Source organism: Pseudomonas kielensis (assembly GCF_030505375.1).
Classification (GTDB): Bacteria; Pseudomonadota; Gammaproteobacteria; order Pseudomonadales; family Pseudomonadaceae; genus Aquipseudomonas; species Aquipseudomonas kielensis.
Genome location: NZ_CP130043.1, coordinates 5178108 through 5235778, shown reverse-complemented (window position 1 = coordinate 5235778; position 57671 = coordinate 5178108). Strand labels below are relative to the sequence as shown.

At 62.0% G+C, this 57671-nt stretch carries 41 protein-coding genes and 3 pseudogenes (2 of these 44 cut by a window edge); 22 read left to right on the top strand and 22 right to left on the bottom strand.

Features of this window, described 5'->3' with window-relative positions:
- The 9 genes from Q1W70_RS24285 to Q1W70_RS24245 form a co-directional block, all read right to left on the bottom strand.
- A protein-coding gene (locus Q1W70_RS24285; RefSeq protein ID WP_302098178.1) for a vWA domain-containing protein crosses the window boundary here: on the bottom strand, positions 1 to 855 show its 5' portion. It extends 222 nt beyond the left edge of the window; the window shows 855 of its 1077 coding nt (coding positions 1–855); its start codon is at positions 853 to 855; its stop codon lies off the left edge, out of view.
- A complete protein-coding gene (locus Q1W70_RS24280) occupies positions 848 to 1342 on the bottom strand; it encodes a DUF4381 domain-containing protein (RefSeq protein ID WP_166591164.1) in 495 nt (164 codons plus the stop codon). The genes Q1W70_RS24285 and Q1W70_RS24280 overlap by 8 nt, the downstream gene beginning before the upstream one ends.
- Positions 1339 to 2283, bottom strand: coding sequence for a DUF58 domain-containing protein (locus Q1W70_RS24275; RefSeq protein WP_166591165.1), 945 nt, complete (start codon positions 2281 to 2283; stop codon positions 1339 to 1341). The genes Q1W70_RS24280 and Q1W70_RS24275 overlap by 4 nt, the downstream gene beginning before the upstream one ends.
- Positions 2284 to 2288: 5 nt before the next feature.
- Complete coding sequence (locus tag Q1W70_RS24270; RefSeq protein WP_166591166.1) at positions 2289 to 3248, bottom strand: AAA family ATPase; 960 nt, start codon at positions 3246 to 3248, stop codon at positions 2289 to 2291.
- A gap of 198 nt (positions 3249 to 3446) precedes the next feature.
- Positions 3447 to 5528 (bottom strand): S8 family peptidase, encoded by a 2082-nt coding sequence (locus Q1W70_RS24265; RefSeq protein ID WP_302098176.1) that lies wholly within the window; start codon positions 5526 to 5528, stop codon positions 3447 to 3449.
- A gap of 450 nt (positions 5529 to 5978) precedes the next feature.
- Positions 5979 to 7307, bottom strand: a complete 1329-nt coding sequence (locus Q1W70_RS24260; RefSeq protein WP_166591168.1) for an MFS transporter — start codon at positions 7305 to 7307, stop codon at positions 5979 to 5981.
- A gap of 63 nt (positions 7308 to 7370) precedes the next feature.
- A complete protein-coding gene (gene lhgO, locus Q1W70_RS24255; RefSeq protein WP_185818066.1) occupies positions 7371 to 8564 on the bottom strand; it encodes an L-2-hydroxyglutarate oxidase in 1194 nt (397 codons plus the stop codon).
- Between the two features lie 107 nt (positions 8565 to 8671).
- A complete protein-coding gene (locus tag Q1W70_RS24250; protein WP_166591170.1) occupies positions 8672 to 9382 on the bottom strand; it encodes a FadR/GntR family transcriptional regulator in 711 nt (236 codons plus the stop codon).
- A 75-nt stretch (positions 9383 to 9457) separates the two neighbouring features.
- Positions 9458 to 9811, bottom strand: a complete 354-nt coding sequence (locus Q1W70_RS24245) for a hypothetical protein (protein ID WP_166591171.1) — start codon at positions 9809 to 9811, stop codon at positions 9458 to 9460.
- Between the two features lie 328 nt (positions 9812 to 10139).
- Between Q1W70_RS24245 and Q1W70_RS24240 the strand changes: the two genes are divergently transcribed.
- Both Q1W70_RS24240 and Q1W70_RS24235 read left to right on the top strand, forming a co-directional pair.
- Positions 10140 to 11531 carry a hypothetical protein gene (locus tag Q1W70_RS24240; RefSeq protein WP_166591172.1) on the top strand — a complete coding sequence of 464 codons (1392 nt, stop codon included), beginning with the start codon at positions 10140 to 10142 and terminating at the stop codon, positions 11529 to 11531.
- 439 nt (positions 11532 to 11970) lie between these two features.
- Positions 11971 to 16842: an NAD-glutamate dehydrogenase gene (locus Q1W70_RS24235; RefSeq protein ID WP_166591173.1), complete on the top strand. Its 4872-nt coding sequence runs from the start codon at positions 11971 to 11973 to the stop codon at positions 16840 to 16842.
- A 57-nt stretch (positions 16843 to 16899) separates the two neighbouring features.
- On the opposite strand, the gene Q1W70_RS24230 is transcribed toward Q1W70_RS24235, so the two are convergent.
- On the bottom strand, positions 16900 to 18051 hold the full coding sequence (locus tag Q1W70_RS24230) for an ISL3 family transposase (RefSeq protein ID WP_367186791.1): 1152 nt from the start codon (positions 18049 to 18051) through the stop codon (positions 16900 to 16902).
- Between Q1W70_RS24230 and Q1W70_RS24225 the strand changes: the two genes are divergently transcribed.
- Positions 17974 to 18195, top strand: a complete 222-nt coding sequence (locus Q1W70_RS24225) for a hypothetical protein (protein ID WP_256669976.1) — start codon at positions 17974 to 17976, stop codon at positions 18193 to 18195. The two genes, Q1W70_RS24230 and Q1W70_RS24225, sit on opposite strands and share 78 nt — an antisense overlap.
- 112 nt (positions 18196 to 18307) lie before the next feature.
- Here the strand turns inward: Q1W70_RS24225 and Q1W70_RS24220 are convergent, their stop codons facing one another.
- Both Q1W70_RS24220 and Q1W70_RS24215 read right to left on the bottom strand, forming a co-directional pair.
- Positions 18308 to 18865: a hypothetical protein gene (locus Q1W70_RS24220; protein ID WP_182340274.1), complete on the bottom strand. Its 558-nt coding sequence runs from the start codon at positions 18863 to 18865 to the stop codon at positions 18308 to 18310.
- 125 nt (positions 18866 to 18990) lie between these two features.
- A complete protein-coding gene (locus Q1W70_RS24215) occupies positions 18991 to 19287 on the bottom strand; it encodes an antibiotic biosynthesis monooxygenase family protein (protein WP_166592827.1) in 297 nt (98 codons plus the stop codon).
- Between the two features lie 237 nt (positions 19288 to 19524).
- On the opposite strand from Q1W70_RS24215, the gene Q1W70_RS24210 reads away from it, so the two are divergent.
- Positions 19525 to 20046 (top strand): GNAT family N-acetyltransferase, encoded by a 522-nt coding sequence (locus Q1W70_RS24210; protein WP_166592826.1) that lies wholly within the window; start codon positions 19525 to 19527, stop codon positions 20044 to 20046.
- 1 nt (position 20047) lies between these two features.
- On the opposite strand, the gene Q1W70_RS24205 is transcribed toward Q1W70_RS24210, so the two are convergent.
- Entirely contained in the window at positions 20048 to 20740 is a 693-nt protein-coding gene (locus tag Q1W70_RS24205; RefSeq protein WP_166592825.1) for an aspartate/glutamate racemase family protein, read from the bottom strand.
- Positions 20741 to 20891: 151 nt separating this feature from the next.
- Between Q1W70_RS24205 and Q1W70_RS24200 the strand changes: the two genes are divergently transcribed.
- Positions 20892 to 21386, top strand: coding sequence for a hypothetical protein (locus Q1W70_RS24200; protein ID WP_166592824.1), 495 nt, complete (start codon positions 20892 to 20894; stop codon positions 21384 to 21386).
- A gap of 12 nt (positions 21387 to 21398) precedes the next feature.
- Here the strand turns inward: Q1W70_RS24200 and Q1W70_RS24195 are convergent, their stop codons facing one another.
- The gene (locus Q1W70_RS24195; protein ID WP_166592823.1) at positions 21399 to 21620 is read right to left on the bottom strand and encodes a cbb3-type cytochrome c oxidase subunit 3; all 222 of its coding nucleotides are present in this window, start codon (positions 21618 to 21620) and stop codon (positions 21399 to 21401) included.
- A gap of 15 nt (positions 21621 to 21635) precedes the next feature.
- Complete coding sequence (gene ccoN / locus Q1W70_RS24190; protein WP_095168790.1) at positions 21636 to 23063, bottom strand: cytochrome-c oxidase, cbb3-type subunit I; 1428 nt, start codon at positions 23061 to 23063, stop codon at positions 21636 to 21638.
- Between the two features lie 332 nt (positions 23064 to 23395).
- On the opposite strand from ccoN, the pseudogene Q1W70_RS24185 reads away from it, so the two are divergent.
- Positions 23396 to 25067 (top strand): annotated as a pseudogene (locus Q1W70_RS24185) (nitrite/sulfite reductase).
- Complete coding sequence (locus Q1W70_RS24180) at positions 25064 to 25573, top strand: DUF934 domain-containing protein (RefSeq protein WP_166592821.1); 510 nt, start codon at positions 25064 to 25066, stop codon at positions 25571 to 25573. Before Q1W70_RS24185 ends, Q1W70_RS24180 begins: the two are co-directional and overlap by 4 nt.
- 114 nt (positions 25574 to 25687) lie before the next feature.
- On the opposite strand, the gene Q1W70_RS24175 is transcribed toward Q1W70_RS24180, so the two are convergent.
- Positions 25688 to 28042: a tetratricopeptide repeat protein gene (locus Q1W70_RS24175; RefSeq protein ID WP_185819210.1), complete on the bottom strand. Its 2355-nt coding sequence runs from the start codon at positions 28040 to 28042 to the stop codon at positions 25688 to 25690.
- A gap of 220 nt (positions 28043 to 28262) precedes the next feature.
- Between Q1W70_RS24175 and Q1W70_RS24170 the strand changes: the two genes are divergently transcribed.
- On the top strand, positions 28263 to 28934 hold the full coding sequence (locus Q1W70_RS24170; protein ID WP_166592819.1) for a DUF3313 domain-containing protein: 672 nt from the start codon (positions 28263 to 28265) through the stop codon (positions 28932 to 28934).
- A gap of 153 nt (positions 28935 to 29087) precedes the next feature.
- Here Q1W70_RS24170 and Q1W70_RS24165 read toward each other — a convergent pair.
- Both Q1W70_RS24165 and Q1W70_RS24160 read right to left on the bottom strand, forming a co-directional pair.
- Positions 29088 to 29291: pseudogene (locus tag Q1W70_RS24165) on the bottom strand (haloacid dehalogenase-like hydrolase); the annotation flags it as partial.
- 230 nt (positions 29292 to 29521) lie between these two features.
- Positions 29522 to 30679 carry an RHS repeat-associated core domain-containing protein gene (locus Q1W70_RS24160; protein WP_495675377.1) on the bottom strand — a complete coding sequence of 386 codons (1158 nt, stop codon included), beginning with the start codon at positions 30677 to 30679 and terminating at the stop codon, positions 29522 to 29524.
- Positions 30680 to 30926: 247 nt separating this feature from the next.
- Between Q1W70_RS24160 and tpx the strand changes: the two genes are divergently transcribed.
- The 6 genes from tpx (at position 30927) to Q1W70_RS24130 (ending at position 42853) form a co-directional block, all read left to right on the top strand.
- On the top strand, positions 30927 to 31427 hold the full coding sequence (gene tpx / locus Q1W70_RS24155; RefSeq protein ID WP_166592817.1) for a thiol peroxidase: 501 nt from the start codon (positions 30927 to 30929) through the stop codon (positions 31425 to 31427).
- A 176-nt stretch (positions 31428 to 31603) separates the two neighbouring features.
- Positions 31604 to 32920, top strand: a complete 1317-nt coding sequence (locus Q1W70_RS24150; RefSeq protein WP_182344708.1) for an MdtA/MuxA family multidrug efflux RND transporter periplasmic adaptor subunit — start codon at positions 31604 to 31606, stop codon at positions 32918 to 32920.
- On the top strand, positions 32917 to 36021 hold the full coding sequence (locus Q1W70_RS24145; RefSeq protein WP_166592815.1) for an MdtB/MuxB family multidrug efflux RND transporter permease subunit: 3105 nt from the start codon (positions 32917 to 32919) through the stop codon (positions 36019 to 36021). The genes Q1W70_RS24150 and Q1W70_RS24145 overlap by 4 nt, the downstream gene beginning before the upstream one ends.
- Entirely contained in the window at positions 36018 to 39125 is a 3108-nt protein-coding gene (locus tag Q1W70_RS24140) for an efflux RND transporter permease subunit (RefSeq protein WP_166592814.1), read from the top strand. The genes Q1W70_RS24145 and Q1W70_RS24140 overlap by 4 nt, the downstream gene beginning before the upstream one ends.
- Positions 39122 to 40615 carry an efflux transporter outer membrane subunit gene (locus tag Q1W70_RS24135; RefSeq protein WP_302098163.1) on the top strand — a complete coding sequence of 498 codons (1494 nt, stop codon included), beginning with the start codon at positions 39122 to 39124 and terminating at the stop codon, positions 40613 to 40615. Before Q1W70_RS24140 ends, Q1W70_RS24135 begins: the two co-directional genes overlap by 4 nt.
- A gap of 162 nt (positions 40616 to 40777) precedes the next feature.
- Entirely contained in the window at positions 40778 to 42853 is a 2076-nt protein-coding gene (locus Q1W70_RS24130) for a putative bifunctional diguanylate cyclase/phosphodiesterase (protein ID WP_302098161.1), read from the top strand.
- A gap of 815 nt (positions 42854 to 43668) precedes the next feature.
- On the opposite strand, the gene Q1W70_RS24125 is transcribed toward Q1W70_RS24130, so the two are convergent.
- Positions 43669 to 44364, bottom strand: coding sequence for a pirin family protein (locus tag Q1W70_RS24125; RefSeq protein ID WP_166592601.1), 696 nt, complete (start codon positions 44362 to 44364; stop codon positions 43669 to 43671).
- 253 nt (positions 44365 to 44617) lie between these two features.
- Here Q1W70_RS24125 and Q1W70_RS24120 point away from each other — a divergent pair.
- A pseudogene (locus Q1W70_RS24120) lies at positions 44618 to 47074 on the top strand (UvrD-helicase domain-containing protein); the annotation flags it as partial.
- A gap of 159 nt (positions 47075 to 47233) precedes the next feature.
- Here Q1W70_RS24120 and Q1W70_RS24115 read toward each other — a convergent pair.
- Complete coding sequence (locus Q1W70_RS24115; protein WP_166592603.1) at positions 47234 to 47509, bottom strand: DUF1652 domain-containing protein; 276 nt, start codon at positions 47507 to 47509, stop codon at positions 47234 to 47236.
- Positions 47510 to 47753: 244 nt separating this feature from the next.
- Between Q1W70_RS24115 and Q1W70_RS24110 the strand changes: the two genes are divergently transcribed.
- The 5 genes from Q1W70_RS24110 to Q1W70_RS24090 all read left to right on the top strand — a co-directional run bounded on the left by Q1W70_RS24110 (position 47754) and on the right by Q1W70_RS24090 (position 52795).
- Positions 47754 to 48569 (top strand): helix-turn-helix domain-containing protein, encoded by an 816-nt coding sequence (locus tag Q1W70_RS24110; RefSeq protein ID WP_166592604.1) that lies wholly within the window; start codon positions 47754 to 47756, stop codon positions 48567 to 48569.
- 49 nt (positions 48570 to 48618) lie between these two features.
- Entirely contained in the window at positions 48619 to 50025 is a 1407-nt protein-coding gene (locus tag Q1W70_RS24105) for an NAD(P)/FAD-dependent oxidoreductase (protein WP_302098159.1), read from the top strand.
- Between the two features lie 29 nt (positions 50026 to 50054).
- Complete coding sequence (locus tag Q1W70_RS24100; protein WP_182340297.1) at positions 50055 to 50396, top strand: cupin domain-containing protein; 342 nt, start codon at positions 50055 to 50057, stop codon at positions 50394 to 50396.
- A 53-nt stretch (positions 50397 to 50449) separates the two neighbouring features.
- Entirely contained in the window at positions 50450 to 51544 is a 1095-nt protein-coding gene (locus Q1W70_RS24095) for a polyamine ABC transporter substrate-binding protein (protein ID WP_166592607.1), read from the top strand.
- Between the two features lie 144 nt (positions 51545 to 51688).
- Positions 51689 to 52795, top strand: coding sequence for a DmpA family aminopeptidase (locus tag Q1W70_RS24090; protein ID WP_166592608.1), 1107 nt, complete (start codon positions 51689 to 51691; stop codon positions 52793 to 52795).
- A gap of 4 nt (positions 52796 to 52799) precedes the next feature.
- Here Q1W70_RS24090 and Q1W70_RS24085 read toward each other — a convergent pair whose 3' ends face one another.
- A complete protein-coding gene (locus Q1W70_RS24085; protein WP_166592609.1) occupies positions 52800 to 53024 on the bottom strand; it encodes a YgdI/YgdR family lipoprotein in 225 nt (74 codons plus the stop codon).
- Positions 53025 to 53276: 252 nt separating this feature from the next.
- Between Q1W70_RS24085 and Q1W70_RS24080 the strand changes: the two genes are divergently transcribed.
- Positions 53277 to 54923: a VRR-NUC domain-containing protein gene (locus Q1W70_RS24080; RefSeq protein ID WP_166592610.1), complete on the top strand. Its 1647-nt coding sequence runs from the start codon at positions 53277 to 53279 to the stop codon at positions 54921 to 54923.
- Between the two features lie 2 nt (positions 54924 to 54925).
- Positions 54926 to 57190: an ATP-dependent DNA helicase gene (locus Q1W70_RS24075; RefSeq protein WP_166592626.1), complete on the top strand. Its 2265-nt coding sequence runs from the start codon at positions 54926 to 54928 to the stop codon at positions 57188 to 57190.
- Positions 57191 to 57201: 11 nt separating this feature from the next.
- Here Q1W70_RS24075 and Q1W70_RS24070 read toward each other — a convergent pair whose 3' ends face one another.
- A protein-coding gene (locus Q1W70_RS24070) for a GNAT family N-acetyltransferase (RefSeq protein WP_166592611.1) crosses the window boundary here: on the bottom strand, positions 57202 to 57671 show its 3' portion. Its footprint extends 22 nt past the window's final position; the window shows 470 of its 492 coding nt (coding positions 23–492); the start codon falls outside the window, past its right edge — the gene reads right to left on this strand; it ends in the stop codon at positions 57202 to 57204.

The following is a 57671-nucleotide window of genomic DNA, read 5'->3' as shown; positions in this document are numbered from 1 at the left end:
ATCGAGGGTCTGCTTGATCGCTTCCAGCTCGGCACCGTCGCGGGCGCGGAAGTAGCGCCCACCGGTGGCCTGGGCAATCGCCTGGAGCGCCGGCTCGTCAAGGTCCAGGCTCGGGTTGAGGCCGAGCAGCCCCAGGGTCCCGGTTTGTTCCGGGTCGGCGCCGATACCAATAGGGTAGATTTTTACGCCTTCTTCGGCTGCCAGGCGGGCGGCCGTCAGGGGATTGATTTCCCCGCCATTGTTGGCGCCGTCGGTGACCAGGATCAGCACCCGGCTTTGCGCCGGACGCTGGCGCAGGCGCTTGAGAGCCAGGCCGATGGCGTCGCCAATGGCGGTGTTCTTGCCGGCGATGCCGATCCGCGCCTCGTCTAGCCAGACCCGCACGGTGCGCCGATCGAACGTCAGCGGGGCCTGCAGGTAGGCCTGGCTGCCGAACAGGATCAGGCCGACCCGGTCACCATCGCGCTGCTCGAGAAAGTCCCCCAGCAGGTGTTGGACCAATTCCAGGCGGCTGACGTCTTCGCCTTGCCACTGCATGTCGGGAAAGTCCATCGAGCCGGACACGTCGACGGCCACCAGCAAATCGCGGCCACTGGCGGCAATCGGCAACGGCTCCCCCAACCATTGCGGGCGGGCAGCGGCTACCAGCAGGAGCAACCACAGGAGTATGAACGGTGCCTGTTGGCGCCAGGCCGGCAGGTTGGCCCGGGCGCGGCGGCGCGCCAGGCCTTCGAGGTCGCTGAGGAAGCTGACCTTGAGCGCCGGCTCGCCACTGTCGGCCACCGGCAGCAGCACGCGCATCAGCCACGGCAGCGGCAGCAAGGCGAAAATCCACGGCCAGGCGAACTCAAACATGTTTGCGGATCCAGGTGTCGATGGCCTGGGTCAGGCCGGCGATGGCCTTGTCATCGAGTTTGCATTCGGGCTTGTAGGCGCCTTCGACCAGGATCATCCAGCGGGTGAGGCCGGCCGCCGGGCAACGGTTATCGAGGAACGCCAGCCATTTGCGACCGTTGAGGGTATGGCTCTGGCTATAGGGATAGTCGTTGCGGCACAGGCGCTTGAGCAAGCCGTTGAGTTGTTGCAGCCAGGCCCCGGCCGGTGCGCCGTCGTAGGGCTTGGGCATCTGTGCCAACTCGGCCAGCGCGGCGACCCGCAGGGGGTCCAGAGGTTGTTCGGCGCGCGCCAGGTTGCGCTTGGCCGGCAAAAACCGGCGCAACTGCCACAGGCCAAAGCCGAGCGCCGGCAACAGCAGGAGCAACAGCCACCAGCCCGGGGCCGGCGGCCAGAACGGGATCGGCGGCGGGGTCATCAGCGGTTGCAGTTGCTCGAGACTGCTCATTGGCTTTTTCCCGGGCGTTGCGGGTTCAAGTATTCGCGCAGTTGCTCGACCATTTCGCTCTGGGTGCTCAGGGGCATCAGCAGCACCCGCAGTTTTTGCGCCAGCAACTCCCAGCGGGCGATACGCGCTTCGGCCTGGGCGCGATAGCTCTGGCGCAGTTCGAAGTTCAGGGTATCGAGCTCCAGTTGCGCGCCGTGCTCGGCAAACCGCAACAGGCCGGCGGCGGGCAGGGCGTGGTCCAGGGGGTCGGACAGCGGCAGCAGCAACAGGTCACAGTGGCGTGACAGCAGGCTCAGCTGTTGCTCGGCGCCGTCGCTCAGGGCGCGCTCGTCACAGATCACGATCACCAGGCTGCCGGGGCGCAGGACTTCCCGGGCGCGGCGCAGGGCCATGCCGAGATCGTCGTTGGCCGGCTCGCCTTCGGTGCTCAGGCTCTGGTTGACCCGCACCAGGCGGTTGAGCAATTGCAGCAAGCTCTGTTTGCTGCGTCGTGGTTTGATCTCGTAGTGTTCGTTGTCGCCATACACCAGCCCGCCCACCCGGTCGTTGTGGCCGAGCGCCGCCCAGCCGATCAGGCTCGCGGCCTGGGCGGCGAGGACCGACTTGAACATCAGCCCGGAACCGAAAAACAACCGGCGGCTTTGCTCGACCATGATGAAGATCGGCCGTTCGCGTTCTTCGTGAAACAGCTTGGTGTGGGGTTCCTGGGTGCGTGCGGTGACGCGCCAGTCAATGGTGCGTACGTCGTCGCCGGCCTGGTAGACCCGCACCTGGTCGAAGTCCACGCCACGCCCGCGTAGTTTGGAGTGGTGCAGGCCGATCAGCGGGCTGCGCTGGCTCGGCGTGGAGAACAGCTGGACTTCACGCACGCGATGGCGCATCTCGATCAGCTCCGAGAGGCTGACACGGATGCCCGGCTCGGGCAATGCGGGGGTGTTCATCGGGGTCAAGCGACGGCTACGACGTCGAGAATACGCTGGACCACGCGGTCCTGGTCGATACCGGCGGCCTCAGCTTCGAAGGACAGAATGATGCGGTGGCGCAACACGTCGAACAGTACCGCCTGGATGTCCTCGGGGCTGACGAAGTCGCGACCGGCCAGCCAGGCGTGGGCCCGGGCGCAGCGGTCCAGGGCGATCGAGCCCCGGGGGCTGGCGCCGTAGGCGATCCATTCGGCCATTTCCGGGTCGAACTTGCCCGGTGTGCGGGTGGCCATCACCAGCTGCACCAGGTACTCCTCCACGGCGTCGGCCATGTACAAACCGAGGATTTCCTTGCGTGCAGCAAAAATCGCCTGCTGGCTGACCCGGCGTTCGGGTTTGGTTTCGCCATTGAGCGCCTCACCGCGCGCCTGCTGCAGGATCCGCCGCTCGACGCCAGCGTCCGGGAAGCCGATTTTCACGTGCATCAGGAAGCGGTCGAGCTGGGCTTCGGGTAGCGGGTAAGTGCCTTCCTGCTCGATTGGGTTTTGCGTGGCCATCACCAGGAACAGCGGTGACAGCTCGTAAGTGCTGCGTCCGACACTGACCTGGCGTTCGGCCATGGCCTCCAAGAGCGCCGACTGCACTTTGGCCGGAGCGCGGTTGATTTCGTCGGCCAGCACCAGGTTGTGGAAGATCGGCCCTTGCTGGAACACGAAGCTGCCGGTTTCCGGGCGATAGATCTCGGTGCCGGTGATGTCGGCGGGTAATAGGTCGGGGGTGAACTGGATACGATGGAACTGGGCTTCGATCCCTTCGGCAAGCTCTTTGATGGCCTTGGTCTTGGCCAGGCCCGGGGCGCCTTCGACCAGCATGTGGCCGTCGGCGAGCAAGGCGATGAGCAAGCGCTCGATGAGCTTTTCCTGGCCGAGAATCTGCGTTGAAAGAAAGGTTCGCAGCGCCAGCAGCGCTTCACGGTGTTCCATCGTCGAGTGTTCCTGGAAGAGGCCTGGGGTACACAGCATCAAGAGCGCCCGGGCAGGGGCTGCTACTTTAATCTATCCGGGCCCCTGGCGACTAACGGCACCGGGGAAAATCTGCAAATAAGTGGGTGGGTGTATCCATTTCGGTGCCTCGTGGGGGCTCATACCGAGCCCCCACGAGGATTCGCCGGCTGCGCTGACTTACGGGCAATCGACTCCGGTCAGCCATGGCTTGCCAAAGTCGGCGGAGTTGATGTCTGGCTGTTCATTGATGTTGTAGAAGTTCTGCTTGTAGAGCTTGCCGTTGTACGACACCGGCTCGCCATAAGTCTGATAGAGCCTGGTGGCGTCCCACGGCGCTGTGTCGGCGCATTGGCCTGGGGCCGGAGGCGCTGTCACCGTGACGGGATGATCGGCCACCTCGGCCTGGTTTGCGTCATCGACCGCCGTGACGCGGACGCTGTATTGGCCGGCAGTGTCTGGGGCGACAAAGGTTTGCGTCGGGCGGGTTGACGTCTCTGGGGTGAAGCCTTGCGCGAACCATGAAAAACGCAAATTGCTGCCGGTTGACGCCGTCGCCGACAGCAGCAGCGGCTTGCCCGCCTCAATGGTGCCTGGGCCGGTAATGACCGGGACCGGGCGTGTTCCATCCTGGCGTGGGCGGATCTTGATCACGTTGGTCGGCGTTCGCAGCGTATGGGTGCCGTCCTGGACTGTCACAAACACGGTGGCCAGGACCTCGCTCTGGACCGGCGCGGCGATGAAATGGCCGCTGGCGGCATTGCCTGGCGATCCTTGCAGCGAGGTCGAGGCCGACCATGCGTAGCTCAGCGGTTTGCCAGTGGCGCTGCGTGCCTCGACCCGTACCGGTACCAGATCGGCCGACACGGCGGTCGCGGGGGTGATCAGCGTTGCGCTGATCGGCGCTGCCTTGAGGGTGAGGCTGTCCGTCAGTGTGATGCTCTGGGTGCCGTCGGACACTTCGACGGAGATGGACATCCTGGTATCGGCGGCCACCGTTGGCGCCTGAAGTATCAAGGTGGCCTCATTGCCGGTGTCAGGCTTGAAACCTGCGGCATTCCAGCGATAGGTCAACGGTCTGTTGGAGGGCGATTCGGCATGGATATGGGCGGTGAACGTCTGTGCCGATTGCACTTCTTCTGGCAGGGCCAGGCGTCCGGTGGGCGGCAGATTGGCGTTGTCGGCGAGCATTTTCTGGATGGCAGCGTCGAGATCAGGCTGCACGCCGATTTCGGTTCGGTTGCCATTGGCTTGCGGGTAGCCGGTGGCGACAAGGTACGCACGTAGCTTTTTCGGTGGGAGGTTGCCCAGGCCCTTGGCGCGGGCAACACCTTGCAGCGCGGCGACGACGCCAGTAATGATCGGATTGGACGAGGAAGTGCCGCTGTACGTATGGGTGTAGCCCGTGGTCGGGTTGGTGGCGCTGTGGGTCGTGGTGGTGACCTTGGCGCCCCAACTGAACACGTCGACCCGCCGGCCGTACTGAGAAAAGTATGAGCGCAATCCGCTATCGGGATTGACCGCGCCGGCATAGATCGAGCCGGAGTCAAACTGGTCTGGATCAAAATACCCACTGAAGTAAGGATGATCCAGGTTGATGTTGCCGTTGGAGGCCGCCAGGACCACGTGGATCCCTTTTTCCTCGGTCAGATAAGTGATGGTGTCGCGCACCAATCGATTGTATTCAAGCGGCATCATGCAATTGGTTGTACAGCCGACGTCCGGAAATGGCGTGTAGTTGTACTGGACCCCCAACTGGATGACGTCGCCGGCTTCCAGGCGCTCAGCCATCTGCACCAATCGGGCGTCGCTCCATTGCAGATAACCGACTTGCGCGAGCGGCACGATGCCGGTGGTGCCGAAGCCATTCTCCCGGGACGCAATCACCCCGACGCTGGCGGTGGCATGATAGTCGGCCACTGCACCGGCCGTCAGTTCCGTATAGGGCGGTGGCAAGTCGATATGTTCGTACGACCAATGAGTGACCTCTGAGGAAATCACGCGAATGCCTTGGCCTTTGCCGCCAGGTACTTTCCAGGCCTCCACAGCGTTTACCCCGCCGATAGCGTAGGGCGAGGCGGCTTGCCGGCCTTGCAGGTAATGCTGCCTTGGCGTGTAGTCGGGGATTTGCGGGTTGATTCGCCTGATCGGCTCGGCGGTGTCGGCGCGCATGCCATCGACCCGTGGTCCAGGTTCAACTGATTCCACTGACGGCAGTTGCCGCAGTTGCAACGTCAGTTGTTTCACCTGCTGTTGGCTCATTGCGCCAACATCGATGACGAAGTAACGATCCAGCCTGTGCCGTTGCAAGGCCTGCAGACTCTCCACTGTGCGTGTTCTGGAAGGCGGCACGAGGGGTGTGAGGTTCGGGGCCAGGCGTTGGATTTCGGTCAAGGGGGCCAGGCTGTTGGAGGTGTTGTTTGCCGTGTGGGAAACGATCGCCTCAGGCCTGACGAGCAGGATCAGCTCCTTTGTCGGCAAGTTGGCCGCGCTCGTCAGTAACGGCAGGGTCAGCGTGAATAAAAATGCAATCGTCCATCCGTTGTTAATGGCTCTCATGGCATACCCGGGGCGTTGGCTTTGTTGTCACTCAGCAAATGCGCAACGCCCGGTATTGGCAACTGTCAGAATTACCAGTGCTGACGAGTGGCCTGGGTCTTCGTAGCGTTCATGTGTCCGGTCCGCAATCCCTGTCAGGCCTCACAGCAAACGCTAGTTCTTGAAGTTGGAATGCTTGCGCCCTTGGTCAAACAGCGCAAACACCACCACCAGCACCCCGGAAATCAGCAAAATCACCGCCACGCCATCGGTAGAGTGGGTCGCCGAGTTGGCCACCAACGCCAGCCCGCCCAAGGGCGCCAGACCGCCGGCGATCGCCGTACCGATTTCACGCCCGGTGCCAAACCCCGAAGAGCGGGTCTGAGTCGGGAACTGACGGCTGAGGAACGAGCCCTGGGGCGCGAACATCATGGGAGCGAGGATCCCGGTGCCGATGGCGATGGCCAGGTAAATCATCAACGGCTCGCCGGTGTTGAGCAGGGTCAGGAACGGATAGGCGAACAGCGCCGAGAGCAGACCGCCGAGCATCAGTACCTTTTTGCTGCTCCACTTATCGCAGAGCCAGCCGAAGCACGGCACGGCAACGATCGCCACCAGACTGGCAATGGTCACCGACAACGAAGTGACATGGGCTTCGACACCCTTGAACTGGGTCAGGTAGGCCAGGGAGAAGGTTTTGAAGATGTAGCTCAGGGCGTTGTAGCCAATCGCCACGAACAGCACCACCACCAGGCCCTTCAGGTCATTTTTGAACAGCAGCTTGAGCGGCGAAACCTGTTGCTTGGCAACGGTTGCGTCGAGTTCCTTGAACTGTGGGGTTTCCGGAATGCTGCGACGCACCCACAGGCCCACGCCCACCAGGACGATGCTGCAGATGAACGGAATGCGCCAGCCGCCGGACAACAGGAATTCATTGCCATTCATGGTCAGCACGTAGACGGTCAGCGACGACAGCAGCAAGCCCAGGTTCAGGCCCAGGGCCGGCCAGGCACCCTGGCTGCCGCGCTTGCCTTCGCTGGCGTGTTCGTAGGAAGTGACCGCTGCGCCAGACAGTTCGGCACCCGCGCCCAGGCCCTGGATGATCCGCACCAGCACCAGGATGATCGGTGCCCAGATGCCAATCGAGGCATAGCTGGGAATCAACCCGATCAGGGTGGTGCACACGCCCATCATGCAGAAGGTGATGACCAGCACTTGCTTGCGGCCGAAACGGTCGCCCAGGTAGCCGAACAGAATGCCGCCGAACGGGCGAGCGATGAACCCGATGGCAAAGGTCGAGAAGGCCAGCAGCGAGGCGACTGCGGGGTTGCTCGGGTCAAAGAAGATTTTCGAGAAGACGATCGCCGCCATGGTGGCGTACAGGTAGAAGTCGTACCACTCCAGCATTGAGCCGAAGATCGTCGCGGCAGCCACCTTGCGCAGGCGTTTTTGCTTCTGGAGTGGGGTTTCCGGGGCGGTCGGGGCCGCTTGATGTACCGACATCGGTGATTTCCTTTGGTCTTTGTAGTTATTTTTTAGTGGGTGAGGCCACCCGTGCAGCGGGGTTCAGCGATTCTTGAGAATTTTCTCGGCGATCATCTGGCCGATGGGAATGGCCGAGGTCGCGGCCGGCGAAGGGGCGTTGCACACGTGCACCATGCGTGGCGTCTCGGCGAACAGGAAGTCATGCACCAGGGTGCCGTCGCGCATGACTGCCTGGGCTCGGATCCCGGCTTCATAGGGCAGCAAATCGTCGACTTCCAGCGATGGGCAGTACTTGCGGCACTGTTCCAGGTAGCCGCGCTTGAACAGCGAATTCTTCATCTCCGTGGTGCCGGAGCCGAGGTTGTTCCAGATGGTTTTCCAGAAACCCGGAAAGCTCGCGTACTCGGCGACGTCGCGCCAGTTGATCGAGAACTTGCGATAGTTCTCCCGGCCCAGGCCCAGCACGGCGTTGGGGCCGACCGTGACGCTGCCATCGATCATCCGCGTCAGGTGAACCCCCAGGAACGGCAGCTCCGGGTCGGGAATCGGGTAGATCAGGTGGTTGACGATCTCATTCCTGGACGCTGGCAGGCGGTAGTACTCGCCACGGAACGGAATGATCTGATGGTCGATCTTGACCCCGGCCAGCTTCGCCAGGCGGTCGGACTGCAAGCCGGCGCACGCCACCAGTTGCCGGGCCTGCCAGACCTGGTCGAGGCTGCTGATGGTGACGCTGTCGGCGCTTTCGCTGATCGCGCTGACGCTGGTCTGCAGGCGGATTTCGCCCCCCGCGGCCTCGATCACCCGAGCCATGGCCTGGCACACCTGGCGGTAGTCGACAATCCCGGTGGCATCGAGAAACAGCCCGCCCAGGCCGACGATGTTCGGTTCGCGGCGGCGCAACTCGGCCGCATCCAGTTGCTCGACTTTCAGGCCGTTCTGTTTCGAGCGCTCGTACAGCGCGTGCATGCGGCTGACTTCCAACGGTGTCGAGGCCACCAGCAACTTGCCGCAGACGTCGAACTTGATCCGGTGCTCGGTGCAGAACGCCTTGGTCGCCTCGGCGCCACGCTTGCACAGGTCAGCCTTGAGGCTGCCGGGGGCGTAGTAGATGCCGGCGTGGATCACGCCACTGTTGTGCCCGGTCTGGTGTTGCGCCAGCACCGCTTCCTTTTCCAGGATCAGCAAGGAGGCGCCGGGCTGGCGTTCGAGCAGCGCCATGGCGGTGGCGAGGCCGACGATGCCGCCGCCGATGATGCAATAGTCATAAATCATGCAGGTGTCACCTTGGATTGCTGGCAGAGAGTCTGCTTATCAGGTTGTCAGACAAAGTGTTCGGTAAAAAAGACGCCGTGTCATGGCGTCCTCGATGTTGCCGGTAATCAGTCGATGCTGGGCAGGTCAATCTTCAGGCGTGTGGCCGCTGCGCGCAGGTGCGCTTCGGCACAGGCGGCCGCCTGGTAACGGTCGCCAGCGGCGATGGCTTCGTACAGGGCCTGGTGTTCGCGTCCGGCATCGGCCGAGCCGCCCACCGAGTGCGCTGCGGAGTTTTCCCACGCACGGCGCCGAGCTTCGGCCAGTTGGCCGCGCAGGAAATCGTGGAAGGCAACGAAGTAGTCATTCTTGCTGGCATCGGCGATTGCGCGGTGGAACTCGACGTCGGCCAGGGCGGCCGCAGCAAAGTCACTGCGCTTGTCGTGCATTTCCTGCAAGGCACTGCGCATGCGCAGCAGGTCGGCTTCGTCACGGCGCTGGGCGGCGATGGAGGCGGCCTGGGTTTCGGTCCATAGGCGCATTTCGAACAGTTGCACCAGGTCGGGCTTGCGACCTTTCTGGCTAGGAAAACGGAACACCGTGCCGTTGGGATTCTGGGAAATGTACGAGCCCAGACCCCGGCGGCTGATCAGGATGCCATCGGCCTTGAGCTGGGCCACGGCCTCACGCACCACCGAGCGGCTGACGTTCAACTGTTCGGTCAGTTGCTGTTCGGTGGGCAGGCGCGATTCTGCGGTCAGGCGGCCGGATTCGATTTCTTCGCGGATCGCGTTGACCACTCGTTCAACCAGAGAGTCGGGGCGCTGTAGCTGAAGCATGAGGAGTGTGGCTCGTAGGTCAGGTTGTCAGACAATGCCCGTGTGCTGATTTCTTGTCAAGAAATCAGCTGTCCGTTACAGCTCGCTCAGGTAGGTGCCGGTGCCCTTGAGGATGTTCTGCAAGGTTTCTTCAACCTCGGCCAGGTCAGCGGCGGCGGTGCTGTGGAAGATTTCCAGGTGATCGTCACCGTTCAGGGCGTCGGCGTCGGCCGCGGCGATCTCGATCAGCAGGCGGGTAGGGCTGAGGGTGACCTTGACGCCGTCAAGCGTGGAGGGTTCGCCGTCGAGGGTGATTTCCAGCTCGTCTTCGTCCGGGTAGCGGGTCATCAGGAACATGTCGCCCTGATTGCTGTGGCAGCACAGCATCGCCAGGTTGTCTTCTTCGTCATCGCACGGGTTGGCGATCAGGTGGGCGGTGGTCAGTTGCATGTGAGCAGTCCTGGCGCGGTGCGCGGTGTTGGCAGGCAAAGGGCGATTTTGCCAGCCCCGGGCATTTTTTGCTTCGCTAGTTTTGAGCGGGGAATGATTGAAGTCGAACGCTGGAGGGCGCGTTTCAGGAGATTTGTAGGTGTTTTCCTTAAGCCAAATACTTCGTGTGGCAATGAACGTTCCGCTGTTGTTGTAGGGATAGGAGAGGGCGTAGGAATAACAACGGCTTTGCCAGTTTTTGCTTGTTTGCAGCGCTCTTTGTCCCGTACGTTTGAACCCTCAGTGCAAGGGAGTGCAGGGCAAGTTGATAGATGAGGGAAGGCTTTGAATGAAACCGTATTTCGAGTTGCTGGGTGAAGTAAAGCATCTGTCCGAAGAGCAAATAGAGCAGCTTTACCAGCGTTATCTGGCCGGAGAAAAAACCAGCGACCTGATTGCCGAGTACAAGATCCCGGTGGCGGTCAGAAGTTTATTGACGGTATTGCCGCCGCTGCTCGATAAACAATTGAAGTGTCCCTACTGCAATCTGCCGATGTGGGCGAAACGCTACGCCAAGGGCACCCCGGCATCGCTCAGGCCCGCGTTCAAGTGTGTCAGGTGTGAACACCGCTCAGTGCCGGTCGGCCAGTACCGGCGCCATAGCCATTGCACCTGCACGGCTTGTTACCAAGTCCGGCAGCAGGAGGTCGCCGCCCAGGCCGAGCGCGACCGCGAGCAGCTGCTTAAGCGTTACTCGCCGGGCGGGCCGCCGGTGGCCTATGCCAGCCTGGGTTTCGTGCAGAAGTTGGCCCTGCTGGCGTTGCTCGAAGGATTCAAGCCGGGTAACGACAGCATCGCCCCGCTGGAGGGGGCGAACCGCAACGAAAGCCTGGCCCCCAGCGCAGCGACCGCCGAGGAGTTGTTGAAAAACCTCTATGAGGCTGGGGTACTGCGGGTGGACGCCGACTCGGATATCCAGGCGTTCGATCCAGGGGCCGATTACCGGATCCGGCGGTTCTGTGCCGTGCGCTGGTTACCCAATGTCGCCCTTGACGCTGGTATGCGTTGCCCTTGTGACGAACTGTATGGCGCGCTGTACCAGGAATTGTCCGGTGTTGTTCCAGCCAACTGGAAGAGCGAGTTGTATGCCTTGATGTTCAGTCTGGCCCGGGAAGAATCGCTAAGTTACATCCGGGTGTTGGCTGAGGAAGTTGATCTGGTGTTTTCCGCCGCCAGTCGCGGTGAAGCGGTAATAGCTCAACTCCTGCAGGACTTTGCCGTGAGCGAGATTTATTACTTCGCCAAACTGGCAGTCAAAAATGCCGCACACTTTTTTGCCACCGGCAACTCCAAAGGCCGCACCCACGCCTCCAATACCATTCCCGGTTACATACTGAGTACCGCTCAACACGCCCTGGCCGAAGGCTGGCGACGACCATCCTATCGTGACTCGCGCGTCACCAAATCCGCACTGCATCGTTTGCTGTACGACGTAGTCCTCAAGGACAGCAGCGCCGGTTTTGCCAAGTCCCCCGGGGTGTACTGGCGTGACGAACTACTCCCCAGGTTTTTTGCCACCTCAACCGGCTACGAAGCAGGGCAGCCATCCGCACACCTGTTCTGCCGCGAGTGCGACTCCTGCAACATCGATGTCTGGATGGACAAAGTGATGCTGCAAACGACTTGCTATGACTGCGCGACGGTCAGCCGGTTTCAGGCGGTTTATGAGGTGGAGGATTGATGCTTGTCCTGACTCAAATGTCAGGAAATATGTCGTGAACAAATCTCCTGATCCAGTCATTTCCAATACGCGAAGCCCGCAAATCCAGGGATAAAACCGCCATTTTTCCCCACGCCTGCTAGTGTTGTTCGAGGCCCCGCCGCGGGGCTGCGTACCGATGACCGAATATGTCGCAGCATCGCAAGCACGGGCCTTGCCGCACTCGTTAAGCTGCGCAACGGATGGACACCTGTAAAGACATTGCCGGGTTGCCCGGCAGTCGTTTTTGCAGATGCCCATCCTTGGAAGGTGAATGTGACCTGAGTGTCTCGTCCAGCTTCACCCACCTGTCGCCCTGTTTCCTCTGCCCGAGAATCAGGAGCCGGGTGACAGGTTGCCCCGAACAGGGGTTTTGCACGCGACGCTTCCATCAATAACAAGCCCAAGCGGAGTACCACAGATGGCGTTCTTCACCGCAGCCAGCAAAGCCGACTTCCAGCACCAACTGCAAGCGGCACTGGCGCAGCACATCAGTGAACAGGCACTGCCACAAGTGGCGCTGTTCGCTGAACAATTCTTCGGCATTATTTCTCTTGATGAACTGACCCAGCGCCGGTTGTCCGACCTCGCCGGCTGCACACTTTCCGCCTGGCGCCTGCTTGAGCGCTTTGACCACGCGCAGCCGCAAGTGCGCGTCTACAACCCTGACTACGAACGCCATGGCTGGCAGTCGACCCACACCGCGGTCGAAGTGCTGCACCACGACCTGCCGTTCCTGGTGGACTCGGTGCGTACCGAGCTGAACCGTCGTGGCTACAGCATCCATACCCTGCAGACCACCGTGCTGAGCGTGCGTCGCGGGGCCAAGGGCGAGTTGCTGGAAATCCTGCCAAAAGGCACCCAGGGCGAAGGCATCGAGCAAGAATCGCTGATGTACCTGGAAATCGACCGTTGCGCCAACGCCGCCGAGCTCAATGTCCTGAGCAAGGAACTGGAGCAGGTACTCGGTGAGGTCCGCGTGGCGGTCGCCGATTTCGAGCCGATGAAAGCCAAGGTCCAGGAGCTGATCGACGGCGTCGACACCAGCCAGTTCACCATCGCCGCTGACGAGAAGGGCGAGATCAAGAGCTTCCTCGAATGGCTGGTGGGCAACCACTTCACCTTCCTCGGCTACGAAGAGTTCGTGGTTCGCGAAGACCAGGAAGGTGGTCACATCGAATATGACCAGGACTCCTTCCTCGGCCTGACCAAGCTGCTGCGCGCCGGCCTCACCGCCGAAGACCTGCGCATCGAAGAATACGCCGTGAACTACCTGCGCGAAGCGACCCCGCTGTCGTTCGCCAAGGCGGCCCACCCAAGCCGGGTGCACCGTCCTGCGTACCCTGACTACGTGTCGATCCGCCAGATCGATGCCGATGGCAACGTCATCAAGGAATGCCGCTTCATGGGCCTGTACACCTCCTCGGTGTATGGCGAAAGCGTGCGGGTGATTCCTTACATCCGCCGCAAGGTCGAGATCATCGAGCAGCGCTCTGGCTTCCAGGCCAAGGCCCACCTGGGCAAGGAACTGGCCCAGGTGCTGGAAGTACTGCCCCGTGACGACCTGTTCCAGACCCCGGTGGACGAGCTGTTCAGCACCGTGATGTCGATCGTGCAGATCCAGGAACGCAACAAGATCCGCGTGTTCCTGCGCAAAGACCCTTACGGTCGTTTCTGCTACTGCCTGGCCTACGTGCCACGCGATATCTACTCCACCGAAGTGCGGCAGAAGATCCAGCAAGTGCTGATGGATCGCCTCAAAGCCACCGATTGCGAGTTCTGGACCTTCTTCTCCGAGTCCGTGCTGGCCCGTGTGCAACTGATTCTTCGGGTCGACCCGAAAAACCGCATCGACATCGATCCGCTGCTGCTGGAAAAAGAAGTGGTGCAGGCCTGCCGCAGCTGGCAGGACGACTACGCCAGCCTGGTGGTGGAAAGCTTCGGCGAAGCCCACGGCACCAACGTGCTGGCGGACTTCCCGAAAGGCTTCCCGGCCGGCTACCGCGAGCGTTTCGCCGCGCATTCGGCCGTGGTCGACATGCAGCACCTGCTGAGCCTGAACGAAAAAAATCCGCTGGTGATGAGCTTCTACCAGCCGCTGGGCCAGGTCTCGGGCCAGCGCGAGCTGCACTGCAAGCTGTATCACGCCGACACCCCGCTGGCCCTGTCCGACGTCCTGCCGATCCTGGAAAACCTCGGCCTGCGCGTGTTGGGTGAGTTCCCGTACCGCCTGCGCCACAACGGTGGCCGCGAGTTCTGGATCCACGACTTCGCCTTCACCGCTGCCGAAGGCCTGGAACTGGACATCCAGCAGCTCAACGACACATTGCAGGACGCGTTCGTGCACATCGTGCGTGGCGATGCCGAGAACGATGCGTTCAACCGCCTGGTGCTGACCGCCGGCCTGCCATGGCGCGACGTGGCGCTGCTGCGTGCGTATGCGCGTTACATGAAGCAGATCCGCCTGGGCTTCGACCTGGGTTACATCGCCAGCACCCTGAACAACCACACCGATATCGCTCGCGAGCTGACCCGGTTGTTCAAGACCCGTTTCTACCTGGCGCGCAAACTGTCGGGCGACGATCTGGAAGACAAGCAGCAACGCCTGGAACACGCGATCCTCAGCGCCCTGGACGACGTCCAGGTGCTCAACGAAGACCGCATCCTGCGTCGCTACCTGGACCTGATCAAGGCCACCCTGCGCACCAACTTCTACCAGACTGACGCCAACGGCCATAACAAGTCGTACTTCAGCTTCAAGTTCAACCCGCACCTGATTCCAGAACTGCCAAAGCCGGTACCGAAGTTCGAAATCTTCGTTTACTCGCCGCGCGTCGAAGGCGTGCACCTGCGCTTCGGTACTGTGGCGCGTGGCGGCCTGCGCTGGTCGGACCGTGAAGAAGACTTCCGCACCGAAGTCCTGGGCCTGGTAAAAGCCCAGCAAGTGAAGAACTCGGTCATCGTGCCGGTGGGCGCCAAGGGCGGCTTCCTGCCGCGTCGCCTGCCACTGGGCGGCAGCCGTGACGAGATCGCGGCCGAGGGCATCGCCTGCTACCGCATCTTCATTTCGGGCCTGTTGGACATCACCGACAACCTGAAGGATGGCGCCCTGGTGCCGCCGGCCAACGTCGTGCGCCATGACGACGATGACCCGTACCTGGTGGTGGCGGCAGACAAAGGCACTGCGACCTTCTCCGACATCGCCAACGGTATCGCCATCGACTACGGCTTCTGGCTGGGTGACGCGTTCGCTTCCGGTGGTTCCGCCGGTTACGACCACAAGAAAATGGGGATTACCGCCAAGGGCGCGTGGGTGGGCGTACAACGTCACTTCCGCGAACGCGGCATCAATGTGCAGAAAGACAGCATCACCGTGGTTGGTGTCGGCGACATGGCCGGCGACGTGTTCGGTAACGGCCTGTTGATGTCCGAGACCCTGCAACTGGTGGCGGCGTTCAACCACCTGCACATCTTCATCGACCCGAATCCTACGCCTGCCAACAGCTTCGCTGAACGTAAGCGCCTGTTCGATCTGCCACGTTCGGCCTGGTCGGACTACGACACCAGCATCATGTCCGAAGGCGGCGGGATCTTCTCCCGTAGCGCAAAAAGCATCGCGATTTCCCCGCAGATGAAAGAGCGCTTCGACATTCAAGCCGACAAGCTGACCCCGACCGAACTGCTCAATGCCTTGCTCAAGGCACCGGTGGACCTGTTGTGGAACGGCGGTATCGGGACGTACGTCAAGGCCAGCAGCGAAAGCCACGCCGATGTCGGCGACAAGGCCAACGATGCACTGCGGGTCAACGGCAACGAACTGCGCTGCAAGGTCGTGGGCGAGGGCGGTAACCTGGGCATGACCCAACTGGGTCGTGTCGAGTTCGGCCTCAATGGCGGCGGCTCCAACACCGACTTCATCGACAACGCCGGTGGCGTGGACTGCTCCGACCACGAAGTGAACATCAAGATCCTGCTCAACGAAGTGGTGCAGGCTGGCGACATGACCGACAAGCAACGCAACCAGTTGCTGGCGAGCATGACCGACGAAGTCGGTGGCCTGGTGTTGGGCAACAACTACAAGCAGACCCAGGCCCTGTCCTTGGCAGCCCGTCGCGCCTTGCCGCGGATTGCCGAATACAAGCGCCTGATGAACGATCTGGAAGGCCGTGGCAAGCTGGATCGCGCCATCGAATTCCTGCCGTCGGAAGAGGCCATCAACGAGCGCGTTGCGGCAGGCCATGGCCTGACCCGTGCCGAGCTGTCGGTGCTGATCTCCTACAGCAAGATCGACCTCAAGGAGCAGTTGCTGGGCTCCCTGGTGCCGGATGACGACTACCTGACCCGCGACATGGAAACCGCTTTCCCGCCGACCCTGGTGAGCAAGTTCTCCGAAGCCATGCGTCGTCACCGTCTGAAGCGCGAGATCGTCAGCACCCAGATCGCCAACGACCTGGTCAACCACATGGGCATCACCTTCGTGCAGCGACTCAAAGAGTCGACCGGCATGAGCCCGGCGAACGTGGCCGGCGCCTATGTGATCGTGCGCGACATTTTCCATCTCCCGCACTGGTTCCGCCAGATTGAAGCGCTGGACTACCAAGTCAGCGCCGACGTGCAACTGGAGCTGATGGACGAGCTGATGCGCCTGGGTCGCCGTGCCACGCGCTGGTTCCTGCGTACCCGTCGCAACGAGCAGAACGCGGCGCGTGACGTGGCGCATTTCGGTCCGCACCTGGCAGCCCTGGGCCTCAAGCTCGACGAGCTGCTGGAAGGCCCGACCCGCGAAGGCTGGCAGACCCGCTACACCGCCTACGTCGATGCCGGCGTGCCGGAGTTGCTGGCGCGCATGGTTGCAGGCACCAGCCACCTGTACACCTTGCTGCCGATCATCGAGGCCTCGGATGTCACCGGGCAGAACGCCGCGGACGTGGCCAAGGCCTACTTCGCCGTGGGCAGCGCGCTGGATATCACCTGGTACCTGCAACAGATCAGCGCACTGCCGGTGGAAAACAACTGGCAGGCACTGGCCCGTGAAGCCTTCCGTGATGACGTCGACTGGCAACAGCGGGCGATCACCATCTCCGTCCTGCAGCAGGGCGACGGCAGCCTGGATGTGGAAACACGCCTGGCCCTGTGGATGGAGCAACACGAAGGCATGATCGATCGCTGGCGTGCCATGCTGGTGGAAATCCGTGCCGCCAGCGGTACCGACTACGCCATGTACGCGGTGGCCAACCGTGAACTGCTGGACCTGGCGTTGAGCGGTCAAGCGGTAGTGCCTGCCACTGCCTGATTGAGCGCTGAATAAGAAAGCCCCGTATCGAGAGATGCGGGGCTTTTTTATGGTTCTTCACGGATTACCGGGAAAGACGCTCTTGATCTTCATGAAAAAGAACTCGCTATCCCGGTAACCGTACGCCATCCGTTTGATGACCTTTATTCGATTATTTATTCCTTCCAACTGACCGGTGTGCATCGGCCAGCGAACCCGGCTGACGATGCCCCGCCAGTAACTCTTTAGCCGTTTGGCGAACTGGATCAGTGCCGGTATTTCGCTTTCATGCGCATGGCGCAGCCATTGCTTCCAGGCCGATCGCCAACCCCAAGCGGTGCTCGGCGTCCAAAGCGTTTTGAGTTCAGTCTTCATCAAATAGACCTTCATCAACGCGTGGTTGGCCGCCAGCAGATCCTCCAAGCGGACCTGTTGCTCCGGTGTTTTCAGGTTCTGCGGGTTGCGCAGGAGCAGCCAACGCGCCTGCTTGATGACCTGTCGGGCCGGCTTGTCATGACGCAGTCGATTGGCTTCGTCGACACGAACCCGATCAATCACCTCTCGGCCATACTTGGCCACCACATGGAAGAGATCGTAGACCACTCGCACGTTGGGACAGTGCTGACGAACCTCCAGGTCAAAAGCGGTGTTCATGTCCATTGCCACCGCTTCGATTCGGGCGCATCCCTCTGGCCCCAGTTCTTCGAAAAACGGCCTGACCGCCGCCCGGCTGCGGCCTTCGCCGATCCACAGCACTCGTCGTGTATCCGCATCCAGCACCACACTGGCGTAACGATGGCCCTTGAACAGGGCGAACTCGTCCATCACCAGACGCCGTGGTTGCGCCTTCGGCAGATCGCTCAATGCCGCTTGCAAGGCACGACGCTCCAGCAACCGAACGGTGTCCCAATGCAGCCCAAACATCTGCGCCACGTGCAGCGTGGGAAGGCGTTCACAGGCTTGAATGACCGCCTCTGCCAGACGCCGCGTCATGCGGGCATAGCGATCCAGCCAACTGACGGCCTCCATGCGTTTACCACAGTCGCGGCAACCAACGCGTCGGAGCAAAACGCTCAGGCGCACCGCACGACCGAGAATGGGCAAATCACGAATGACTCGCTCGCAATACTCATGCGTGGTTGAACAGGGTTTTTGGCACCCGCCACAGGAAGGGAATCGGGTGGCGTGGGGTGTCAGATCGATCTGGAGGGCGTCACCATCAGGCTTGATCGTGACGACAGAAAAGCCCTCCCAAAAAGGAAGGAAAGTATTAATATCGCGCATAAGAACGCCGGTTTGTTAGATGTGTTTGCTCGCACGAACATCATCAATCAAATCGGCGTTCTTGTTTCTGTGTTTCCCGGGATTCCGTGAAGAACCTTTTTTATTAGGTGCGATATATATGTATTGTTTGGCGCGTGACTTGATGCGTGCGGTAGAACTTGCCTCGAGAGTGGTTGATTAGCCGATGCGGGGACCTGTCAGGCTAAGCGGGGTTTCGTTCAATGATGTTCAGATTGAATGTTGTGGTTTCACCGAGGCTGCCGTGAAAGCAAAAACGGTTGACCGGTGATTTCCACCGAAACTTCCTGATAATTCCGGCTCCTCGGGCGCGTAGGTAAATCGTGGGATTGTCAGTTTTCAGGTCGTCGAGGGTAATAATGTTGTGGCGGCCATCCAGTAAGTTGAAAGACGTCGTGTCGCCACCGGCGGCTGGAAAGGCTCCCAGGACGCCATCGTTGTTTTTACTGATGTACTTGTCCTGGTACGGTGTGCTGAGGATTTGCAGGTTGTAATAGTCGTCATAACACCTGAAGTGCACCAGAAGAGCAATTGGATCCTCTCTCGCGCCCACAGCGATCGGGCGCACCTGCTCGCTGAGAGGGTCATAGGATTCAAGGGTGGTAATAGTGTTGCCCCGCAGTGTTTCATAGTCATGGTTCAATTGAAGAAAGGCTTCACTCAAGACCTTTTCGAGAAAGGTCATGGCGACGCCATTGCAATCAATCCGTGCAATGAAGGAACGTTCCTTGTTTTTGCTCATGTGCCAATCCTTTGTTTTGTTGTTTCGTCTGCTGGTACCTCCAAGACTATCGTGACTGTAATCGAGTGGTTTGTGGGAAGCGCTGCGTTGATAGTGAGGATTCATCCGCTTTATAGGGGCGATGTTTACGATTCAACTATCGGCAAGTTGTTGCAGTCGACGCTACTGGCCAGTCGGCTGTCGAGCAAGGTGATGCAACCTTGCATTTCGGGACAACAGTAGTGCGCCTGCAGGGCGGCTTCCGATTGCCAGTGGGTGCTGACGGTCCCGCGATTGTCATCTTCCGGGCAGCGGTCGAGCATATAGGTGTCGCTTCCCGGAAGCTGGCGCAAGGTATCGACGATCTGCTGTAAATGCTTACCCAGCTCATCCGAGCAGCCGTCGGCCTTCAGCTGGTGCGTATTGATCCTTTCGGTGGGCATCGCACACGCTCCTCAATCAAGCCGCACGGGCCTTGTACAGGGTGGAGTGACGTTTGTGCAGGATAGGCCCGCAAAGTGGCGAGGCCAACAGCCAATTGGCAGTAAAGGCCCCCAGCCAATAGACCCCAGGCGACGGGCTTGCGGGGTCCCACATGGGTATTGGGTGCAATGCCAATCGTCATGGGGGGGATGAACGGTTTAGACTCAGTGGCCCATCGTTCTCAAGGAAGAATCACTATGTCGAGCATCGACTCCATCATTGCCATCGAGCGTTTCAGCGAAGCCCACATCGAGGGCATTACCGCGCTGTACAACGATCCGGCGGTTGCCCGCCAGGTCCTGCAGATGCCGTTTCAATCGACTGAGGTCTGGCGCAAGCGCCTGGCCCCGGACAACGAACGGGTGGTGCAGCTGGTGGCCCTGCATCAGGGACAGGTGATCGGCAATATCGGCCTGGAACAGATTTCAAGGATTCGGCGCAGCCACTGCGCCAATATCGGCATGGGCGTGGCGCAAGCCTGGCAAGGTCAGGGCCTGGGCAGCCGCTTGCTGGCGACGGTGCTGGATCTGGCGGACAACTGGATGAATGTGCAGCGCGTGGAATTGACGGTGTATGCCGATAACCAGGCGGCGATCGGCTTGTACCGCAAGTTCGGCTTCGAGACCGAAGGGCTGCTGCGCCAGTATGCGGTACGCGATGGCGCACTGGTGGACACCCTGGCCATGGCGCGCTTGCGCCACGGTCCCAAGGCGGACTGAGTCAGTCTCCGAGGGCGAAAGCCACCGCCGCACGGGCGTGCAACTCGGTGGTGTCGAGCAAGGGCAGGGCGCTGTGCTCAGGTTTGATCAGCAGGCTGATTTCCGTACAGCCAAGGATGATCGCCTGGGCGCCGCGCGCGGCCAAGGCCTGGATCACCCGCTGGTAGGTGGCGCGTGACTCCTCGCGGATGACCCCCACGCACAGTTCGTCGTAGATGATCCGGTGCACCGCCTGGCGGTCCGCCGCGTCCGGCACCAGCACCTGCAGCCCGCGAGCGGTGAGCCGGTCCTTGAGAAAATCCTGTTCCATGGTGAAGGCAGTCCCCAGCAGGCCGACGCTCAGGTGGCCGGCATCCTGTGCCGCTTGCCCGGCCGGGTCGGCAATGTGCAGGAAAGGCACCGTAATGGCGTCCTGGATCTGTCCGGCCACCTTGTGCATGGTGTTGGTACAAAGCACCACGCACTCGGCACCGCCGGCTTGCAGGCGGCGGGCAGCGTCCACCAGGATCTGCGCTGCATCGTCCCAGCGTCCGGCATGCTGGGCTTGTTCGACCGGCCCGAAGTCGACGCTGTACATCAGCAGGCGCGCCGAGCGCAGAGGCCCGAGGCGGTCTCGTACCTGCTGGTTGATCAGACGATAGTATTCGGCGCTGGACTCCCAGCTCATGCCGCCGATTAGGCCGATGGTGCGCATGCGGTGCTCCCGTTGATGGCTGATTTGAGGGCCTACAGTGCCCGCGATTGGCGGGCGCTGCAATCGCTCGTCCGGCGGTTAGTCGTACGTGCGCCGCGCACATCTGCCATGCTCAATGTCCGCAACACCGGTTTATCCAAGGAACAGCGCAATGGACGACGTACAGCAACTGGGTGAGATGCTTCGCCACTACGCAGAAAGCGAAGCGCACAAGAAGCAGCTGTTTGAGAACCAGTCGGCCGTCTGGGCCACGCGTATCGCTGAGTTGTTCGACCAGATCGAGCAGTGGCTGGCGCCAGTCAAGGCGCCCAACCTGCTGGAGGTCAGCCGTGAGGCCTACGTGGCGTTTGGTGCGAGCGTCCCGGTAGAGAGCTCGACCTTCAACACCGAGAAACTGAGCATCCTGATTGCCGGCAAGCCGGTGGAGTTCGTGCCGGAGGTGATGGGCGCAGGAGGCTTGATTTCGCTGGCGGTGATGGGCTTGACCGCCGCCCGCTACGGCAGCGTGTCGCTGGTGTGCCAGCCGCCCTCGAGCGGCTGGCAGTGGCGCAAGACCAACGGCCTGAAAGACCCCGATACCTTCGCCTTTGACGCAAACTTCCTGGCCCAGCAGCTGCAGAGCCTGATCCCCCGCGAACGCGGTTGATCGCCGCCGCGATCAGACCTCCATATTGCCCCAACCCGGTTGCGCCTGCGGCGGCGCGACCGCGTTGATGGTCTTGCCGGTGGCCTGCTCCACCCGCCGCGCCACTTCCGGGTCATCGGCAAAGGGGATCAGGCTTGCGTCATCCAGGCTCTTGGCGGTCTGGTGGCGCAGGCAATACTCGATGGCGAACCACAGGAACGCCACGCCCAGGCCATTCATGACTATCTCGAACATCACAGGCTCCTTGCCTCAGGCAATCTGCGCTTCACGTTCGGCCATCCGCACGTCGGCCACCCGCACGGTACGCCAGGTGTTGTAGGCCATCAGCAACATGCCGCTCAAGAAGAACACCCCGCCGACAAACCGCACGATAAAGCCTGGATGGCTGGCCTGCAGCGCCTCGACAAAGGAGTAGGTGAGGGTGCCGTCGTCGTTGATCGCGCGCCACATCAGGCCCTGGGTGATGCCGTTGACCCACATCGAGGCGATGTACAGCACGGTACCGATGGTCGCCAGCCAGAAGTGCGCGTTGATCAGGCCAATGCTGTGCATCTGCTCGCGGCCGAAGATTTTCGGAATCATGTGATAGGTGGCGCCGAAGGTGATCATCGCCACCCAACCCAGGGCGCCGGCATGCACGTGGCCGATGGTCCAGTCGGTGTAGTGGGAGAGGGCGTTGACCGTCTTGATCGCCATCATCGGTCCCTCGAACGTCGACATGCCGTAGAACGCCAGCGACAACACCAGGAAGCGCAGGATCGGGTCGGTGCGCAACTTATGCCAGGCCCCGGAGAGGGTCATCATGCCGTTGATCATGCCGCCCCAGCTCGGCGCCAGCAGGATCAGCGACATGGCCATGCCCAGCGACTGCGCCCAGTCGGGCAGCGCGGTGTAGTGCAGGTGGTGGGGGCCGGCCCAGATGTACAGGGTGATCAAGGCCCAGAAGTGCACGATCGACAGGCGATAGGAGTACACCGGGCGCCCGACCTGTTTCGGCACGAAGTAATACATCATCCCCAGGAAACCCGTGGTCAGGAAGAAGCCCACCGCGTTGTGGCCGTACCACCACTGGACCATGGCGTCGGTTGCCCCGGAGTACACCGGGTAGGACTTGAACCAGTCCACTGGAATCGACAGGTGGTTGACCACGTGCAGCATGGCGATCACCACGATAAAAGCGCCGAAGAACCAGTTGCCGACATAGATGTGCTTGGTCTTGCGCTGCACCACGGTGGTGAAGAACACGATCGCATAGGCCACCCAGACCACGGTCATCCAGACCGCGCCGGTGAACTCGATCTCGGCGTATTCCTTGGTGGTGGTGTAGCCCAGCGGCAGGGTCACCAGCATGCTGACGATCACCGATTGCCAGCCCCAGAAGGTGAAGGCCGCGAGCTTGTCGCTGTACAGCCGCACCTGGCAGGTACGTTGCACCGCGTAATAGCTGGCGGCGAATTGTGCGCTGCCGGCAAAGCCGAAAATCACCAGGCTGGTGTGCAGCGGGCGCAAACGCCCGAAGGTGGTCCAGGGCAAATCCAGGTTCGCCTCCGGCCACACCAGTTGCGAGGCGATCCACACGCCCATCGCCATCCCGATAACGCCCCATACCACTGTTGCCACGACGAATTGGCGGACCACCTTGTAGTTATAGGCCTGTCCGATTGTAGCTGTGCTCATGGTCAATGCTTCCACGGTTGCAAAGTCTTGCCAGGCCACCCGGTCTGGCATGGGTCGAACTGTAGGAAACCGTGAAGAAACAAAACAGGCTCAGAAAAACTGCATTAATGCGGAGCAGATTTTTCCCGTGTCTGCGGTGATCTGCTGCGAGCTGATATGGTTTTTTAGTTTTTAGCTGAATCTTTAACGCGCTGAGCTGTTGTCCCATAGTCCTCCTCACACAAGAACCCCGCCCAACTGCAACTGCGTTCTTCGTAGCAGCCGAACTCGCGATCGCCGTTCGCCGTAGCAGCTGTCGAGCTTGCGAGGGTCAATCCTGATGAGGTAGCGACATGTATCAATACGATGACTACGACCGGGCCCTGGTATTGGAGCGGGTCGCGCAGTTTCGCGATCAGGTGCAGCGGTTCATGGCCGGTGCCTTGAGCGAGGAAGAGTTCTTGCCGTTGCGCCTGCAAAACGGCCTGTACCTGCAAAAACACGCCTACATGCTGCGGGTCGCCATTCCCTACGGCACCTTGAGTGCCCGGCAGATGCGCACGTTGGCCAGCATTGCCCGGGACTATGACCGTGGCTACGGGCACTTCACCACCCGGCAGAACCTGCAGTTCAACTGGATCGAACTGGCCCAGGTGCCGGACATCCTCCAGCGCCTGGCCGAGGTCGAGATGCACGCGATCCAGACCTCCGGCAACTGTGTGCGCAACATCACCACCGAAGCCTTCGCCGGCGTGGCGGCCGACGAGCTGATCGACCCTCGGCCGCTGGCTGAAATCCTGCGGCAGTGGTCGACCATCAATCCGGAATTCCTGTTCCTGCCACGCAAGTTCAAGATCGCCATCTGTTCCGCCGAGGAAGATCGCGCGGCGATCATGATGCACGACATCGGTCTCTATCTTTACCTCGACGAATCGGGGCAGATGCTGCTGCGGGTGATCGTCGGCGGCGGCCTGGGGCGCACGCCGATCCTCGGCCTGCAGATCCGCGAGGGCTTGCCTTGGCAGCACCTGTTGTCCTATGTCGAAGCGGTGTTGCGGGTCTACAACCGTCACGGCCGGCGCGACAACAAGTACAAGGCGCGGATCAAGATCCTGGTCAAGGCCCTGGGGATAGAAGCCTTTGCCCGGGAAGTGGAAGAGGAATGGCAGCACCTCAAGGACGGTCCGGCGCAACTGACCGAGGCGGAGTACCAGCGTGTCGCCAGCGCCTTCGTCGCCCCGCACTACGCTCAAGCTGGCCGACACCGACCTGGAATTCGGGACGCGCCTGGCCGACAATCCGGCCTTCGCCCGCTGGGTCTCGCGCAACGTGCAGCCGCACAAAGTCGCCGGCTACGCCAGCGTGGTGCTGTCGACCAAACCCGGGATCAGCGCGCCGCCGGGCGATGTCAGCGACCAGCAGATGGACGCTGTCGCCCAATGGTCCGAGCGCTTCGGCTTCGCCGAGATCCGCATTGCCCACGAACAGAACATCGTCCTGCCGGATGTCCCCAAGCGTGACCTCTACGCCTTGTGGTGCCTGGCCAGCGAGGCAGGGCTGGGTACGTCCAATGTCGGGCTGCTGAGCGACATCATCGCCTGCCCGGGCGGCGACTTCTGCGCCCTGGCCAATGCCAAGTCTATCCCCATTGCCCAAGGGATCCAGGCGCGCTTCGATGACCTGGATTACCTGCATGACCTGGGGGATATCAGCCTGAACATTTCCGGCTGCATGAATGCCTGCGGTCATCACCATATCGGCAACATTGGCATCCTGGGGGTCGATAAGAACGGCAGCGAGTGGTACCAGGTCACCCTCGGTGGCTCCCAGGGCAAGCACAGTGCATTGGGCAAAGTCATGGGGCCCTCGTTCAGCGCTGCCGAGGTGCCGCAGGTGATCGAGCAGATCATTGCCACCTTCGTGCGTTATCGCGAACCTGAGGAACTGTTTGTCGACACCGTGCAGCGCATTGGCCTTGAGCCGTTCAAGGAGCAGGTCTACGCGCAGCAGGAGGGGACAGCATGAACAACCTGCTGCGGTTGCGCGACGGGGTGGCCCGGCGCGAACCGGACGACCGCTGGACCTTGATCAAGGACACGAGCGGCGATGTGCCCAGCGGCCCGTTGATATTGCCCCTGGGGCTGTGGCTCAAACGCCGCATCGAGCACCATCCGGTGTTCGACGCGGTGTGGCTGGGCCCGGACGACGAAGTCGAAAGCCTCGCGCCCTGGCTCAACCGGTTGCCGATGATCGCCCTGGAGTTCCCCAACTTTCGCGACGGTCGCGCCTACAGCCAGGCGTACCTGCTGCGCACCCGCCTGGGTTGGGCCGGGGAGTTGCGGGCGATTGGCGATGTGCTGCGCGACCAGTTAAGCCACATGCGCCAGTGCGGGTTTGATGCGTTTGCCGTGCGCGAAGACAAATGCGCCGATGACGCCCTCAAGGGGCTGGCGGGCATGAGCGTGACATATGGCCGCTCGGCCATCGAGCCAAGGCCCTTGTTTCGCCGACGCCAGCCGAGCGATGCCTGAGCCCCGGTAGGCGCGAGCTTGCGATGGCGGTGTGGCAGGCACAATCGATGTTGAATGGACCGGCCCCATCGCGGGCAAGCCCGCTCCCACAGGCTGCCGGCAAGGTGTGTGCGGTCACTTCAGCGCCGGGTCTTCCGGGTTGAGTTTCTTCCAGCCTTGCAGCAAGACCTGAGCCTTGGGTTCCTGGCCGTTGTCCAGGTAGTACTGGATCAGTGCCAACCGGGCGTTGCGGTTGGCCGGTTGTTGTTTGATCAACTGCTCCAGTTGCGCGCAGGCTTCGTCGATCTTGCCACCTTCGTACAGGGCCACGGCCAGCACATAGCCGTATTGCGCATTCAGCGGTTCCAGGCGGGCGGCGTTGCGCAAGGCGGGCATGGCTTGCGCGGTGTTGCCGGCACGGATCAGGGCCAGGCCCTGGGTGTGCTGGAGCAGCGCCGAGTCCGGGTGCGCCTTGAGGCCTTGGGCCAACAGCGCCTGGGCTTCCTGCGCACGGCCGCGGGATTCCAGCCATTGCACCAGGGTCACCAGTGCTGGGAAGAAATCGCCATCGCGCTGGATCGCCGCACGCAACATCGGCTCGACTTCGGCGGTTCGTCCGCTGGCCTGATAAAGCATTGCCAGATTGAGGTTGGCTTCGGCGCGTTCGAGCAGGCTCAACTGGACCTTTTCGTACTCAGCGATGGCCGCATTCCAGCGCGATTGGGCAGCACCCAACGAGTTGCTGGCCGCCAGCAGATCACGGGCGGCGGCGATGCGCACGGCCTTGACCGGGTCGCTGAGCAGGGGGGCGTAAAGCGGTACGCGCTCTGGGGCCGGGAGGAAACCGCTGACCGCGCGTATCGCGCTTTCACGCACCTGGGGATCGCTGTTGGCCAGGTCCTTGGTCGCCAGTTTCAGGGCTTGCTCGCTGGGGTACAGCACCAGTTCGGCCAGCAGGGTGGCGCGCTGGATGGCGGGCAGGTTGCTGCGCTGCAATTGCTCGTACAGCGCTTGGGCGGCGCCCGGTTGGCCGTTGCGGATCAGCCACAGGCTTTCGTCATAGCGCGGTGCCTGGGCCGTTGGGTTGGCGTTCCACAGTTTGAATTGCGCTGTCACCGCGTCCCCGGCCTTGCCCTGATGGCAGGTCAGGCAAGCATCCGGGGTGCCGAGCTTTTTCGCGCGTTCGGGGTTGGGAATGCTGAAACTGTGGTCATGGCGAAAGTCGTTGCCCATGTAGAACTTGCCCGGCATGTGGCAATCCACGCACTGCGAGCCGGGCTGGCCTGCGGCATGGCGATGGTGTTCGGGGGAGTCATAGTCCTTGGCTTGCAGGCCCTTGCCGTCGACGCCCGGGACAGTGGTCTTGCCGGCCGTGTTGTGGCATTGCAGGCAGACCCCATTGCCCGGCGCCTTGAGTTCGTTGCTATGGGGGTTGTGGCAGTTGCTGCAGCGCACCCCCTTGTCGAACATCTTGCTCTGCAGGAACGAGCCGTGTTCGAACACTTCATCCTTGATCTTGCCATCCAGGGCGTACAGCTCGCGGGTCAGTACGCTGGGCAGGTAGTCGTCCATCAGGCGCTTGCCGACGGTAAACCCATCGCCCAGGGGCGCACGCCGAGAGTGACAGCGGGCGCAGGTCTCGATCTCGGTGGTGGCGTTCTTGTCCTTGAGGTCGACGGCAAAGCCTGCGTGGATCAGGTCGCCTTTTTTTGCCGCCCATTCAAGGTGATTGGAGGCAGGACCGTGGCACGCCTGGCAACCGACCCCCAAGCTGTTCCACTGGCTGGCAAAGGTGTTGGTCGCGGCGTCGAAATTGCGTTGGTAGCCGGTGGTGTGGCACTCCACACACATAAAGTTGGCGTTCTGGCTGGGTTTGCTCCAGTGCAACGGATTCTTGAAACTCACGCCCTGGCCCGGATAAAGGTGAAACCAGCGGTTCTTCTCGGTATCCCAGGCCACGCCCAAGGCTTGCAGACGGCCTTCACCGACTTCGATCAGGTACTGCTGCAGCGGCGCGATACCGAAGGTGTAGGCCACCTTGAAGTCGGCGTTCTTGCCGTCGGCACCCGGCGCGTTGACCCAAAAGCCGGCGTCCTTGCGAAAGAAGCGGGTGGTCTCGTTCTCGCCCTTGAAGGTGCTGTCCTTGAAGTCGGCCAGCACGGTGTGCTCGTCGGCGACCTGCATCGCCAGTTGGTGGTGGGAGCCTTGCCAGTCCTTGACCTGCTCGGTGTGGCAACCCTGGCATTGCTGCTCGTCGACCATGCGCGCCGGTGGCGCAGGGGCGGGGGCGGCTACCGGAGGTGCCGGGGTAACGGCCACACTCGGCGTCACATAGGGCGCGGGTGTTGGTGTGCTGGCGAACAGAAACCAGCCGAGGCCGGCCATCACCAGCAGCAACAAGCCAGCGGTGGCGGGAAACAGGTAGCGGGATATCAGGGGGGGGAGCGAATCTGGGGCAGGTGAAATCGAGTTCTTCTTATGCTTGGGCATCACGACTTCCGTAGTCCAGAGGCGCTGGCCATTAAGGCAGGCTTTTTGTGCTTTCGTGCAGCTTTGCTGCATGGGGTGCGTCTGTCAAATGGCGCTTGTGATTGATCCTACGGTTGTTTGTGAATTTTCAGAGCGTGTCACAGCAATCGTCTTAACTTTTGGCTATAACTGTTACTCCGTTTGCCAGTGCCGTTGTCGTCCTTCTGACAGGAGTTACCGAATGAAGCTTGCCCTCATGATGAGTACGCTGTGCATTGCCTCCCTTGGGGTAGTGGGGTGCTCCAGCACGATCACCAAGCCGGAAGACTATTCCGGGTTTCTCAAGGACTACAGCCAGCTCAAGGAGGCCAAGTCGCCGTCGGGCGTAGACGTGCTGCGCTGGGTCGACCCCAAGCTCGATATCAACAAGTACTCCAGTGTCTATGTCGAACCCACCCAGTTCTATCCGCAGCCCAAGCCGACGGTGAAAATCCCGCAAAGCACGCTGTCAGGTATCACCCGCTACTACGACCAGGCGCTCAAGCGTGAGCTGGGCAAAAACCTGCCATTGGCCAACGCCCCGGGCCCGGGTGTCATGGTAGTGCGTGCGGCGATCACCGCCGTCAGCAGCCAGACCGAAGGCTTGAAAGCCTACGAAGTGATCCCGATTGCCCTGGTGGCAGCGGCCGTCAGCACCGCAACCGGTATTCGCGATCAGGAAACCGACCTGGCGACCGAAGCCGTGTTCCTCGACGGCGGCAACAACAAGGTGATCGCCCAGGTGGTCCGCAAGGGCACCGGCAGACCGCTGGAAAACGACTCGCAAGTCATGACCGCCAACGACGTGAAAAACGTGGTCGATGGCTGGGCCCACGACCTGGGCCAGTCGTACATCAAGCTCAAGGCCAAGTAAGTTCCTGGAGGGGAGCGAGTCGGCTCGCTCCCCCATCCCACGGCCGACAAGCTGCTGCAGACCCTGGCGATTGGTGACCGAGGTGGTTCGCTGCCGAACTCACCCCCACATCCTGCAAGGGCCGGCGTACGGTCGCCTGGACATAGGTCCTGCTTACTTCTTTTGCTCCGGTGTGCTGGTGTCGAACGGGTAGATTCGGCTCCATTCGGTGCTCATGTCGACGACACTCCAGCCGCGTTTGTTGGCTTCATCCAGGGCCTTGTCCAGGCGACCGATGTTCGACTGCCGGTCGTAGGCCCATTCACGCTTTGCATCGGTATGGTGCACCAGGCCCATGAACCTCTTGCCCGGGCCGGCGAAGTGCGTCATGAAAAGTCCTTATCGTGACCGGGGTTCAAGGCGCGTAAGGTCGATGAGTGCGTCGCGCTAGCGGTTACAGCCCTGTGCTGCAGCGTAGCCAAGGATTGCTTGAATTGCGGAGCTTGTGTTTTGCTGCTTTCAGGTGAGTGCGCTGGACATCGTTGGCGTTCATCGAGGTATGGAGTGGGGCGGTGGCTTAACTCGTTGATGAGGACGTAGTCTAACTACTACCTAACGGGCGATCTGGCTCTTGGGCGGCGGAGACGTAAAACATTCAATTCTGTCGTGTGTGTTGTGATGTATTCCGCTCGATTAAGTACCGTTCGATGAAGACTGATAAGGTTGATTTTTTTTATGGTTGAATCGGTCGACGACATCATTTGATGGGTGTAATGACTTACCGCGCTGTCGAAGTGCTTGGTGTACAGATAAGTGTCTCCACCATTGGGTAGTAAAATTGGCTCCCCTACTTGGGGGATGCCACCTTTGAATTGAAATGCCTCTGCATTGTTATTGAAATAATTGAAGTGTCTTCTTGATTCTTCTGCGCTTTGCATTCGGCCAGGGGTCAGCGAATACCTGAGACTCTGACTATTAAACAGATTCTCTGCATCGTTTATCAATTTTATATTTTGTGCGGGAAGCCGTGGGTCGCTCATGTGCTGGATGGATTTTTTAAACATTTCTCTGGCAGGATCTGCTTGGGTTCTTTTTACAAGTGCCGGTAGCCCCGTGTTGTTGTTGATCGTTGGTGCTGATGGCTGTGGTAGTGGAAAATATTTGAATAAGTACGCTAGAAAAGATCCGGGGGCATGCCCCGAGGGGTCTTGTAGGTTTATAGGATTGCAGGAGCAATATGAATAAGTATTAAATCCTCCCTCTCCAAATGGACTCCAACTGTCCGGGCTATTAAATCGCATCAACACTGGATTAAACGCCCGGTATCCATTCCCTAGCAGGTAGTGCCCGGTTACCGGATCCCGCCGTTCACCATTGAACCCGAGCAGGCTCAACAATCCGCTTTCGGCGGGGTGATGACCATAGGGTGCATAGGCGATGGGATGATGTGTATCGCTGCTAAGCGCATGTAGCACCGAACGTTGCCGATCGGTGGCCAGCAATGTTGCTGCCACGTGCTCCCCGTTGCGCTGTTGTTGCGCCAGCAATTGGTCGTCGTGCTGAACCACCGTGTGCCACAGTAGCCCTTGGATTTGCGTGGCCAGTCGCGTCTTGCAGTAAAAACGTTGCAGCGGTGACCGACCGGACGGTGAGGTAGCGACGAGTCGGTCCAGTGGGTCGTAACGGTAGTGGCAGAGTACGAAGGCCCGGTCTGAATGCATGACGCTAAACCCTCGGTGCTTATAATCATGGGTCTTTAGGTTCAGCGTTGGCGCCAGCGTTGTCTACTGGCAGAACTGCTAGGGAACGCTCTGCGCGCGGGGTGGGCCGGATTTTCATTGCCGATGCAGAGACCGCAAGTCGTACCCATTCCAGGGGCGTACTTCGCGGTCAGTGCGAGGAATTGCCTGACAGCTTGCCGGGGTAGGCTCACCGGCGCATTCGTGGTTAACTTTGGCTCCTCGCAACATCAGACGATAGTTCTTAACCACTGCATTTATAAGGATACTGTTCATGGCTCAAGTCACTCTCAAAGGCAACCCGGTCCAGGTCAACGGTCAACTGCCACAAGCCGGTTCCAAGGCGCCAGCCTTTTCCCTGGTTGCCGGCAACCTGTCGGACGTGACCCTGGCGGACTTCGCCGGCAAACGTAAAGTGCTGAACATCTTCCCAAGCGTCGACACCCCGACCTGCGCGACCTCCGTGCGCACCTTCAACGCCCAGGCCAATGACGTGGCCAACACCGTGGTGCTGTGCATCTCGGCTGACCTGCCATTCGCCCAGGCACGTTTCTGCGGCGCCGAAGGCCTGGAAAACGTACAGAACCTGTCCACCCTGCGTGGTGCCGAGTTCATCGAAAACTACGGCGTAGCAATTGCCGACGGTCCACTCAAGGGCCTGACTGCCCGTGCCGTGGTGGTCCTGGACGAAAACGACAACGTGCTGCACAGCGAACTGGTGAAAGAAATCGCCGAAGAGCCTAACTACGCAGCAGCGTTGGCCGTTCTCAAGTAACAGGCTTTACAATTATTCACGGCCTGGCACTGTCCAGGCCGTTTTCATTTGTGCTTCAGTCATTTAGCAAACACTCGCAAAAGTCAGCTGAAGGTAAATTGCCGGTAAAGGCGCTTTGCTAAAAGGCCTCTAGTGCTTATCTTTCAGCCTCCCGTATAAAGATGCCCACGCGCCCAATGGTTGATCACTCCATGCAATCCTCCGCTTCCCGTAATTCTCGTCGCTGGCTGTTCGGCCTGCTGGTCCTGTTGCTCGTTGGCGGCCTGTGCTGGAAATTCTGGCCCAGCAGCTCCGCCAGCAAGGATGCCTCGGCGTCCAAGGCGACGGCCGGCCATACCGGCAGGGCAGGTGGCATGCGCCCGGGTTTCGGCGGCGCAGCGGGGGCGGTCCCGGTGCGGGTGGCTCCGGCGGTACTCGGCGATTTCCCGCTGTACTACAAGGCCCTGGGCACGGTCACCGCGCTCAACACGATTAATGTGCGCAGCCGGGTTGGCGGTGAGCTGGTGAAGATCGCCTTCGAAGAAGGGCAGATGGTCAAGGCCGGCGACCTGCTTGCCGAGATCGACCCGCGTCCCTACCAGAACGCCTTGCTCCAGGCCGAAGGGACCCTGCTGCAGAACCAGGCCCAATTGAAAAACGCCCTGGTTGACCTGGAGCGCTACCGCGGCCTGTACGCCGAGGACAGCATCGCCAAGCAGACCCTGGATACCGCCGCGGCGCTGGTGGGCCAGTACCAGGGTACGGTCAAGACCAATCAGGCGGCGGTCAATGACGCCAAGCTCAACCTGGAATTCACCCGGATCCGCGCGCCAATCACCGGGCGTGTCGGCCTGCGCCAACTGGACGTCGGCAACCTGGTGGCGGCCAACGACACCACAGCCCTGGCGATCATCACCCAGACCCAACCGATCAGCGTGGCCTTCACCTTGCCGGAAAACAGCCTCGACGTCGTGCTGGCCCGCTACCGCTCCGGGGCCAAGCTGCCGGTCGAAGCCTGGGACCGTGGCGACACCCAGCTGCAGGCCACCGGGGTGCTGCAGAGCCTGGACAACCAGATCGACACCACCACCGGCACCTTGAAGTTCAAGGCGCGCTACGACAACCGTGACCAGGCGCTGTTCCCCAACCAGTTTGTCAACGTGCGCCTGCTCGCCGACACCCTCAAGGGAGTCATCCTGGCACCTTCGGCGGCCATTCAGTTCGGCACCAACGGCACGTTTGTCTACGCCCTGGATGGCGACAAGAAGGTCACCATTCGCCCGCTCAAAATCGGCGCCACCGACGGCGACAACACCGTGATCAAGGAAGGCCTCAAACCGGGCGACCGGGTGGTGCTGGAAGGCACCGACCGCCTCAAAGAGGGCAGCGAGGTGGAGGTGGTCAACGACAGCATCGAGGTCCCGGCCGCGCCGGCCGACAACCTGCACAGCCAGGCGAGCGATGCCGCACCTGCACCAGAGGCCGATGGCAAGGCGCATAAGGGCGGCGCATGAACATCTCCCGCCTGTTCATCCTGCGTCCGGTCGCGACCACCCTGAGTATGCTGGCCATCGTCCTGGCCGGCCTGATCGCCTATCGCTTGCTGCCGGTCTCGGCACTGCCCCAGGTCGATTATCCGACCATCCGGGTCATGACCCTGTACCCCGGCGCCAGCCCGGATGTAATGACCAGTGCGGTCACCGCGCCCCTGGAACGACAATTCGGGCAGATGCCCGGCCTGACCCAGATGGCCTCGACCAGCTCCGGCGGCGCGTCGGTGCTGACCCTGCGTTTCAACCTCGACATCAATATGGACGTCGCCGAGCAACAGGTGCAGGCCGCGATCAACGCCGCCAGCAACCTGCTGCCCAACGATCTGCCGGCGCCGCCGGTGTACAACAAGGTCAACCCGGCCGATACCCCGGTGCTGACCCTGGCGATCACCTCCAAGACCATGCTGCTGCCCAAGCTCAATGACCTGGTCGATACGCGCATGGCGCAGAAAATCGCCCAGATCAGCGGCGTCGGCATGGTCAGCATCGCCGGTGGGCAACGCCAGGCGGTGCGGATCAAGGTCAACCCCGAGGCCCTGGCGGCCAACGGCCTGAACCTGTCGGATGTGCGCACCCTGATCGCCGCTTCCAACGTCAACCAGCCCAAGGGCAACTTCGACGGCCCGATCCGGGTGTCGATGCTCGACGCCAACGATCAGTTGACCTCGCCCAAGGACTACGCCGAGCTGATCCTCGCCTACAACAACGGCGCGCCGTTGCGGCTCAAGGACGTTGCACAGATCGTCGATGGCGCCGAGAACGAGCGCCTTGCGGCCTGGGCCAACGAAAACCAGGCGGTGCTGCTCAACATCCAGCGTCAGCCGGGGGCCAACGTGATCGAGGTGGTTGACCGGATCAAGGCGCTGCTGCCGAGCATCACCGACAACCTGCCAGCCGGGCTGGATGTCACGGTGCTGACCGACCGCACCCAGACCATTCGCGCCTCCGTCACCGACGTGCAGCACGAGTTGCTGATCGCTATCGCCCTGGTGGTGATGGTGACGTTCCTGTTCCTGCGTCGCGTCAGCGCCACCATCATCCCTTCGATTGCCGTGCCCCTGTCGTTGATCGGCACCTTCGGGGTGATGTACCTGGCCGGTTTCTCGGTCAACAACCTGACCCTGATGGCCCTGACCATCGCCACCGGCTTTGTGGTGGACGATGCGATCGTCATGCTGGAGAACATCTCGCGCTACATCGAGGAGGGCGACAGCCCGCTGCAGGCGGCACTCAAGGGCGCGAAGCAGATCGGTTTCACCCTGATCTCCCTGACCCTGTCGCTGATCGCGGTGCTGATTCCGCTGCTGTTCATGGCCGACGTGGTCGGGCGGCTGTTCCGCGAGTTCGCCATCACCCTGGCGGTGGCGATCCTGATTTCCCTGGTGGTGTCCCTGACCCTGACGCCGATGATGTGCGCACGCTTGCTCAAGCCCGAGCCCAAGCCTGAAGAGCAGAGCCGTTTCTATCGTGCCAGTGGCGCGTGTATCGACTGGATGATCGCCGCCTACGGGCGCAAGTTGCAGTGGGTGCTCAAGCACCAGCCATTGACCCTGATGGTGGCCATCGGGACCCTGGCCCTCACCGTGTTCCTCTACATGATCGTGCCCAAGGGCTTCTTCCCGGTGCAGGACACCGGGGTGATCCAGGGGATTTCCGAGGCGCCGCAGTCGATTTCCTTCGCTGCCATGAGCCAGCGCCAGCAGGAACTGGCCAAGATCATCCTGCAAGACCCGGCGGTACAAAGCCTGTCGTCCTACATCGGCGTGGACGGCGACAACGCCACCCTCAACAGCGGCCGGCTGCTGATCAACCTCAAGCCACACAAGGAGCGTGACCTCAGCGCAGCCCAGGTGATCAACCGCTTGCAGCCACAACTGGACAAGCTGGTGGGCATTCGCCTGTTCATGCAGCCGGTGCAGGACCTGACCATCGAAGACCGGGTCAGTCGCACCCAGTACCAGTTCAGCATGTCGTCGCCGGATGCCGAATTGCTCAGCCTGTGGAGCGGCCGTCTGGTCGACGCCCTGAGCCACCGGCCGGAGCTGACCGACGTTGCCAGCGACCTGCAGGACAAGGGCCTGCAGGTGTACCTGGTGATCGACCGTGACGCGGCGTCGCGCATTGGCGTGTCGGTGGCCAACATCACCGATGCCCTGTACGACGCCTTCGGCCAGCGGCAGATCTCCACCATCTACACCCAGGCCAGCCAGTACCGCGTGGTGCTGCAGGCCAAGGACGGCGAGAAGATCGGTCCGCAGGCGCTGGAGCAGATCCACGTCAAGACCACCGACGGCGGCCAGGTACGGCTGTCCAGCCTGGCGCGCATCGAGGAGCGCCAGGCCCAGCTGTCGATCGCCCATATCGGCCAGTTCCCGGCGGTGATGATGTCGTTCAACCTGGCGCCTGGCGTGGCGCTGGGGCAGGCGGTGGAGCTGATCGAACAGGTGCAGAAGGACATCGGCATGCCACTGGGCGTGCAGAGCCAGTTCCAGGGCGCGGCCCAGGCGTTCCAGGCTTCGTTGTCGAGTACCTTGCTGCTGATCCTGGCGGCCGTGGTGACCATGTACATCGTGCTTGGCGTGCTCTACGAGAGTTACATCCACCCGATCACCATTCTGTCGACCTTGCCCTCGGCGGCGGTCGGGGCCTTGCTGGCGTTGCTCTTGAGTGGCAATGACCTGGGGATGATCGCGATCATCGGCATCATCCTGCTGATCGGTATCGTCAAGAAAAACGCAATCATGATGATCGACTTCGCCCTCGAGGCCGAGCGCAACCAGGGCATGGACCCGGCGACGGCGATCTATCAGGCGGCGTTGCTGCGCTTCCGACCGATCCTGATGACCACGCTGGCCGCGCTGTTTGGTGCGGTGCCGCTGATGCTGGCCACCGGTTCCGGTGCGGAACTGCGCCAGCCCCTGGGCCTGGTGATGGTCGGCGGGCTGTTGGTCAGCCAGGTCCTGACCCTGTTCACCACGCCGGTGATCTACCTGTATTTCGACCGCCTTGGGCGGCGCTGGCGGCCTGCACCTGAGCGCCTGGAGCCGGTAGAACAGCCATGAACCTGTCCGGACCTTTCATCAAGCGACCGGTCGCCACGATGCTGCTGAGTCTGGCGATCATGCTTCTGGGCGGCGTCAGCTTCGGCCTGCTGCCTGTGTCGCCACTGCCGCAAATGGACTTCCCGGTGATCGTCGTCCAGGCGAGCCTGCCGGGCGCCAGCCCCGAGGTCATGGCCTCCACCGTGGCCACCCCGCTGGAGCGCTCGTTCGGCGCCATCGCCGGGGTCAACACCATGAGCAGCCGCTCCAGCCAGGGCTCGACCCGGGTGATCCTGCAATTTGACCTGGACCGCGACATCAATGGCGCGGCGCGGGAAGTGCAGGCGGCGATCAACGCCTCGCGCAACTTGCTGCCCAGCGGCATGCGCAGCATGCCCACCTACAAGAAGGTCAACCCGTCCCAGGCGCCGATCATGGTGCTGTCGCTGACCTCCGACGTGCTGGAAAAGGGTCAGTTGTATGACCTGGCCTCGACCATCCTCTCGCAGAGCCTGTCCCAGGTGCCGGGCGTGGGCGAAGTGCAGATCGGTGGCAGTTCCTTGCCGGCGGTGCGCATCGAGCTCGAGCCGCAGTTGCTCAACCAATATGGCGTGGCCCTGGATGACGTGCGCAACACCATCGCCAACGCCAACGTGCGCCGGCCCAAAGGCTCGATCGAAGACGACCAGCGCATGTGGCAGGTGCAGGCCAACGACCAGTTGGAGAAGGCCAAGGATTACGAGTCGCTGATCATCCGCTACCAGAACGGCTCGGCGTTGCGCCTCAGCGACGTGGCCAAGGTCAGCGACGGCGTTGAGGACCGCTACAACAGCGGTTTCTTCAACGACGATTCGGCGGTGCTGCTGGTGATCAACCGCCAGGCCGGCGCCAACATCATCGAGACGGTCAACGAGATCAAGGCGCAGTTGCCGGCCTTGCAGGCGGTGCTGCCGGCCAGCGTCAAGCTGAACCTGGCAATGGACCGTTCGCCGGTGATCAAGGCCACCCTGCATGAAGCGGAAATGACCCTGCTGATTGCCGTGGCCCTGGTGATCCTGGTGGTGTTCCTGTTCCTGGGTAACTTCCGCGCCTCGCTGATCCCGACCCTGGCGGTCCCGGTGTCGCTGGTCGGCACCTTTGCGGTGATGTACCTGTATGGCTTTTCCCTGAACAACCTGTCGCTGATGGCGTTGATCCTGGCCACCGGGCTGGTGGTGGATGACGCCATCGTGGTACTGGAGAACATTTCCCGGCACATCGACGATGGCATCGCCCCGATGAAGGCGGCGTACCTGGGGGCCAAGGAGGTCGGCTTCACCCTGTTGTCGATGAACGTCTCGCTGGTGGCGGTGTTCCTCTCGATCCTGTTCATGGGTGGGATCATCGAGAGCCTGTTCCGCGAGTTCTCCATCACCCTGGCCGCCTCGATCGTGGTCTCGCTGGTGGTGTCCTTGACCCTGACCCCGATGCTCTGCGCCCGCTGGTTGAAACCCCACACCCCAGGCCAGGAAAACCGCCTGCAGCGCGGCAGCCGCAAGGCCAACGACTGGATGGTCAAGTACTACGCCAGCAGCCTGGACTGGGTGCTGCGCCATCCGCGCCTGACCCTGTTCAGCCTGTTCATCACCATTGGCGTCAACGTCGCGCTGTACGTGGTGGTGCCCAAGACCTTCCTGCCGCAGCAGGACACCGGCCAGTTGATCGGTTTTGTGCGCGGCGACGACGGGCTGTCGTTCAGCGTGATGCAGCCGAAAATGGAGATCTTCCGCCGTGCGGTGCTCAAGGACGACGCGGTGGAAAGCGTCGCCGGCTTCATCGGCGGCAGCAATGGAACCAACAACGCCTTCATGCTGGTGCGCCTAAAGCCGATCAAGGAGCGTGATCTGTCGGCGCAGAAAGTCATCGAGCGCCTGCGCAAGGAAATGCCCAAGGTGGCCGGCGCGCAGCTGATGCTGATGGCCGACCAGGACCTGCAGTTTGGCGGCGGCCGCGAGCAGCAGTCCTCGCAATACAGCTACATCCTGCAAAGCGGTGACCTGTCGGCGCTGCGTGAGTGGTACCCCAAAGTGGTGACGGCGCTCAAGGCTCTGCCAGAACTCACCGCCATCGACGCCCGCGAGGGCAGTGGTGCGGCGCAAGTGACGCTGGTGGTCGACCGCGACCAGGCCAAGCGCCTGGGCATCGACATGGCCATGGTCACCTCGGTGCTCAACAACGCCTACAGTCAGCGGCAGATTTCCACCATCTACGACAGCCTCAACCAGTACCAGGTGGTAATGGAGGTCAATCCCAAGTACGCCCAGGACCCGATCACCCTCAATCAGGTGCAAGTGATCACCTCGACCGGCGCGCGGATTCCGCTGTCGGCCATTGCCCACTACGAAAACAGCCTGGAAAACGACCGCGTCAGCCACGAAGGGCAGTTTGCTTCCGAGAGCATCTCCTTTGACATGGCCGAAGGCGTGACGGTGGAGCAGGGTGGGGCCGCGATCGAACGGGCCATTGCCAAGCTCGGCCTGCCGGAGGAAGTGATTGCCAAGATGGCCGGCACCGCCGACGCCTTTGCCGCGACCCAGAAGAGCCAGCCGTGGATGATCCTCGGCGCCTTGCTGGCGGTCTACCTGGTGCTTGGGGTGCTGTATGAAAGTTATGTGCACCCGCTGACCATTCTTTCCACGCTACCGTCGGCCGGGGTCGGCGCTTTGCTGTCGATCTATGTGCTGGGGGGCGAATTCAGCCTGATTTCGCTGTTGGGGCTGTTTTTGCTGATTGGCGTGGTCAAGAAAAACGCCATCCTGATGATCGACCTGGCGCTGCAACTCGAACGCCACCAGGGCCTGGCGCCGCTGGAGTCGATCCGCAGCGCCTGCCTGTTGCGCTTGCGACCGATCCTGATGACCACCCTGGCGGCCATCCTCGGCGCCTTGCCCTTGTTGCTCAGCAGTGCCGAAGGCGCGGAAATGCGCCAGCCGCTGGGCCTGACCATCATTGGCGGGCTGATTTTCAGCCAGGTGCTGACGCTCTATACCACCCCGGTGGTCTACCTCTATCTCGACCGTTTGCGCCACCGGGTCAACCGCTGGCGTGGGGTTCGTACCGATGCTGCTCTGGAAACCGCGCTATGACTGACCGTTACCCACTCAACCGCGACTGCCCGTCGCCCCTGCGCCTGGTGACGGCCCGTGGCTCGCGGTTGTTGAGCCTTTCCCTCTGCGCCCTGATGCTCAGCGCCTGCGCCGTCGGCCCGGACTATCAGCGCCCCAGCGTCGCGGAGCCGGCCCAGTACAAGCATGCCCAGGGCTGGCGCCAGGCCAATCCGAGCGATTCCCTGGCCCGTGGCGCCTGGTGGGAGTTGTATGGCGATCAGCAGCTCAATGGCCTGGTGGAAAAACTCAACAGCTCCAACCAGACCGTCGCCCAGTCCGAGGCCCAGTACCGTCAGGCCCAGGCCCTGGTCGCCAGCGCACGCGGCGCGTTCTACCCCACGGTTGACCTGAGCGCCGGAAAAACCCGCTCCAGCCAGGGCACGGGGAGCAGCAGTTCATCCTTGAGCAGTTCCAGCAGCGGCATCCGCAACACCTACAACACGCAGTTGGGGGTGAGCTGGGAAGCGGACATCTGGGGCAAGCTGCGCCGCAGCCTGGAGGCCAACGAGGCCAGCGCCGAAGCGAGCTTCGCGGACCTGGCGGCCATGCGCCTGAGCCAGCAGTCGGAACTGGTGCAGAACTACCTGCAATTGCGGGTCATCGACCAGCAACGGCGCCTGCTGCAGGCCACCGTGGAAAACTACCAGCGTTCGCTGAAGATGACCGAAAACCAGTACCGTGCCGGGGTCTCCGGCAAGGACGCGGTGGCCCAGGCCCAGACCCAGCTCAAAAGCACCCAGGCCGACATGATCGACCTGATCTGGCAGCGTGCGCAGTTCGAGAACGCCATCGCCGTGCTGATGGGCCAGGCGCCCGCTGAATTCACCCTGGCCGAGACCCAGGACATCCCGGCGTTGCCCGAAGTGCCGCTGAGCCTGCCTTCGCAATTGCTCGAGCGCCGTCCGGATATCGCCTCGGCCGAACGCTCGGTGATTGCCGCCAACGCCAATATCGGCGTGGCCAAGGCCGCCTACTACCCGGACCTGACCCTGAGCCTCTCCGGTGGTTACAGCAGCAGTACCTCCGCCGACCTGATCAGCTTGCCCAACCGGTTCTGGTCGGTGGGGCCGCAGCTCAACCTGCCTTTGTTCGACGGCGGCCAGCGTTCTGCCGAAGTCGATCGCAACGAGGCGCTGTATGACCAGACCGTGGCCAAGTACCGGCAGACCGTACTCGACGGTTTGCGCGAGGTGGAAAATTACCTGGTCCAGCTCAAGGTCCTGGGTGATGAAGCCTTGGTGCGCCAGCAGGCGCTGGATGCCGCCCGGGAGTCATTGCGCCTGATCCAGAACCAGTACAAGGCCGGCTTGATCGCCTACCTCGATGTGGTGGTGGTACAGGCCACGGCCTTGAACAATGAGCGCAGTGTGCTGACCTTGCAGCAGAGCCGACTGATCGCCAGTGTGCAGTTGATTGCGGCGTTGGGCGGCGGTTGGGACGGGCAGTTGATGGCTGCCGAAAGCCAATGACCCTGCCCCTGAAAGGGCTTTGTTGTTCTTGTTACAGTCTTTCCGTCTAGCTAGTGGCCTTTTGATTACTTTGCAGGTGCTTTCGCCTTTGGAATCAGTACAATCGCCACTTTTCGCCCAGCGTGCACGGACGCTTTAGCCAGGGCATAGTCGAGAAGTCTGATGCTCATCGGTAACTATTCCCCTGCGCTGGTCCTGATTTCGCTCTGCGTGGCAATTTTGGCTTCCTACACCGCCCTCGACATGGCCGGGCGTATCGCTACGACCAAGGGCCGGGCGGCCCACCTGTGGACCGTCGGCGGCGCCCTGGCCATGGGGGTCGGGGTCTGGTCCATGCACTTTATCGGCATGCTCGCGTTCAGCTTGCCCATCGATCTGGGCTATGACTTCGGCATCACGGCCTTGTCGCTGCTGATCGCCATTCTTTCCAGCGGTTTTGCCCTGTGGCTGGTCAGCCAGCCCCAGTTGCCGGCCTGGCAGTTGGGGTTTGGCGCCTTGGTCATGGGGGCAGGCATCAGCGCCATGCATTACACCGGCATGGCCGCCATGCGCATGACCCCGGGCATCGACTATGACCCGAGCCTGTTCGGCGCCTCCCTGCTGATCGCGGTGGGGGCCTCGGCGGCGGCGCTGTGGATCGCTTTCCGCCTGCGCCAGAACACCCCCTACGTGCGCTTTGCCCGGGGCGGGGCGGCGGTGGTCATGGGCTTGGCAATAGTCGGCATGCACTACACCGGGATGGCGGCCGCGCGATTTGCCGACGGCAGCTTCTGCGGTGCGGCAATCGATGGGTTGAGCGGCAAGGGCCTGGACAATCTGGTGCTGGTGACCACGTTGGCGGTGCTGAGCATTGCCTTGCTGACCTCGATTCTCGATGCGCGCCTTGAGGCACGCACCGCGGAGCTGGCCAACTCCTTGACCCTGGCCAACCGCGAACTGACCCAACTGGCGCTGCATGACACCCTGACCGGGCTGCCCAACCGGGTGTTGCTGGCCGACCGCATCGACCAGGCCATGCTCATGGTGCAGGAACAGAACGGCTGTTTTGCCCTGATGTTTATCGACCTGGACGGTTTCAAACCGGTCAACGATGCCTTCGGGCATCACATGGGCGACCAGTTGCTGCGCGAGGTCAGCGTGCGCCTGCGCGAGGACTTGCGCAGCCAGGACACCCTGGCGCGGATTGGTGGTGACGAGTTCGTGTTGCTGGTGCAATTGCACGAGCCGGACGATGCGCTGCGCCTGGCAGCCCGCCAGGTGGGCCTGATTTCCCGGGTATTCCGCGTGGGCGAGCACGATCTGCAGATCTCGGCCAGCATCGGCATCGCGGTCTATCCCGGCAACGGCCACACCGCGCAAGAACTGCTGATGAACGCCGACGCGGCGATGTACCACGCCAAGGGTGCCGGCAAGAACGGCTACCGGTTCTTCGATGTGTCGATGAACAACGATGCGCGGCGCCAGTTGCAGTTACTGCAGGATTTGCGCAACGCGGTTGAACAGGATCAGTTCCGCCTGCACTACCAGCCCAAGTTCGACGCCAGCAACGGTCAACCGGTGGGTGCAGAAGCGCTGCTGCGCTGGGAACACCCGACCCAGGGCATGCTACTGCCGGACAAGTTCATTGAACTGGCAGAAAAAACCGGCTTGATCATCCCGATCGGCGACTGGGTGCTCAATGAAGCCTGCCGGCAAATGCGCCTCTGGCACCTGCAGGGCTACACCCACTGGCGCATCGCGGTGAACCTCTCGGCGCTGCAGTTCTGCCACACCGAGTTGGTCCACAGCGTCGCCAAGGCCCTGGCCACCCACGGTCTGCCCGCCAACAGCCTGACCCTGGAAATCACCGAGACCACGGCCATGAGCGACGCCGACGCGAGCATGACGGTGCTCAAGCAGCTCTCGGAAATGGGGGTCGACCTGTCCATCGATGACTTCGGCACCGGTTATTCGAGCCTGATGTACCTCAAGCGCCTGCCCGCCAACGAGCTGAAGATCGATCGCGGCTTTGTACGCGACCTGGAGCGCGACAGTGATGATGCCGCCATCGTCTCGGCCATTGTTGCTTTGGGCCAGGCATTGGGGCTGCGGATCGTTGCCGAAGGCGTGGAAACCGACATGCAGCAGGACTTCCTGACCCAGTTGGGGTGTGATTCGCTGCAAGGCTACCTGCTCGGCCACCCGTTGCCGGCGGAACGCTTCATGCTCGACATCCATCGGGCGGAGCAGGTGGTGTAGGAGCAAGGCTTGCCCGCGGTGGGCATAGGTTTCTACACAGCTGTGGTGCGACGTTGCACCTGTGGGCCTCTGGGGTGTTGGATTAGACCGCGTACATATCCATTTCTGCGGTAACGACCACCTATGGTTCCGCTTTTACAGCGGCTCACTTTTGAACAGCCGGAATGCCGGCCCAGGCAAAAGTAAGCAAAACGCTTTTTGCCCCACCACTCGGTGCCTCGCTTAGGCTCGGCATGCCCGTACTCCGACATTGATTTGGGGGGGCCGCCGCACTGGGCCATCCCTGGCCCAGTGCGGCTAAACCGGCGTCCTGCCGGTTTACCCCCCAAATCAATATCGGACTCCGGCCAGCGTGGTCAACGGGGCGCCCAGGATCAAAAACAAAGCGAGGCGGCCTGAAAGCCGACCTGATCGCTGGGGCATGCGCGGTGTAGCTTCTAGTTCCTCAGACGCTGACGAAGTCAGCCATCTTTTGATCTGGCTCTGGCTCTGGCTTTTGATCCTGGGCGCCCCGTTAACCACGCTGGCCGAACGCAGGCTTGAAGCCGTGGGCAACCCGGCAGGACGCCGGGTTAGCCGCCCCGCGCCAGGGATGGCGCGGGGCGGCGGCCCACGGATTCAAGCCGGAGTGAGGGAACACCGAGCCCAAGCGAGGTGCCAAGTGGAGGGGCATGAGCCTTTTGCTTACTTTTGGGCTCCTCCAAAAGTGAGCCGCTGTAAAAGCGGAACCATAGGAGGCCGTTACCGCAAGAATGGATATGTACTCTGTCTAATCCAACACCCCGGTCGGCCCAGAGGCCGCCCCGGGGAAGATGTCAGGCCAGGTCCACCAGGACAATCTCACTGTCCTCGATCGCGGTGACCCGCAATACCCGCTCCTCGGCAACCGCCACACCGTCTCGAGCTTCAGCGCGCAAGCCATTGACTTCAATGACCCCCGTGGCCGGTACCAGGTACGCCCGGCGGCCGTTATCCAGCGCGTATTCGGCGCTTTCCCCGGCTTTCAGGTTGGCCGCCACCAAGCGTGCATCGGCGCGGATACGCAGGCTCTGGTCATCGCCGGCCTTGCCGCTGGCCAGGGTCACGAAGCCTTCGCGCTGGCCCTTGGGAAAAGGCTTGGCGCCCCAGGACGGAGCCGAACCGGCCTCGTTGGGGATGATCCAGATCTGGAAGATCCGGGTCGCCGTCGACTCCAGGTTGTACTCGCTGTGGGTGATCCCGGTCCCGGCACTCATCACCTGGACGTCGCCGGCTTCAGTACGGCCCTTGTTGCCCAGGTTGTCTTCGTGGCTGATGGCGCCTTCGCGAACGTAGGTAATGATTTCCATGTCCCGGTGCGGGTGTCTGGGGAAGCCGGTGCCCGGCGCGATCACATCGTCGTTCCACACACGCAGGTTGCCCCAGTTCATACGCGTGGGATCGTAGTACTCGGCAAACGAGAAGTGATGGTGGGCGTCGAGCCAGCCGTGGTTTGCGCCGCCCAGGGAGGTGAAGGGTCTGAGTTCAAGCATGATCGTCTCCTGAAAGGTTCGTCATACAACGAGAACCGGTGGTTGATGGCGTGCATCTTCCACCAGGTATAAATCGATAAAAAGCGTAAAAACTCCTTCAAACCTATCTATCAGTTCGATATTTATGGGGGCCGCTTGCTTGCGCAGCACCTTCACTTCATCACTTAAACCAATGATGGATAAGCATTTGACTAGAACTCATCGGCAAATGCAGACACCATAGCCCGCAACAGCCTCACACCCTGGAGTCAGCGTGCCGCGACACACCCCCGATCTTCCCCCCGAGCTTTTGCCCCTGGCCGAGATGCCGTTGTTCAAGCGCCTGGCCGCACGCTTTTTTGGCCATGGACTGACCCGTTTGCGCGCCCAGCATCGGGCGTCCTGGTTGCACGGTCAGGCCGACGGCTTTCGCAGCGGACATACCGCCGGGGTGGATTACGGATACCAGGAAGGGCGGGCCGAGGGGTTGGAAGAAGGGCGCCAGGTCCTGCTGATTCGCGATAGCCGCTGCACGGAGCACCCGGCCCCCAAGGTCGACGAGCACCTGTTCGACGACTGGCGGCTGCCCTTGAGTGCTGAGCTGAAGAAGCGCGTCAAGGCCGATGTCGCGCGCCTGCTGCCGGCCGCCGCGCAACCCAGCGCCGCGCAGTGGAAGATGATCTTCAGCGACACGCCGTCCACCTCGGTGATCGCCGGGGCGGGCGCCGGCAAGTCGAGCACCCTGGCATTGCGCATTGTGCTGCTGACCCAGTACCTGGGCTTCGAGCTGGACTCCCTGACCGTGGTGACCTTTACCCGGGAGTCGCGCAAGGACTTCATCAACAAGCTGATTGCCCTATACGCCCTGTGGGGCCGGGCGCTGTCGCAAAAAGACGCGCGCGACCTGGTGCGCACCTTCCATTCACGGATTTTGCCGATGGTTCGCAGCCTGCCGGGCTTCGAGCGCCTGCAAGCCTTTGAAAACCTCAGCGAGCGCACGCTGCTGGACGACACGCAGGTCGACAGCAACCCCTTCGACCTGCGGATCAACGACAGCCAGCGCCAACAACTCAACGCCTGTTTTCACCGACTGTTTACCGACAACCTGCGCTTTCGTGAGTTGATCACGCCACTGTCGCGGCACGCTTTACAGCTCAAGGAGCTGGAGCGCGACCACCCGGATGTGCAAAAGCGCATGGCGGTGACGGAACTGGCGGCCAAGCGCGATGAAGAGCTGTGTGATGTCGTCGAGGACCTGTGGCTGCGGGCCGGCGCCTGGCCGATCAAGGGCATCGAGCCCAGCCGGCAGGCATTCGAGATCAATGGCGCGACCTTCCATTGTCACGGCTACATCCCGAGCTTGGACGCCTGGGTGGTGTTGGGCTTCGACCCCCAGGAAAATCCCCAGGTGAGCCGCCCCAACGCCAAGCTCACGGTGCGCGCAGAATGGGCGGTAAAGCGCACCCTGTTTCAAGCTTTCTGCCGTAAACCATTGATTTGGTTGGATAGTTATCAGTCTTCAAAGCGGGTCCTGGCCACCCTGGCTGGGGATGCCAGCGCCGGTCCCGGGTTCGACTACAAGGTCAAGGGCGAACTGGCCAGTGCGCCGTTGCTCGACTGTTTTGTCGGCGCCGCCAGCTTTATCGAGAACCTGGGCCTGGACGTGCCCGCCGCCGTGGGGCAGATGTCCTTTGCCAAGGACGACCCAGACCGGTTTTTCTTCGAGGCACTGAGTCTGTTCTGGCGGGCCTTCGAGGATCATCTGCTGGACCAGAAGCCGCCCGTGATGACCTACAACCGCATGTTCGCCTTGTTCAGCGAACACTCGCCGGAAAACCTCAGGCTGCTCAGCGATGAACTGCTGCGACCGATGTCGCACCTGATGATCGACGAATTCCAGGACGTTTCGCCGCAGATCGTCTCCTGGTTGCGGGCCACGCTAGGCGAGATCCGTCGCCGCGGGCCGGCCATGCATGTCGGTCGTGGGGCCCAGCGTTCTTCGCTGCTGTGCGTGGGTGATGACTGGCAATCGATCTACGGCTGGCGCGGCAGTTCGCCCAAGTACTTCATGGAGTTCAGCCAGCAATTCCCGTCACCCACCACCACCCGGGTGATGCTCAGCGACAACTACCGTAGCCACCAGTACATCATTGATGCGGCCGAGCATATCGTGCGCGCCGCCCCGGCGATCCCGGGCAAGAAGGCCAAGGCGTGCGGGCAGGCGGGGCCGTTGCTGCCGGTACAGATCCATGATCGTGACGAGGCCGCGCTGGGCCAGCGCCTCACGGAGCACTACCAGAAGGGTGATTCGATCTTAATGTTGTATCGAAAAAGTAGCGATAAGCTATTGATAGAAAAGCACATTTCATCTGTAGTTAATGTTGATTCTAGCTTGCCGTATGAGGCCCGACGCCTCAAGCAGTTGACCTATCACAGTGCCAAGGGGCTGCAGGCGGATGCGGTGTTCCTGCTGGGGGACTGCCAGCACCTGACCAGTTCGCCCTACAAGAACCAGGTCTATCGGATGGCGGGACTGGGCAAGGACGGTGATGTCGAACCGTACGACAGCGCGCAGAAAGACGAAATCCTGCGCCTGGCGTATGTCGGCATCACCCGTGCGGTCAGCCATTGCTACTGGTACGTCGATGCTCAGGAGGGACCAATGGTCAACATGCCGCGGGCGTCCGACCGAATCGCCGCCAAGCCGTTCTTTGCCGATCAACGCACCGGTGCGGGCAGTGCGAGTGCGGGTGGGAGCGAGTCGGGCGGCGCTACGTCGGCTCGCGACGTTCGTCAACGCTAACGCGATTGGCCTGACAGCCAGGGCGATCTCAGGATCATCGCGAGCAGGCTCGCGCCCACAGGTTTCAAGGTCATCAGGATTGGCGGTTCAGGCGTAACGCTTGAGCGCCTGGGAGGGGATGAAGGCTTCGAGTTCATCCTCCACGGCTTCGATGATGCGCTCCACATCTGCTGCGTTCATCACGGTGGCGCAGGGAATCCCGGCAATGGCCAAAAGCGTCTCGCCGCTGACGCGGTCGAACAGCCGGGCGATCATGCTCCCCGGCGCATCCATGTTGGCCTCGAAGCCCACGGGATGAAAATGCCAGCGCATCAACTGGCAGGCGTTGGGAAAGGTGACCTTACTCTGTGAAGCCTTGTTCATCTGTTGCCCACCTGGGTGATCGAGCGCTTCCGTTAGCTCATGACAGGAGAGAGAGCCTTCTGTGGCTCCACCGGTTGAGTGGATAAAAGTAGCATTCGTTCAGCCTGCGGTTACTGGGTTTTTCAGGCCATTTGGCGATTGAATGCGGTTTTTATGCGCTGGATCACGTTCGCGCGTTGCCCATGACCATTGAAGCCTTCGGGCAAGTTCGGCAAGCTCGGTACTTTATGCCGTCGAGTGCCCTATGCCTGCCCCAGAAGATGGCCCGTTGTTGACCCAGGCCACTGGCGAAACCGTGCTGCGTTATCACCTGTGCTGGAAGCACCGCGACCTGGACGGGGTGATGGCGCTGTATCACCCGGATATCCAGTACCACGACTTTTTCCAGAACCGGGTCCTGGGCTTGAGCGAACTGCGCGAGTACGTGCGCAGCAGCATGCCCCGTGATCCCGAGGAGGCGCTGGAGCATTCGGACCGCATCCGCCTGGATGGCGACACCGCGTTCATCCAGTACCGCATGACCTTGCGCGGCGGTGAAGGGCTGGTGTCGTTTCGCTCCAGCGAGGCAATCACCGTGCGTGACGGGCTGATCTGGCGCGTCAACGAATACGCTTCCCTGGTTCACGAGCAGCGCGACAACCAGGCGCCGGGAACTCCGCGCCCGGCGGCCAGTCGGCTGGGGCTGTCTCCCCGGCAGTTGAGTTTCATGGCCCAGGACCTGCAGCAGTACTTCGAGCGCCAGCAAGCCTATCTCGATCCGCAACTGGATCTGCAACGGGTGGCCGAGGAGTGCGGTTACAGCCGCAACCAGATTTCCTACCTGCTCAATCAGGTCCTGGGGCAAAGCTTCTACCGCTACGTCAACCAGGCGCGGTTGCAGCATCTGCTGGCGGCGCTGGACCGGGCCACGCCCCCGGTGCGCATCGACGAGCTGGCGTTTGCCGCCGGGTTCAACTCGTTGTCGGCGTTCTACAGCTGTTTTCGCCAGCACACCGGGCTGTCGCCCAAGGCCTACGTCAAACAGATTTCTTTGCGTGCACGCGCGCAAGACAAGCCCTGAGCCAACCACTAGGATCGACGCCATCGAAACTTGAAGGGCGGAGACTTGCATGCCGGCGTGGCGCACGATCAGTTTGTGGATGGACCAGCTCGAGGAGCCGCTGCTGCCGCGGCCCGCCCTTGAGCACGAGCTGGATGTCGATGTGGTGATCATCGGTGCCGGGTACACCGGCCTCTGGACCGCGTACTACCTCAAGCTCCAGGCTCCGGAGCTGAGCATCGCCATCGTCGAGGCGCAAACCGCCGGGTTCGGCGCTTCGGGCCGCAATGGCGGCTGGCTGATGGGTAACCTGCTGGGCGAAGACCGCCTGCTGGCCGGCTTGCCCGCCGAACAACGGCGGGCCTCCTTCGACTTGCTGCACAGCATTCCCGATGAGGTGGCGATCGTCATCGAACGAGAAGGCATCGACTGCGATTACCGCAAGGGCGGGGTGCTGTATTGCGCCGCCCGTTATCCCGAGCAGGCGCACAGCCTGCGCCAGTATCTGGACGGGCTCTATGCCCAGGGCTTGAATCAGTCCGACTATCGCTGGTTGACCCCCGAGCAGCTCAACCAGCAGATCCGGGTGGCCAGGCCCTATGGTGGCATCTATGCGCCGCACTGCGCGACGATCCACCCGGCCAAGCTGGTGCGGGGCCTGGCACGCACCGTGGAGCGCATGGGGGTGAATATCTACGAAAACAGCCCGGTGACCGCCTGGCAGTCGGGCAGCGTGCGCACCGCCAAGGCCAGCGTGCGTGCGCGCTGGGTGGTGCCGGCGGTGGAGGGGTATGCCGTGACGCTGGCCCCGCTGGGCCGTTATCAATTGCCGGTGCAGAGCCTGCTGGTCGCCACCGAGCCTTTGTCCGCAGCGACCTGGGACGAAATCGGCCTGAGCCGCGGCCAAGCCTTTAGCGAAAGCAGCCGCCAGGTCACCTATGGCCAGCGTACGGCCGACAATCGCTTGGTGTTCGGCGCCAGAGGCGGTTACCAGTTCGCCGGTCAACTGCGGCACAACTTCGACCTGACCCGCAGTGAGGTCGAGCTGCGGCGCTACCTGTTCGGTGAATTGTTCCCGCAGCTCAAGAATGTGCAGATCACCCATTCCTGGGGCGGCAACCTCGGTATGTCGCGCAACTTCAAGCCGCACATGCTGTGCGACGTGCGCAGCGGCATTGCCCTGTCGGGCGGTTATGGCGGTGAAGGCGTCGGCGCCAGCAACCTTGGTGGCCGAACCCTGGCCGACCTGATCCTGCAACGCGACAGCCAGTTGGTGCGCCAGCCCTGGGTCATCCCCCAGGGCGGCCTCGACGCGCTGCGCGCCTGGGAGCCGGAGCCGCTGCGCTGGCTGGGCTACAACGCGATCATCCGCAGCTTCATCCATGAAGATCGCGTCCTGGCCGACCCGCACAGCGCGCCCTGGCGCCGCAAGCTTGCCACGCAGGTGGCGGGGTTCATGGAAGGCTTGATGCACTAAACGCGCTTCACTCACCCACAGGTATCGACATGAGCATTACCCAGTTCAAGAACACCCATCAGGTGCCGCTGCAGGAATCCGCCCCGGTCGCCGTTCCGCTCGGTACGCCGGTGGCGGTCACCTCGACCACCAGCGTTGAGCGCAGCGACGGCGTCGAAACCGGGATCTGGGAGTGTACCCCCGGTCGCTGGCGGCGGCAGATCGTCGCGCAAGAGTTCTGTCACTTCGTCCAGGGTCGCTGCACCTTCACCCCGGATAACGGCGAGCCGCTGCAGATAGAAGCCGGCGATGCCTTGATGCTGCCTGCCAACAGCACCGGGATCTGGGATATCGAGGAAACGGTGCGCAAGACCTACGTATTGATTTTTTGATCCTCTGATCAACCGAAGACCTGCCAATAAAAACGCCAAACAGGAATCGAATCATGATCCGCATACCCCGTGCACCCCTGATGCTGGCCCCGCTGATGCTGGCTGCGACCCTCAGCCAGGCCGCCGAGACCGTAAAGGTCTACAACTGGTCGGACTACATCGCGCCGGACACGATGAAAAACTTCCAGAAAGAAACCGCCATCGGTTTCAGCTATGACGTCTACGACAGCAACGAAACCCTCGACGGGAAGCTGATGACCGGTCAATCGGGGTATGACGTGGTGTTCCCCTCCAACCACTTCATGGCGCGGCAGATCGCCGGCGGGGCGCTGAAGAAGCTCGACAAGAGCCAGTTGCCCAACTGGCAGAACCTCAATCCCGTGTTGCTCAAGGCCCTGCAAGACAACGACCCGGGCAACGAGCACGGCTTTCCCTACCTGTGGGGCAGTACTGGGATCGGCTACAACATTGCCAAGGTCAAGGCGGTGCTGGGGGACAACGCCCCCGTGGATTCCTGGGACCTGATCTTCAAGCCCGAATACATGGAGAAGCTGCAGAAGTGCGGCGTGGCGATCCTCGATAACGGCCCGGAACTGCTGCCCGCGGCCTTGAACTACCTGGGCTTGCCCCACCACAGCCAGGACCCGGCGGACTACAAGAAAGCCGAAGCACTGCTGATGAAAGTACGACCCTACGTCAGCTATTTCCATTCCTCCAAGTACACCAGTGACCTGGCCAACGGCGATATCTGCGTTGCGGTGGGTTTCTCCGGGGACATCCTGCAGGCCGAAAGCCGGGCCAGGGAAGCCAACAACGGCGTGGACATCGGCTACGCGATCCCCAAGGAAGGCGCAGCGATCTGGTTTGACATGGTGGCCATGCCCGTCGACGCGCCCGACGAAAAACAAGGCTACGCCTTCATGAACTACCTGCTGCGCCCCGACGTCATGGCCAGCATCAGCAACCATGTGCACTACGCCAACGGCAACCAGCAGGCCGACAGCCTGATCGACCCGGCTATCAGGAACGACACCAAGGTCTACCCAAGCGAGGAGATGATGGGCAAATTGTTCGCCCTGCAAGCCATGCCCCTGAACATCGACCGGATTCGGACCCGGCTGTGGAACAAGATCCGCACCGGGAGTTGATCGGCAACATCCCGTCGGGGATTGCGCGCCTGTGCTTGTGGGGGGCATACCCCAACGGGGTAATGGGCGCGACAGCCTGGGTTCTCTAGAGTAGCGGTCCTTCGCCGGTGCGAACCGGTGCATCAATATTGCTGAGGAGAGGACATGCGAGCACGTGAATTGGGCATCACCCTGGGCTTGGGCGTGCCGGGGCCGTTGAATGCCATCACCGATGTTCCGGGGGTTCGGGTCGGGCACAGCACCGTGCGTGACGAAGTCAACGGCAAGCAGGTCAGGACCGGCGTCACGTTGATCCAGCCACGGGCCGGTCACGCACGGCAGCAACCGTGTTTCGCCGGTTGCCATGTGCTCAACGGCAACGGCGATGCCACGGGGCTGGAATGGATTCGTGAAGCCGGGCTGTTGGCAACCCCGATTGCCATCACCAACACCCACAGCGTCGGTGTGGTGCGTGATGCCCTGGTGGCGCAGGAGCGTGACAGCCTCGCGGACCCAGCGGTCTACTGGTGCATGCCGGTGGTGATGGAGACCTACGATGGCGTGCTCAATGACATCTGGGGCCAGCATGTAGGCCCTCAACACGTGGCCGAGGCAGCCGCCAATGCCAGCGCCGGCCCCGTGGCGGAGGGCGCGGTCGGGGGTGGCACCGGGATGATCTGCCATGAGTTCAAGGGCGGTATCGGCTCGTCGTCGCGGCAAGTGCCGGTCGGGCAGGGTGGTTATACCGTCGGTGCGCTGGTCCAGGCCAACCATGGCAAACGCCGTGAACTGCGGATCGACGGCTACCCGGTCGGCCGCCAGTTGGCGCCAAGCCCATCGCCCTTCGAACACCAGGGCACGCCTGGCATGGGCTCGATCGTGGTGATCCTCGCGACCGACGCGCCCCTGCTGCCGCACCAGTGCCAGCGCCTGGCCCAGCGCGCCTCCATCGGCATAGCCCGCACCGGCGGCGGCACCGAAGACTCCAGCGGAGACATCTTCCTGGCCTTCGCCACCGGCAACCAGGATCTGCCGCCTGCGGACTACGGGCGCAAAGACCTGCCCTTGAGCACGCCTCTGGCCATGCTCAACAATGACTACCTTTCCGCCTTGTTCAGCGCAGCGGCCGAAGCGGTGGAGGAGGCGATCGTCAATGCGTTGCTGGCGGGCGAGGACATGGACAGTGACGATGGCCGCCGCGTGGCTGGACTCACGGCCGAGTTGCTGTTGCCGGCTTTGCGCGCCTCAGGCTGGTCCAGCTCCCAGCGCTGAGTGTTTAATCTTCCTTGCGGATGGTGGCGACATCATCCGCCTTGACCTTGACCGTCGCGCCGGAAATGTCCTTGAACTCGATAAAGCCGTCTTCACCTGTGGTGTCCGGCATATCTTCGGTCAGGTATTGGGTGCCGTTCTGCAGGGTCACCACCGTTGGGGTCGAGCAACCTGCCAGTGCCAGCAAGGCCGCCACGGCCAGGGGCATGCACAGCGTACGGATGTTCATACTAAAACCTCTCAATCCAGAATCACTTGATCGGCCTGATGCGATGAGCAGCGGCGCGATATCACTAGGCCCTTGGTCCCGCTTATCCCGGGAAAGTTCGCTTAGGCCCTGAAAAAGCAGGAAAAAACCTCATCAAAGGGTCGGTGCGATGGATAAAACCCGCCCATTTATCCTTTTCCATTTGCCAGCGGCGCGGCTGAACTGCTATCTGTATGCATAACCAGTATCAGTTTGCCATGGCCCTTTCTATCTGTGACCGTCAATCCGCTCGAAGATCCGTTCTACTACCTCACTAACTTTCAGCAGGTACTCGCCTGGCTGCAGCAGCGTTATGCCGATGTGCTGAGCCCGCAGGAGCAGGCGTTCATCGAGCGTTTCGGCCAGTTGCCGCGTGCGTCCCAGGCGCTGCTGGTGCGCATGGTGATGCGCAAGGGCGAACACTTTCGCCTGGGCAAGTTGCAGTACCCGGAAATCGGCGCGACGGCGCTGGCGGTGCAGCCGTTGCTGGAACTGGGCTGGGTCGACGATCAGGCGCCATTGACCCTGGACCAGGTGTTCGAGGTGCTGCTCAAAGGCGAGATCCTCGCCTGCTTCGGTGCGGCCATCGATCAGCCCAAAGCCAAAAAAGCCGCCTGGCTCGACGCCTTGCGTGAGTCATTCCCCCAACCGCAAACCCTGCACCAGTGGTACCCGGCCCTGGATGATCGGCTCCTGAGCCTGACCATCATGGACCTGTGCGACCGCTTGCGCTTGATGTTCTTCGGCAACCTGTACCAGGACTGGTCGGAGTTCGTGCTGGCGGACCTGGGCATCTACACCTACGAAAAGGTCGAGTTCTGCGCCGAGTCCCGGGGCTTGCGCAGCCGTGAGGACGTCGAGGCATTTCTCTACCTGCATGGCTGCCAGCAAGCTTTCGAAGGCGGTGAGGACGTGAGCCAGGTGGTGGCCCGGATTCACGCCCTGGACAGCGCCAACCCCTGGCTGCACAGACGCCGTGACAAACTGCTGTTCCTGCTCGGGCAACACTGCGAACGCCTGGCCGACTGGCCGGCAGCGCTGGCTATCTATCGTCAGTGCCACTACCCGGGCGCCAGGGTGCGTCTGATCCGGGTACTGGAGCGCTGCGCCGAGTATGCCCTGGCGCTGGAGTTGGCGACCCAGGCCGAGCTCGCCCCGCAAAGTGCCGCCGAGCAGCAGCAAGTGCTGCGGATGCTGCCGCGCTTGCGGCGCAAACTCGGCGGGCCGCCGGCGCCACGGCTCAAGCCACGGGAAGTCGAACGCCTGGACCTCAACCTGCCGCGCGTCGACCCGGCGTTGTCGGTGGAATTTCATGTCCAGGCGCACCTGGATGACCCGGCGGCACCGGTGCACTACGTTGAAAACAGCCTGATCAACTCCTTGTTCGGCTTGCTCTGCTGGCCGGCGATCTTCGCGCCGTTGCCCGGGGCGTTCTTCCACCCGTTCCAGCGCGGGCCGGTGGACCTGCTGAGCGAGGATTTCCATGCCCGCCGCGCTGAGCTGTTCCAGGCCTGCCTGGGGGAACTGGACGATGGCCGTTATGCCACGACCATTCGCCAGCGCTTTCACGCCAAGGCGGGCGTGCAATCGCCCTTCGTGTTCTGGGGGGCGCTGACCGAGGAACTGCTGGAGCAGGCATTGCTCTGCCTGCCGCCGGAACACCTCAGGCACTGGTTCGAGCGGCTGTTGCAGGACATCAAGGCCAACCGCGCCGGCATGCCCGACCTGATCCAGTTCTGGCCGCAGCAAAAGACCTACCGGATGATCGAGGTCAAGGGCCCGGGTGATCGCCTGCAGGATAACCAGTTGCGCTGGCTGGAGTTCTGCCACGCCCATCAGATGCCCATCGCCGTGTGCTACGTGCAGTGGGCGCTACCTTGAGCGTGAGCTACAGCATCGCGGTGCGTGCCCTGTGTGAGTTCACCGCCAAGAGCGGCGACCTCGACCTGCGCTTCACCCCATCACCCACGGCCCTGGAGGGCATCGTCGGGCATCGTACCGTGGCCGCGCGACGCAGTCCGGGCTACCAGAACGAAGTGGCGGTGCAAGGTCAGTACCAGCAGTTGAGCGTGCGGGGCAGGGCAGACGGTTATGACCCGGCGCAAAACCGCCTGGAAGAAATCAAGACCTACCGCGGCGACCTGGAGCATATGCCGGCCAACCACCGGCAACTGCATTGGGCCCAGGCGAAAATCTACGGTTGGTTGCTGTGCCAGCAACTGCACCTGGCCGAGATCAACCTGGCACTGGTGTATTTCGACATCGCCAGCGAGCAGGAGACCAGCCTGGTGTCAGCCTGCAGCGCACTTGAGCTGCACGCCTTCTTCAACCAGCAGTGCGAGTTGTTCCTGGCCTGGGCCGAGCAGGAGCTGGCCCATCGCGAGGCGCGCAATCTGGCGGCCCAGGCGTTGCAGTTTCCCCACCCGGACTTTCGTCCCGGCCAGCGTCATCTGGCGGAATCGGTGTTCAAGGCGGTCAGTACCGGGCGCTGCCTCATGGCCCAGGCCACCACCGGCATTGGCAAGACCCTCGGCACCCTGTTCCCGATGCTCAAGGCCCTGGCGCCGCGGAAACTGGACAAGGTGCTGTTTCTCACCGCCAAGACGCCAGGGCGCAAACTGGCGCTGGATGCCGCGCAGGTGTTGGTCGATAGCGCACCGGGGCTGCCCTTGCGGGTCCTGGAAATGGTCGCCCGGGACAAGGCCTGCGAGCACCTGGACAAGGCCTGCCACGGGGAATCCTGCCCATTGGCCAAGGGCTTTTATGACCGCTTGCCGGCCGCGCGCCAGGCCGCCAGCCAGGTGACCCTGCTCGATCAGGCGGCGCTGCGCCAGATCGCCCTGGCGCACCAGGTGTGCCCGTACTACCTGAGCCAGGAAATGGCGCGCTGGGCCGACCTGGTGGTCGCCGACTACAACTACTACTTTGATTTCAGCGCACTGCTGTTCGGTCTGGCCCAGGCCAACCAGTGGCAATTGGCGGTACTGGTGGACGAGGCCCACAACCTGGTGGAGCGCGGGCGGCAGATGTATAGCGCCAGCCTGGATCAATTCAGTTTCAACGCCCTGCGCAAAATCGCCCCCGAGGTGCTGAAGAAAAGCCTGCAGCGGGTCAACCGTGAGTGGAACGCGCTGCACAAGGAGCAGACCAGCCCTTACCAGGCCTATGCCAAGGCGCCGGACAAACTGTTGCAGGCGCTGTCGCTGTGCACCGCGGCCATCGGTGACTACCTCAACGACCACCCGCAAGGGCTGGACGCCGAGGTGCAGCGTTTCTACTTCGATGCGTTGCAGTTCTGCCGGGTGGCGGAGTTGTTCGATGAGCAGTTCGTGTTCGACATCAGTAAACGCCAGTCCAGCGGTCAGCGCAGCCTGGCGCTGCTGTGCCTGCGCAACGTGGTGCCGGCCGGCTTTATCCGCCCCAGACTGACCGCGGCGCGCAGCGTGGTGATGTTCTCCGCGACCCTCAGCCCGCAGCGCTACTACCGCGACCTGCTGGGGTTGCCTGCGGCGACGGTGTGGATCGACGTCGAGTCGCCATTTCATGCCGACCAGCTCAAGGTGCAGATCGTCAGCCAGATTTCCACCCGTTTTGTCCATCGCCAGGCCTCCCTGGCCCCCATCGTCGACTTGATGGCGCGCCAATTCAGCGAGCGCCCCGGTAACTACCTGGCGTTTTTCAGCAGCTTCGATTACCTGCAACAGGTGGCTCAACTGTTTGCCGATAGCCACCCGCACATCCAGCAATGGTCACAGTCCCGGGGCATGGACGAACGCAGCCGCCAGGCGTTTCTGGAGCAGTTCACCGCCCATGGCCAGGGCATCGGTTTTGCCGTACTCGGCGGGGCGTTTGGCGAGGGCATCGACCTGCCCGGGGCACGGCTGATTGGCGCCTTCATCGCGACCCTGGGCCTGGCGCAGTTGAACCCGGTCAATGAGCAGTTGAAGCAGCGCATGGCGGCGCTTTTCGGCGATGGGTATGACTACACCTACCTGTTTCCCGGCGTGCAAAAAGTCGTGCAGGCCGCCGGCCGGGTGATTCGCACCCAGCAGGATGAAGGGCTGGTGATGTTGATCGATGATCGATTCGCCGAGCCCAAAGTCCAGCAGTTGTTGCCACGCTGGTGGTCGGTCAGCGGCCGGGCTTGAGGTCGAAGCCGTCAGTGGATGCGGAACTTGAACAAGGTGCAGGGGTAACCGTCCACCGGCAGCCGGTGCTGGCTCAATTCACTGGCACCCAGCGTCGGCACGACCCTGGCCCAGAACGCCTTGGCCGCCTGGTTGGCATCCAGGTGGAAAACCTGCCAGCAGCCGGGAAGCTGGTGCAGCAGTGCGTCCACCACGTGACGGCCAACGCCCTGGCCACGGTATCGGCGGCTGACGAATAAATAGCTGATATTGAACTCCACCCCCGCCAGGTGGGCCGTATCGTCCACCGTGACAAAACCGGCCAGTGCTCCATCTACCCGGATCAGGAATGGCTGGGTGGCGGGCTTGCGCCAGTAGTCGGGTGGCAGTTGCACAGTGAACAGGCCGCGCTCGGCGAGGGTCAGCGGCAGCCATTCACTGAAGTCATAGAGGTAGAACTGCATCAGGTTCTCGATGCTGTCCAACTCATCGCGCTGAGCGC

Bases quoted from the DNA above. Each gene is read 5' to 3' on its own strand.
- Q1W70_RS24280 (WP_166591164.1), bottom strand. From the start codon at position 1,342: ATGAGCAGTCTCGAGCAACTGCAACCGCTGATGACCCCGCCGCCGATC.
- Q1W70_RS24275 (WP_166591165.1), bottom strand. From the start codon at position 2,283: ATGAACACCCCCGCATTGCCCGAGCCGGGCATCCGTGTCAGCCTCTCG.
- Q1W70_RS24270 (WP_166591166.1), bottom strand. From the start codon at position 3,248: ATGGAACACCGTGAAGCGCTGCTGGCGCTGCGAACCTTTCTTTCAACG.
- Q1W70_RS24265 (WP_302098176.1), bottom strand. From the start codon at position 5,528: ATGAGCCAACAGCAGGTGAAACAACTGACGTTGCAACTGCGGCAACTG.
- Q1W70_RS24260 (WP_166591168.1), bottom strand. From the start codon at position 7,307: ATGTCGGTACATCAAGCGGCCCCGACCGCCCCGGAAACCCCACTCCAG.
- lhgO (WP_185818066.1), bottom strand. From the start codon at position 8,564: ATGATTTATGACTATTGCATCATCGGCGGCGGCATCGTCGGCCTCGCC.
- Q1W70_RS24250 (WP_166591170.1), bottom strand. From the start codon at position 9,382: ATGCTTCAGCTACAGCGCCCCGACTCTCTGGTTGAACGAGTGGTCAAC.
- Q1W70_RS24245 (WP_166591171.1), bottom strand. From the start codon at position 9,811: ATGCAACTGACCACCGCCCACCTGATCGCCAACCCGTGCGATGACGAA.
- Q1W70_RS24240 (WP_166591172.1), top strand. From the start codon at position 10,140: ATGAAACCGTATTTCGAGTTGCTGGGTGAAGTAAAGCATCTGTCCGAA.
- Q1W70_RS24235 (WP_166591173.1), top strand. From the start codon at position 11,971: ATGGCGTTCTTCACCGCAGCCAGCAAAGCCGACTTCCAGCACCAACTG.
- Q1W70_RS24220 (WP_182340274.1), bottom strand. From the start codon at position 18,865: ATGAGCAAAAACAAGGAACGTTCCTTCATTGCACGGATTGATTGCAAT.
- Q1W70_RS24215 (WP_166592827.1), bottom strand. From the start codon at position 19,287: ATGCCCACCGAAAGGATCAATACGCACCAGCTGAAGGCCGACGGCTGC.
- Q1W70_RS24210 (WP_166592826.1), top strand. From the start codon at position 19,525: ATGTCGAGCATCGACTCCATCATTGCCATCGAGCGTTTCAGCGAAGCC.
- Q1W70_RS24205 (WP_166592825.1), bottom strand. From the start codon at position 20,740: ATGCGCACCATCGGCCTAATCGGCGGCATGAGCTGGGAGTCCAGCGCC.
- Q1W70_RS24200 (WP_166592824.1), top strand. From the start codon at position 20,892: ATGGACGACGTACAGCAACTGGGTGAGATGCTTCGCCACTACGCAGAA.
- Q1W70_RS24195 (WP_166592823.1), bottom strand. From the start codon at position 21,620: ATGTTCGAGATAGTCATGAATGGCCTGGGCGTGGCGTTCCTGTGGTTC.
- ccoN (WP_095168790.1), bottom strand. From the start codon at position 23,063: ATGAGCACAGCTACAATCGGACAGGCCTATAACTACAAGGTGGTCCGC.
- Q1W70_RS24180 (WP_166592821.1), top strand. From the start codon at position 25,064: ATGAACAACCTGCTGCGGTTGCGCGACGGGGTGGCCCGGCGCGAACCG.
- Q1W70_RS24175 (WP_185819210.1), bottom strand. From the start codon at position 28,042: ATGCCCAAGCATAAGAAGAACTCGATTTCACCTGCCCCAGATTCGCTC.
- Q1W70_RS24170 (WP_166592819.1), top strand. From the start codon at position 28,263: ATGAAGCTTGCCCTCATGATGAGTACGCTGTGCATTGCCTCCCTTGGG.
- tpx (WP_166592817.1), top strand. From the start codon at position 30,927: ATGGCTCAAGTCACTCTCAAAGGCAACCCGGTCCAGGTCAACGGTCAA.
- Q1W70_RS24150 (WP_182344708.1), top strand. From the start codon at position 31,604: ATGGTTGATCACTCCATGCAATCCTCCGCTTCCCGTAATTCTCGTCGC.
- Q1W70_RS24145 (WP_166592815.1), top strand. From the start codon at position 32,917: ATGAACATCTCCCGCCTGTTCATCCTGCGTCCGGTCGCGACCACCCTG.
- Q1W70_RS24140 (WP_166592814.1), top strand. From the start codon at position 36,018: ATGAACCTGTCCGGACCTTTCATCAAGCGACCGGTCGCCACGATGCTG.
- Q1W70_RS24135 (WP_302098163.1), top strand. From the start codon at position 39,122: ATGACTGACCGTTACCCACTCAACCGCGACTGCCCGTCGCCCCTGCGC.
- Q1W70_RS24130 (WP_302098161.1), top strand. From the start codon at position 40,778: ATGCTCATCGGTAACTATTCCCCTGCGCTGGTCCTGATTTCGCTCTGC.
- Q1W70_RS24125 (WP_166592601.1), bottom strand. From the start codon at position 44,364: ATGCTTGAACTCAGACCCTTCACCTCCCTGGGCGGCGCAAACCACGGC.
- Q1W70_RS24115 (WP_166592603.1), bottom strand. From the start codon at position 47,509: ATGAACAAGGCTTCACAGAGTAAGGTCACCTTTCCCAACGCCTGCCAG.
- Q1W70_RS24110 (WP_166592604.1), top strand. From the start codon at position 47,754: ATGCCTGCCCCAGAAGATGGCCCGTTGTTGACCCAGGCCACTGGCGAA.
- Q1W70_RS24105 (WP_302098159.1), top strand. From the start codon at position 48,619: ATGCCGGCGTGGCGCACGATCAGTTTGTGGATGGACCAGCTCGAGGAG.
- Q1W70_RS24100 (WP_182340297.1), top strand. From the start codon at position 50,055: ATGAGCATTACCCAGTTCAAGAACACCCATCAGGTGCCGCTGCAGGAA.
- Q1W70_RS24095 (WP_166592607.1), top strand. From the start codon at position 50,450: ATGATCCGCATACCCCGTGCACCCCTGATGCTGGCCCCGCTGATGCTG.
- Q1W70_RS24090 (WP_166592608.1), top strand. From the start codon at position 51,689: ATGCGAGCACGTGAATTGGGCATCACCCTGGGCTTGGGCGTGCCGGGG.
- Q1W70_RS24085 (WP_166592609.1), bottom strand. From the start codon at position 53,024: ATGAACATCCGTACGCTGTGCATGCCCCTGGCCGTGGCGGCCTTGCTG.